The following is a 54509-nucleotide window of genomic DNA, read 5'->3' as shown; positions in this document are numbered from 1 at the left end:
GTCGTCACCGCCAGCGCGTCCTGATCCCCCGGCCTCAGGCCTCCTGACGGGCCGGGGCGCGGGCCTCGGCCTCGTCCGTCGGAACGGCCGCGTTCTGGCCGCCGGGCCCTTGAGCCGCCCGCAGCGACGCCGCCATCGCCTGAAGCCTGGCCTGCGGATCCTCCGGCTGGATCACGCCCGCCGACATCACGAGCTTGGCCGCGTCGTCGACGCTGATCGACAATTCCACGATGTCGGCCCGCGGCAGGTAGAAGAAGAACCCCGTGGTGGGGTTCGGCGCGCAGGGCAGGAACACCCCCACGTAGTCGTGCGGCCGCTCCGGATCGCCCGCGGGCAGGGCGGCCTGCACCTCCGTGCCGGCCGGCGCCGACAGGAACACCACCGACCACGTCCCCTTCACGGGGAACTCGACGAGGCCCACGGTGCGGAACGAGGTGCCGTTGGCCGAGAACAGCGTCTCGAAGATCTGCCTGAGGCCCCGGTAGAGCCCGGAGATCACCGGCGTGCGGGCGAGCAGCACCTCGCCGAACTCGATGACGCTCCGGCCCACGAGGTTCGCGGTGAGGAAGCCGAGCATCGTCACGGCCACGAAGGCGATGACGAGCCCGAGCCCCGGGATCGAGAAGGGCAGGTAGTGGTCCGGCAGGTAGCTCGCCGGCACCAGCGGCTTCACCCAGCCGTCGATCAGGGCGATGAACCACCAGGTGATGTAGATCGTGATGGCGAGCGGGCCCGCCACGATGATGCCGGTGAGGAAGTAGGTCCGCAGCCGGCCCCGGGTGCTCACCCGCGGGCGGGGCTCGGCGACGTTCGGCTCGGGCAGCGGCGGCTTCTCGCGCAACGGTGACGATCTCATCTGTGCCGGGGCGGCGCCGGAGGACCCGCCGCACAGGTACTCCCTCCCCGGCGGCGCCTCAAGGGCGCTTGCGCTCGGCCGCTTGCCTCCCCGCCCCCGTCGTCAGTCCGCCCGTTCGAGGCAGCGCGGCGGTAGACCTGATCGGTGGTCCGAGGGCGCCGCCTACTCCACCGTCACCGACTTCGCGAGGTTGCGCGGCTGGTCGACGTCTTTCCCCATGAACACCGCGGTGTGGTAGGCGATGAGCTGGATCGGCACCGCGTAGACGATGGGGGCGACCGTCGGGTCAAGGTCCGGCATCGTCAGGGTCGCGAGGGTGTCGAGGCCGTGCTCGGCCGCGCCCTTGGCGTCGCCGACGAGGATGATGCGTCCGCCGCGGGCCGCCACCTCCTGCATGTTCGAGACGGTCTTCTCGAAGACCGCGTCGTGGGGGGCGATGACGATCACCGGGACGCTCTCGTCGATGAGCGCGATGGGGCCGTGCTTCAGTTCACCCGCCGCATAACCTTCCGCGTGGATGTAGCTGATTTCCTTGAGCTTCAGCGCGCCTTCGAGGGCCATCGGATAGGCGGTTCCGCGGCCCAGGTAGAGCACGTCCCGGGCCTTGGCGATCTCGCGGGCGAGGCCCTCGATGGCGGCTTCCTGGCTCGCGGCCTCGGCCATCAGGCCCGGCACCGTGATCAGGGCGTCGACGAGCCGGCGCTCCGCGTCGGCGCTCAGGGTGCCCCGCGCGCGGCCCGCGTGGATCGCGAGGCAGAGCAGCACCGTGAGCTGGCATGAGAACGCCTTGGTGGAGGCGACGCCGATCTCGGGGCCGGCGAGCGTCGGCACGACGGCGCTCGCCTCCCGGGCGATCGTCGAGGTCGGCACGTTGACGATCGCGAGCGTGTGCTGCCCCTGTGCCTTGGCGTAGCGGAGCGAGGCGAGGGTGTCGGCGGTCTCGCCCGATTGCGAGATGACGAGCGTCAGGCCGCCCTTGTCGAGGGGCGCCTCGCGGTAGCGCGCCTCGGAGGCGACGTCGATCTCGACGGGCAGCCGCGCCAGTCTCTCGAACCAGTAGCGGGCCACGAGGCCGGCGTAGTAGGCGGTGCCGCAGGCCGTGATGGTGAGCCGGGTGAGGTCCCGGAAGTCGAAGGGCAGCGCCTCCGGCAGCGCCACCCGGCCGGCCGCGAGGTCGACGTAGTGGGCGAGGGTGCGGCCCACCACCTCGGGCTGCTCGTGGATCTCCTTGGCCATGAAGTGGCGGTGGTTGCCCTTGTCGACCAGCATCGCCTGCGTGGCGATGCGCTGGCGCGGGCGGCGCACCACCTGGCCGCCGATGTCGCGGATCTCCGCCCCCTCCCGGCTCAGGATCGCCCAGTCGCCCTCGTCCAGGTAGGTGATCTCGTCCGTGAAGGGCGCGAGCGCCAGCGCGTCGGAGCCCAGGTAGGTCTCCCCCTGCCCGAACCCGATGGCGAGCGGCGCCCCGTGGCGGGCGCCGATCAGCAGGTCCGCCTCGCCCGCGAACAGGAAGGCTAGCGCGAAGGCACCGCGCAGGCGCGGCAGGGTGGCCTCGACGGCGGCGACGGGCCCGAGGCCCTCGCCCATCGCGGCGTTCACGAGCTGGGCCACCACCTCGGTGTCGGTCTCGGTCTCGAAGCGAACGCCCGCGTTCTGCAGCTCCTGCTTCAGCTCCCGGAAGTTCTCGATGATCCCGTTATGCACGACCGCCAGCCGCTCGGTGGCGTGCGGGTGCGCGTTGGTCTCGTTCGGCCGCCCGTGCGTCGCCCAGCGGGTATGCCCGATGCCGATGGCGCCCTTGAGGGGCGCCTGCACGAGCTTGAGCTGCAGGTTCGAGAGCTTGCCCTCGGCCCGCCGCCGCTCCAGGCGGCCGTCCTCGAGCGTCGCGATGCCGGCGGAATCGTAGCCCCGGTACTCGAGCCGGCGGAGCGCCTCGATGACCTGCCCCGCCACCGCGTCCCGTCCGACGATCCCGACGATGCCGCACATGAAACCCTGTCCTCGATCAGTTGCGCCGGGAGCCGGTGCGGGCGATGTCGCAAGCCCCGGGCCGCCACGCTTGTACCGGAACGGTACGGAAGAAGGCCAGCCGGGCCTTGGCCGCAGGTCCGGGGAGTCTCAGGGAAAGCCTGAGCTTTCGGCCGCAAGACACGGCAGACTATTATGTTTCCGCCTTCTCGGCCTTCAGGGCCGCGCGCTTCGCCGCGGCCCAGCCGGGCTTGATCGCCAGCCGTCCGCGGGCGATGGCGAGCGCGCCCTCGGGCACGTCGTCGGTGACGACCGAGCCGGTGGCCACGTAGGCGTTCGCCCCCACCGTCACGGGCGCGACGAGGGCCGAATCGGAGCCGATGAAGGCGCCCGGCCCGATCACCGTGCGGTGCTTCGAGACGCCGTCGTAGTTGCAGGTGATGGTGCCGGCCCCGATGTTGGCGCCCTCGCCCACCTCGGCGTCGCCCAGGTAGGTGAGGTGGGCGGCCTTGGCGCCGGCATGCAGGTGGGCGTTCTTCAGCTCCACGAAGTTGCCGAGGCGCACGCCCGCCTCCAGCACCGCCCCGCCGCGCAGCCGCACGAAGGGGCCGACCTGCACGTCGGCGGCGAGCCGCACGTCCTTCAGGTGCGAGAAGGCGTGGACGAGGCCGCCGTCGCCGACGCTGACGCCGGTGTCGAACACCACGTGCGGCTCCACCACCACGTCGCGGCCGAGGCGCGTGTCGTGGCTGAGGAAGACCGTCTCGGGGGCGATCAGGGTGGCGCCGCCGAGCTGCGCCGCCCGGCGCAGGCGACGCTGGATCTCGGCCTCGGCGACGGCGAGCTGGATCCGGTCGTTGACCCCCTGCGCCTCCGCCTCGTCCACCGGCACCACGGCGACCGGGAGGCCGTCCGCGACGGCGAGCGCCACGGCGTCGGGCAGGTAGTACTCGCCGGCCGCGTTGTCGTTGCCGATCCGCTCCAGGAGCGCGAGGGCGTGCGGGCCCGAGAGGGCCATCAGCCCGGCATTGCACAGGCGCACCTGCCGCTCGGCCTCGGTGGCGTCCTTCTCCTCGCGGATCGCGACGACGCGGGCGCCCTCGGTGAGCACGCGGCCGTAGCCGGCCGGCGTCGCGCTCTCGAAGGCGAGCACCGCCACCCCGGCGCCCGCGGCGAGGGGCGCGCGCAGGCGCGCGAAGGTCTCGGCGGTGATGAGCGGCGTGTCCCCGAAGGCGATCACCACGTCGGCCTCGCCCTCGGCCAGCGCCGCGCGGGCCATCAGCACGGCATGGGCCGTGCCGAGGCGATCCGCCTGCGCGTAGAGGGACGCCCCCGGCGCCTCGGCCGCGACCGCGCGGGCGACGTCGTCGCGTCCCGGCTCCGCCACCACGGCGATGCGGGTCGCGCCCGCCGCCCGCACGGCGGCGAGGACGTGGCCGAGCATGCTCCGCCCGGCAATGCGGTGCAGCACCTTCGGCAGGTCGGAGCGCATCCGCGTGCCCTTGCCGGCCGCGAGCACGACCGCCGTGAAGCTGGGCAGCGGCGCCCCGCGCGGGGGCTCGTGTCCGGAGGTCGTCATCGCGCAGGGTCCGTCGCTGAGGTGTCCGAGCGGCGAGGCTCTTAGCCGATCGTGCGTCCGGCACAAACCGGCCGGGCAGCTTCGGGACTTCGCCTTAACCCCCGGTTCACGCCCGGGCATGGTAAACGCGGACCTTCATGTCGGAACGTTTCCGCCGCGCCGCGCGTAGAGCGCGCCACCAGAAGGGGTCTTTCCGCTGCCGACGCTCGCCGATCCGCCGATTGCCGTTCCGCAGGCCCGGATCCCGGGATCCGATGATCCCGGGATCACGGCCTCCTGTGACTTGCCGTGTGACTTGCAGCGCCGCGCCTTCATCGCCCGCGCCGCGGCGGGCGCGCTCGCGGGTGCCGCCGGCCTCGGGATCGGGCCGGGAGCGCCGTCGGGCAGGGCGCTCGCCGACGAGCGCCCTGCCCTGCCCGCGGCCGGCGCAGCCTTCGACGCCGACACCGTGCCGGCCCTCGCGCGGGCGCTCGCCCGCCTGCCCTACGCGGCCCCGGCCGACGACCTGCCCGGCTCCCTGAAGGGCCTCAGCCGCGAGCAGTACGGCGCCATCCGGATCCCGGCCGAGCGCGCGCTGTGGGCGGACGAGGCGCTCGGCTTCACGGTGGAGCCCCTCCACCGGGGCTCGATCTTCACGACGCCCGTGGCGCTGGCCCTCGTGGAGGCGGGCACGGTGCGCCCGGTCGCCTACGACCGCGCCCAGTTCGAGACGGGCGGCTTCGTGCTGCCGGACCTCGGCGCGGGGCCGGGAGCTTCCCAGGGGTCCTTCCAGGGTCCCCCCGGCCCTTCGGGCTTCTCGGGCTTCCGCCTGCGGGCCCGCTTCGGGACCGGGGACCTGTCGGATTTCGGGATCTTCCAGGGGGCCTCGTTCTTCCGCCTGCTCGCCCGCGGCCAGGGCTTCGGGGTCACGGCCCGCGCCCTCACGCTCCGCCCGGCGGATGCCCGCGGCGAGGAGTTCCCGCTGTTCCGCGCCTTCTGGATCGAGCGCCCCGCCCCCGGCGAGCCCCTCGTGATCCACGCCCTCGTCGATTCCGAATCGGCGGCCGGCGCGCTCCGGATGGTGCTGCGGCCCGGCGACGCCTCCGTCGCCGAGATCGAGACCACGATCGTCTCGCGGCGGGCCATCGACCATCTCGGCCTCGGCGGCATGCAGGCCGCCTACCTGTTCGGGCCCCACGACCGGCGCGGCTCGGACGACGCCCGGGCCGGCGCCTACGCGGCCGGCGGCCTGCAGATCCGCAACGGCGCCGACGAGGCGATCTGGCGGCCCGTCCACAACCCGGAATCCCTGCAGATCTCCTCCTTCGTGGATCGCGGCCCGAAGGGGTTCGGGCTGATGCAGCGGGCGCGCGCCTACGCGGCCTTCGAGGACGACGTGCAGCACTGGGAGTGGCGCCCCTCCCTCTGGCTGGAGCCCCTGGACGACTGGAACGCCGGCGCCGTGACGCTCCTCGAGATCCCGAGCGATTCCGAGTTCAACGAGAACGTCCTCGCCTACTGGCGCCCCGAGACGCCGATCGCGGCGGCCACCGAGACCCGCTTCCGCTACCGCCAGACCTGGTGCTGGGAGCCCCCTGCCCCGCCGCCCGTCGCGGGCGTCGCCGGCACCCGCAGCGGGCGCGGCGGCACGGCCGCCCGGCGCCTGTTCCTCGTCGACTTCGCCGGCGAGGCGCTGTTCGAGGCCGGCGCCGACGCGCTCGAGGCGGCGCTCACGGCGGGCCCCGGCAGCATCGTCCGCCGCCAGCTCTACGCCTATCCGGAGCGCCGGACGGTGCGGGTCGCCTTCGAGCTCGATCCGGGCGGCGAGCGGGTCTGCGAGCTGCGCCTCGCCCTCACCCGCGCGGGCCGGCCGGTGACCGAGACCTGGCTGTACCGCTGGACACCCTGAGGACATCGCCGCCCGCCGGCCGGACGGCAGCCGGACAGCGCGACACGACGTGGGACGACGTGGCACGACAACAGGATGGCGCGCTCGCCCCGGTCCCCGGATCGCGGCGGTGGCGCCGGAGGCAGGCTTGGCGCCGGTGACGATGCTCGAAGACCTTCGCGACCCCCACGCGCCCGCATCCGCGGCGCCCCCCTCGCCGGACGGGCTCGGCCCGGCGATGCCGGCCCCCTCGCCGCTGCCCATGCCGGTGCAGGATCTCGGGCGCTGGGACCCGGCGCTGGGCCATCGGCCGGCGCGCGCCCCGCGGCCGCCCCGGCTCGCGCGGCTGTTCGTGTTCGGGGGCGCCGTCGCGCTCACGAGCTACGGGGGCTTCGAGATGTACGAGACCATCGCGGTCTCGGGCTCGCCCACGGCGCTGCAGATCCTCCTGCTGGCGCTGTTCGTCCTGACCTTCTCGTGGATCGCGCTAGCCTTCACGGGGGCGCTCCTCGGCTTCGCGCTGCTGCTGCGGCGGACGCGTCCGGACCCGGATCCGGACCGCCTCGCAGGCCGCACGGCCGTGGTCATGCCGGTCTACAACGAGGGCACGGCGCGCACCTTCGCGAGCCTCGAGGCGATGCGCGAATCCGTCGAGGCGACCGGCCTCGGGGCGCATTTCGACTGGTTCGTGCTCTCGGACTCGACCCAGCCCGACGCCTGGATCGCCGAGGAGCGCGCCTTCCTGGCGCTGCGCGCCCGCCTCGGCCCGGATGCCCGCCTCCACTACCGGCACCGGCCGAAGAACCACCACCGCAAGGCCGGCAACATCGGCGACTTCGTGAGCCGCTGGGGGGGCGCCTACGATCACATGCTGGTGCTGGACGCCGACAGCCTGATGAGCGGCGCCTGCATCACCCGGCTCGCGGCCGCCATGGAGGCGGATCCCGACGCCGGCATCATCCAGACGCTGCCGCTGATCATCAACCGCAACACCCTGTTCGCCCGGGTCCAGCAATTCGCCGCCCGCATCTACGGGCCGGTCATCGCCACCGGCCTCGCCCACTGGTCGGGCCGCGACGGCAACTACTGGGGCCACAACGCCATCATCCGCACGCGGGCCTTCGCGGCCGCCTGCGGCCTGCCCGACCTCGCGGGCCGCCCGCCCTTCGGCGGCCACGTGCTCAGCCACGACTTCGTGGAGGCGGCGCTGATCCGCCGGGCCGGCTGGGCCGTCTACATGCTCCCGACCCTGCCCGGCTCCTACGAGGAGAGCCCGCCCTCCCTCATCGACGTGGCGGTGCGCGACCGGCGCTGGGCGCAGGGCAACCTGCAGCACGCCCGCGTCATCGGCGCGGCGGGCCTCGCGCCCGCCTCCCGCCAGCACTTCGCCACGGGCATCGCGGGCTACGTCGCCTCCCCGCTCTGGCTGTTCCAGCTCGTGGTCGGCATCGCCCTCGTGCTCCAGACCGCGTACGTGCGGCCGGAATACTTCACGAGCGAGTTCGGCCTCTACGCGGTATTCCCGCGCTTCGACCCGGTGCGCGCGCTCAAGCTCTTCGGCCTGACCATGGGCATCCTGCTCGCCCCGAAGCTCCTCGGCCTGGTGCTCGCCCTCCTCGACCGGGCGGTGCGGCGGGCCTGCGGGGGGCCCGCGCGCCTCGTCCTCTCCTGCCTCATCGAGATCCTGCTCTCGGCGCTGATCGCGCCGATCGCCATGCTGATCCAGTCGGGCTCGGTGCTCGGGATCCTCGCCGGCCGCGACACCGGCTGGAACCCGCAGCGGCGCGACGACGGCTCGATTCCCTGGGGCGACATCGTGCGCCGCCACCGCTGGCACACGGCCCTGGGCCTTGTGGCGGGGATCGCGGCCTTCGCGATCGCCACCTCCCTGTTCCTCTGGATGTCGCCGACGATCCTCGGCCTCGTGCTCGCCATCCCGATCTCCTGGGCGAGCGGCCAGCTGAGCCTCGGCCTGGCGCTGCGCCGCCGCGGCCTCCTCGGCACGCCGGAGGAGGCCGATGCCCCCCCGATCGCCCTGCGCGCGGCGGAGCTCGCCGCCCGCAACGCGGCCCGCGGCCTCGACGAGGCCGACGCTCTCGAGGCGATCCACGCGGACCCCGACCTCGCCGAAGCCCATGCCCGCATGCTGCCCGTCGCGGCCTCCCGCCCGCGCGGGCGCATCGACGTCGACCACACGCTCGCCCAGGCCAAGGCGGTGGAGGCCGAGACCCTGGCGGAGGCGCGGGCCTGGCTGACGCCCCGGGAGCGCATGGCCCTCCTGCACGACCGCGCCCTCCTCGACCGCCTCCAACGCCTCGCGCCGTGAGCGGCGGCCGGGCTCGGGCGGGGCGCAACAATCGACGCAATCGTCGTGAAACCAGGCTTAACCATAAGTCCTCGTCAAGACAGCCATCACGGCTGCTGAAGCGAGGGGAAGTCCGATGTTCAAGCCCGTATCGAAGTCGCTGACCACGATGGATCGCGTCGCCGCCGTCCTGCTGGTGGCAAGTCTCGCCCTCGCGGTGGTCGAGTACCTGCGCGCCCTGGCCCTGCCGGCGCATTTCGTCTGAGCCGTCCCGCCCGACACCTGCCATCGCGTCCGCCGGGATCTCGGCGCCCGGGCGGACGGGACCGTGACGGAGGCGCGCTCCGGCGGAAAGCGTTCCCGCAGGTGCAGCTCGACAGTCAAGCTTGATCCTTTGCGGATTTATGGTCTCCGCGCGCTGCGCAGCGCAGGCCAACCGTGAAGACTGATGATCAAATCACTAATCTGGAACAAAACGTCTCCCGACGATTTGTGACCCAAGCGATTTGATTGTGCATGGCTTCGGGATCATGAGTGCAGAGTGTCGAGGCAGGCCGTACCCCTGGGTTGGAGCGCTCATCTGTGCCTCGATCCTTGCCGTGGGCGGCATCGAGCAAGCAACGGCTCAGAGTTCGGGTGCGACGCAACCGGACTTCAACGCTCGGTTCAAGGGACTTGAGCGCACCGCGCCGGTCTTCACCTATCCGGAGGTGCAATCACACCTCTCGGCGGGCAAGACTGGCGAAGCGCCCGCCGGAGAGCCGCACACGACGGCGGCCGTGCCGTCCGGGGGGCCCGCTGCCCGCACGGTCGCCGACCGTTCGAAGCCGATCGAGCGCGGGCGTGCGACCTGGTACCAGCATCCCGGGCGCACGGCGGCCGGCGAGCGGTACAACCCCGACGGCCTGACGGCCGCCCACCGCAGCCTTCCGTTCGGCAAGCGCGTGCTGGTGGTCAACACCCAGAACGGACGCTCCGTCGTGGTCCGGATCACCGACCGGACCAACGAGCGGACGCGCGCGAAGCGCCCCTACGTGGTCGACCTGTCCCGCGGCAGCGCTCGGGCCCTCGGGATCGAGGGTGTCGCGCAGGTCGCGCTCTACGAGGCGCGCTAGCCCCGGGGAGCCGACGTCCCTCAGGCGAAGGAGCCGGCCCCTGAGCCGAAGGCTGCGGCGGTCACGCCGCCGAGGATCACCGAGCCGCCGCCCGACAGGTTGAGCTGCGCCGTCCCGTCCGCGCGCGCGACGAGGGTGTAGCTCTGCCCCTGCAGGTCGAGCCGGTCCCCGTCCGCCTGGTTGAAGCCGAGGATCAGGTCGGTGCCGGAATTGGCTCCGAACACGTAGCGGTCCGCCCCGCGATCGCCCGAGAGGACATCGTCGCCGAGGTCGCCGGACAGAACGTCGTTGTCCTGCCCGCCGTAGAGGGTGTCCGCGCCCTGTCCACCGTAGAGCGTGTCGGTGCCCAGGTTGCCGAACACGAGGTCGTCGCCGAGGTTGCCGAGGTCGAGGTCGTCCCCCTGCCCGCCGTAGAGGGCGTCCGCGCCCTGGCCGCCGTAGAGCACATCGGCGCCCAGGTTGCCGAACAGGACGTCGCTGCCCTGGTTGCCGAACGCGGTGTCGTTGCCGAGGCCGCCGATGGCGGTGTCGTTGCCCGATCCGCCGGTGAGCAGGTTGGCGGCATCGTTGCCCGTGAGGCTGTCGTCGCCCGAGCCGCCGACCGCGTTCTCGATGAGCGAGGCGGGATTGCCGCCCGCCAGCAGGGCGTTGAAGACGTTGCCGGCCGCCCGGGCGCCGGTTCCGGTGTCGGTGACGGCGAGCTGGTCGGCCGAGAGGGTCGAGGCGGCGCCGGGCCGCAGGTCGATGCGCAGGCCCGTCGCGTAGTTCGACAGGTCGTAGGTGTCGATCCCGCCGCCGTCCCAGATCGTCTCGTAGACCCGGTTGCCGCCCGGGGCGGGCTGGCCGGCCCCGTCGACGAAGGCCTGCCCGGTGGTCGGGCTCCAACTGTAGACCGTGTTGCCGGCCCGGGTGGCGTAGTTCGCGCCGTACATCGCCTGAACGGCGGCGATGTCGTAGATCATCGGCGATTGCGGGTTGCCGACGGCCTCGGCGGTGTTGGTCAGCGGGCCGCCGGGCGTGCGCCGGTAGGACATGATCGAGTAGTCGTTGTCGTCGTGCTCCGGCGTCACCGTGGTGTTGGCCGGGCCCCCCGCCTCGTGGGCGTGCTTCAGCCCGAGGGAATGGCCGAGCTCGTGCATCACGAGCCGCCAAGTGCCGCGGGCGTAGACCTCCGTGTCGCCGACCTGGGCGGTGGAGCTCGCGAACCACGCATCGCCCCCGCGGGCGCCGGCGCTCGGGTTGTAGCCGACGCCGTTGAAGGTGCCGAGGCTGCTGGTGCGCGCCACGCTGATGTCGGCGGCCTCGCCGGGTCCGACCTCGGCGAAGCTGACGTTGGCCACCTCGGCGTACTGCGCGAGGGCGTCGCGGACCATCGCCTGGAAGCTCGCCGAGGCGGCCACGAAGCCCGAGGGCTCGTTGGTGAGGCCGTTGTAGTCGGCCGGGTAGTAGGCCGCGCTCGTGGGGAAGTTGTAGGTGATCGTCGGGCTGCCCCAGCGCACGCCGGAGAGGACGCCGTCGATGTCCGGGTTGCCGGTGGCGGGCTGGGCGGTGGCGGTGTTGGCCATGTCGGTCCTCGGGATCGGGGCGTCTCAGGGGTCCGCGCGGACCGCGCGGGTCATGGGGATCGGGGCGGCGGGCCCGGCCGCCGCCCGTGCCGGGGTCAGGCCAGGGATCAGGCCAGGGGTCAGGCCAGGGATCAGGCGAGGTAGCCGGCCCCCGTGCCGAAGGTGCTGCCGTCGATGCCCGCGAGCCGCACCGTGCCGCCCCCGGAGAGGAGCAGCTCCGCGTCGCCGTTCGCGGCCGTTCCCACCGTGTAGGTCTGGCCCTGAAGGTCGAGGCGGTCGCCGTCGGCCTGGCTGAAGCCGAGGATCAGGTCGCGGCCGGAGTTCCGGCCGAACACGAAGCGGTCCGCCCCGAGATCGCCCGAGAGCACGTCGTCGCCGAGGTCGCCGTAGAGGGTGTCCGCGCCCTGGCCGCCGTAGAGGGTGTCGCTGCCCTGCCCGCCGTAGAGCGTGTCCGCGCCCTTGCCGCCGAACAGGGCGTCGCTGCCCAGGTTGCCGAACACGAGGTCGTCCCCGAGATCGCCGGACAGCCGGTCGTCGCCCTGGCCGCCGTAGAGGGTGTCGTTGCCCTGGCCGCCGAACGCGGTGTCCCGGCCCTGGTTGCCGAAGATCGTGTCGTTGCCGGTGTTGCCGAACACGAGGTCGTCGCCCTGGAGCGCGAGGTAGCGGTCGTCGCCGCCGAGCAGGCTGATCTCGTCGCTGCCGTCCGTGCCCACGAGGTCGTCGTCGAAGGGCGTCGGGCCGGGTGGGGTGGAGCCGCCGCTCGGACCGCCCCCTCCGTCGCCGCCGGTGGTCCCGCCTCCCGTGCTCCCGCCGGTGGTGCCCCCGCCGGTGGTACCCCCGCCCGGGGTGCCGGTGCCGGTTCCGGTGTCGGCGCCGGTGACGTCCGTGATCGTCACATCGTTGCCGTCGCCGCCCTTGTAGCTCAGCCGGTAGCTGCGCCCGCCGTAGCTCGCGATCATGCCCTCCGCGGCGGTCTGCCCGCCAATCTGGAAGCTGCCCTCGACCGAATCGGTCCCGAGGTTGTCGATGAGGGTGATCGACTGGCCGGCCGAGCCGCCCGCACCCGGCAGCAGGTTGAGGACGAGGCCCGCGCCGCCGAGGCTGACCCGCCCCGCCACGGTGACGACGTCGAAGCTCGCCGCGCCCGCAACGTCCTCGCGGAAGTCGCTCAGCCGGTCGAGGGTGAGGTCGCCGCCGACGTAGAGGGAGCCGACCGCGTCCCCGAGCCCGGCGCCGGCGGGGTTTGCCGAGAAGGCGATGTTGTCGGTGGCAACGCTGCCCAGGATGCTGCCGTCGCCGAGGAGGTTCGCGTCGCGGGCGTTCACCCCCGAGGCGATCGCCCCGTCGACGAACAGGGTGCTGTTCCGCAGGGTGGTCGGACCCGTGTAGGTGCTGATTCCGGTCAGGCGCAGCGGGCCGCTGCCGTCGATGACGATGGCGCCGGCGCCGTTCGGCCCGTCGTGGATCACGTTGTCGAGGGCGATCTCGCGGGCTTGGCCGGTAATAAGGCTAGGGAAGCGTCCGTTCACGAGGGTGAGCGTGCCGCTGACGCCGATCCCGCCCTCCAGCGTGCCGTCGACGGTGCCGTTGCTGAGTTCGAGCCGGTTGGTGCCGCCCGTGAAGGTGACCGCGTCGGCCTGCGCTGCGGTGGATACTGCGGCCGACAGCATGGCTTGGTTGCCGGCTTGGCTGCCGGCTTGGCTACCAACCTGGCCGCCGCCCGGCAGCGCACCGGCGAGGCCGCCGCGGATCGTGCCGGAATTGATGACGGTCAGGTCGTGGCCGGTGAGCCCGGATCCGCCGCGGCCGGCGCTGCCGAGCCCGGTGTCGTAGTTGCTGCCGCCGGCCGTGCCGCCCCGGCCGCCGCTGATCACCGCGCCGTTCCGGAGCGTGAACCGCGAGCCCAGCGCGGCGAGACCGATGCCGCCGTCGCCGCCGTCGCCGCCCTTGAGGCCGTCGCCGCCCGCACCGCCGTTGCCGCCGGTGCGGTCGACGGTGTTGGTGAAATCGTCGAGGGAGCCCTTGAGCAGCAGGCCGTAGCCGCCCTCGCCGCCGCCCCCGCCCCCGGCGTTGTCGCGCGGGAAAGCCCCGGGCTCGCCGGTCGGAGCGAAGCCGTCCTGGCCGGCCGTGCCGGTCGTTGCGGCCTCGTTCGTGCGGCTGGTCGAACCGTGGGCGCCGCCGCGCCCGCCCGCTCCGCTCGCGAAGGCGCCGGCCGCCGCGTTGGAGGCCGCGGCACCGGCGCCGCCCGCCCCCTCCCCGGCGCTGCCGCCGCCGCCGCCGCTCGGGTGGTCCGCCGCCGTCCCGTTCCCGCCCGCCTGCGGGCTGCCGGTCGTCGGGACGAGGCTCGCCCCGAGGCCGCCCGCGGCGTCCCCGGTCGCGCCGCCGTTGCCGCCGCGGTTGCCGCTGCCATTGCCCGTGGCGGGGGCGCCGTCGTCGTTGAGGATCGTGCCCGTGGCGGTGCCGGCGACGACGGTGGCCCCCGTCGCGTTGGCGAGCGTCACCGCGAAGGTCTCGTCGGGCTCCGCCACGCTGTCATTGAGGATCGGGAAGGTGAAGGATTTCTGCGTCTCGCCGGGGCCGAAGGTCAGCGACCGCGTCGGGAAGCTGCCCCCCACGAAATCGGCGCCCTGCGCGGGGTTCGCGCCGTTGCCCGCCGAGACCACGACGTCGACGGTCGCGGTGCCGCTCAGGTCGCCGCCGCGGGTCACCGTGTAGGTGAAGGCGGTGCCCCCCTGCGCGCCCTCGCTCCGGCTGTCGGTGGCGGGCGACAGGCTGAGGGTCGCGGGCGCGGCCACCGGGCCGATCGGCGTGAAGTCCGAGGTGTTCGAGGCGCCGCGCGGGTTGATGTCGGCGAGGCGCCGCGTGCCCGCCGGCGTCCCGTCCGTGACCCAGGGCTCGTTGCCGCTGCCGTCGCTGGCCTGGAAGAGGGCTCGCCCGCCGTCGATCGCCGTGATGTGGATCGGATAGGAGGAGCCGGACGCGCTCAGGTCGCCGAGGCGCGTCGTGCCCGCCGCCGTGCCGTCTGTGATGTAGGGCTCGACGTCGTAGCCAGTACCCGCGCCCGCGCCGGCGAAGACCGCGCGGCCGCCGCCGATCGCCGTCATGTATCTCTGATCGGGCGCGTTCGAGTAGAGGGCCACGCCGATCGAGACATCGGAGATGCGCGTCGTCCCGCCTTCGGTGCCGTCCGTCACCCAGAGGCCGCCGGCGTTGACCGCGTCGGTGGCGTTGAACACCAGGTGGCCGTCCCCGAGGGCGGTGAGAAAGCGGGGGTTCGAGCTCTCGGACCCGGGGTTGATATCCCGGACGCGCCTCGTGCCCGCCGCCGTGCCGTCGGTGATCCAGAGCTCGTACCCGGCGGCGTCGCCGTTCGCCGCGAAGATCACGCGGCCGTCGCCCAGGGCGGTGAACGAATCGGCGCTCGATATCCCGCCGGGCAGGAGGTCGATCAGGCGTTGCGTGCCCTCGGCCGTCCCGTCGGTGATCCAGGGATCGCTGCCGCCCGCATCGCTCTGCGCGCCGAAGATCAGCCGCCCGTCGGCGAGCCGAGCGAACCCCCCGCGGTCGGAACCGCCGCCGAGGCCCGGCCGCGAGTCGGAAGGGCCCGGATAGATGTCCTTGACGCGGGTCGTGCCGGCCTCCGTGCCGTCCGTCACCCAGAGTTCCTGGCCGCCCGCCTGGTCGGCCGCCCGGAACACCAGCCGGCCGTCGGGCAGCGCCGTGAACTCCTCCGGCTGCGAGCCGGGCGTGCCCGGATAGATGTCCTTGACGCGCCTGGTCCCGTCAGCGGTGCCGTCGCTGATCCAGAGCTCGCGCCCGCCCCCGGACTCCTCGGCCGAGAACACGACCTTGCCGGTGCCGAGGCGCGTGATCCCCAGGGGAAGGGCACCGTTGGTGCCCAGGTTGATGTCCGCGACGCGGCGGGTGCCGCCCTGCGTCCCGTCCGTGATCCAGAGTTCGGACCCGGTTTGCCCGTCGTTGAAGCTGAAGGCCACGCGGCCGTCGCCCAAGGCCGTCAGGTCGTTGGCGCCGTTGCCGCTGGGCAGGTCGACCGCGGCGCGCGTCCCCTCCGGCGTTCCGTCCGTGAGCCAGAGCTGCGTCTTCGTGCCGTCGAAGGCGGGAAACACGTAGGTCTGCGAAATTCCGATCACCATCGAGGCCCCCATACTCGTACGACATGGGACCGCGGCCGACGGCCGTCCGGATCCCGCGCGGGTGCACGCACGAAGACGCAAGACCTGCCGCCAGTTTCGCCGAGCCTGTACTGGCGAAATAGGCGGCGTTCTTCATCGACCGCGTGCGATCAGCGCAGGATGATCGCCCTTGTAGGCGGGATCATCCTGCCCTTGACTGCGAGCGGATTTGTTACGAATTGTAAAGCTTGTGTCACCACCCGTACGGGTAGTGTCGGGGCGCTTCGATTTCACGGATGATTGCTGAGGTGCGGAGATCGACCACATGAGCGGAGCCGACGACGCGCTGATCCTGGCGATCTATGCCTGCGCGACCAGCGACGCCGCCATTCACGACTGCCTGCGGCTCCTCTCGGACCAGTTCGGGGGCCGTTCCGCCGCCCTGATCTACCAGGATCCCGTCCGCGCGAGCGCCGATTTCGGGTTCGGATACGGCCTCCTCGACGCCGCGGCCCAGGCGCGCTACCGGGCGGAGTTCGCGCGCTACGATCCCGCGCCGGCCGCGATGGCGAAGCTCGCCCTCGGCGCGGTGACCACCACGGGGCGGCTGTTCGACAGCGAGGACCCGCGCCACGCCCACTTCCTGCGCAACTTCTATTATCCGCTCGGTCTCCGCGAGGCCATCGGCGGCCCGGTCGCCCGCGAGGCGGGCCAGTCCGGCATCATCGCCGTGCAGCGCGGGCCGGATCGCGGGCCCTTCGACGCCGGCGACATCGCGGCCTTCGAGCGCCTGATGCCGCACGTGATCCGGGCGATCGGCCTGCGGCGGGCCTTCTTCGAACTGCAGTCGGAGGCGGAGGACCTGCGGGCCGCCGTGGAGCCCGTCGGTCCCGGCATCCTCGTGCTCGAGCCCGACGGGCCGCTGCGCCACGCCAACGTCGCGGCCCGCACCATCCTGAACCGGAGGGACGGCTTCCTGCTCGACGCGAGCGGGTTCGTCCACGTCCTCACCGATCCCGAGGCGCGCCGCTTCGCGCGGCTCGACCAGAGGCGGCCGGGCTTCTCGATGGTGCCGCGGGTGCAGGACGCCCACGACATGCTCGACCTGCTCCCCTACGCCCTGCGCCTGTCGCGCCGGCACGAGCCGGGCGGCGGTGCCGCCCCCTCGCTGATCGTGCGCATCCACGACCCCGACCGGCGCTGGCACGCGGCCGAGTGCACGCTGCTCGAAGCCTTCCCGATGTCGCGCCACGCGGCCCGCCTGACGATCGCCCTGACCACGGGCGACGACCTCGCTGTCTACGCCCACCGGGAGGGCATCTCCCTGAACACCGCGAAATTCCACCTCAAGGCGGCGTTCGCGGCGACCCAGACCAAGCGCCAGCCCGACCTCGTCCGCCGCGCGCTCGGCGTCGTCGGGGATCTGAGCGACACCTAGCACCACCCGATGTGGTCGATCCGGACGGAGCCCCGGTCGCCGCGGCCCCTGGACCGCCTCCAGCGCCCTGCGACGGGCGCCGCCTCACTCCGACGCGGCCGCGCGACACGACGGCGCGCGCGTGGTATCCACCCCGGGACCGCCCGGGTGCGGTGGGCGTCATGGGAGCAAGGCGGGAGCGGGCGGCGATTCCGGAGCCTCGGGCCTCGTGAAACATCGCCGGTCTCCGCAACGGCTTGGAAGGGTGGCCGAGTGGTTTAAGGCAGCGGTCTTGAAAACCGCCGTGGGGGCAACTCCACCGTGGGTTCGAATCCCACCCCTTCCGCCAGTTGCCTGTTCGTGAACGTCCGCCGCAGGCTTCTAAATCACTGATAGAGCAAGCAAAGTTCACCTCACGCGTTCGCGGCGATCCGCTAGCGTTCGTCCAAATTCGCGATCACCATGTGGGTAGCCGTGAGGGCGAAGACGACATGCTAGGGAACCCGACGCGCTGGAAGGGGCATTTGCAAAACCTCCTGCCGAGGCGTTCGAAGGTCCGGAAAGTCGAGCATCATGCCGCCCTGCCCTACCCCGAGACTCCTGCCTTCCTGCTTGACCTACGGAGCCGAGAAGGCATCGCTGCCCGTGCGCTGGAGTTCGCTATCCTGACGGCAGCCAGGACCGGAGAGGTAATCGGGGCGCAGTGGTCCGAGATCGACCTCGAGGCTCGCACCTGGATCGTACCGGCCGATCGGATGAAGGGCGACCGCGAGCATCGCGTGCCTCTGTCAGAACCGGCGCTCGCCAGCCTATGCGGCGTTCCTTGAGTGTTCGAGCAGTCTGGTCGGGTCAGGCCCGCGCCGGTCGGTAGGCGGCCGCAAGCGCCCGGATAGATCCGACCACTTCCAGTCCGCCAAAAGGGCTAATGGCGTATTGCCGCAAAGTCCTCAGACTCACTTCACCGTCCAGCCCCGGTCTGCCCCTTCTGGACGGGGCCGCCAGTCGATCGAGACGAAGCTTCGCTCGTTCGGTTCGCAAGGCCACCCGTGGCGTATGGCAGGTCACCCGGCAGCTGGATCGATCATGGCGATGCCGCCTACGTCCCGGCAGGCCTTGGATTTGCCTAGCTTGACCATTCGAGTGCCGAACGTTCACGGGGCGGAGGGGAACGAGGCTGATGCGGATATCGAGCAGCTTGATTCGTCGACTTGCCGAAAAGCCATCCTTGCCGGTGCGCATCCGACTGCCGCGCCTCTTCCGCACCCTGTCACTGGGCAGTCTCGTGGTCCTCGGCTTTTGTCTATCGCTGAGCTGGGTGCTGTTCGTCGTCTGGGCCGTCTACGCTCTAGCGCAGTTGGTACTGTCGTGATGCTGCACGGCACTCGCAAAATCGCGCCGCACCATGCGCGATGCTCATTATTTCGACTTGCCCAAGGCCACTACCTACGTACTTTTGGGTCTTCGCAGGCTGCCATTCCATGATCTACGCGACGATAGCAGCGCTCGGCATAAGCGCTGGCATGACCGTGAGGTGGCCAATCCTGCTGGCAGTCTGCACTGTCCTGGCGTCGGCCGTTGGACTGACGGGTGCCCTGCATGCCGAACCGCTCGTTGATGTGCTGTGGCAGGGCGCGAGCGTCATGTGCGTGCTCGATATCAGCTACCTGGTCGGAGCTGTAATCGTGTCGGCCGACCTCTGGCAGGGTTTCACTCGCAAGACCTGACGCATCTCATGGGATCCCAACAGACGCGACGCCTGCGCGGCTTTCGACTGATCGGCGACACCTGGCCTAGTGAGCGAGCGCGCCGATGAGCGGCGCCGAGGCAAGGCTCAGCAGAAAAACGACGAAGCCGATGCGCTGGATGTGAAGCTCGGTGACCATGATGCGCCCCTTCTCGGCCCTGTGTGGCTCGTGTTGAGCGGGCTCATAGAGACGGTCCATTTCACCAATGTTTCGTCGATGGATAGGCCGGCCATAAGGCCTGCTATCAGTGCAGCCGCTCGGCAAAGATCGACAGCGCGTTCGGCCCGTAGGGGCCGTGAGCGGCCTCGTCCGACAAGCTCTCTCGCTCGGAGCGCTCACGTTCCACATCCTCAAGGGCGTGGATGACGAGAGCATGCGCATCTCCGCTTTGAGCGACGATGGCGCGGAGAGCCGCAACGAGCTGTTCCTGAGCGTCGAACATGGTGGTCACCTTCGTGAAGGCCGGCGCCTGCGCCGCTGGGGACTGCGAGTCTGGGCGCACAGCCGCTCCGGTGGTCGGCTAGGTCAGAGGAAGTGGCGGAACACCACGTCTGCGGCGGGTGCCTGGACACCATCCCGGGCCTGGTCGACGGCGGCACGGCAGGGAGCGAGTGCGGCGGGCAGGATCAGCGCGAACAGCGCCAGGACCCAGTTCTTTCTGCCATTGAGCGCCATCGGTGCCTCCCTCGTCGGAGTGTCGTCGAAGCTGGGCTCTAGATACGCATCACGAATTGCACTCGTGTTTTCTGAACCGTGACGTCCGACGTGGCGGTGCTAACGCGCACGCGTCGCTGCCCTGGTGCGTCCCGGTGGGAGGCAGAACAGAATTCGATCACACGAAATGAGCCGGCAGCGCGGACATCCGCAGAGAACGCCCTTGGTTTTAATAGATGCGAGAACGGGGCCTGATGGCGATTGAAGCGAGCCGGGATCTAACTGCAAATGTCCCACCAGACAGGCCAAGGACGGCGTGAGGAAGCGCACCACGCCCTTCTGACAGCGCAATGCGAAAGCGTTGAGTGCCAGTGATGATGTCGCTTGGTAAGATAAAAGGGAGAACGTCTATTTCGGCTGTCTCCAAGCTAATTCGTATCAAAGATGCCGTTCGATCCAATTAAAATCACGACGAAAACTTGGAGTGATCGCAATATCTGGATTCCTGTCTCTGCCGGATCTGGATACGTAATCACGTTGCTGCATATGGGATCACCCACCTCAGGACATTATACTTCCGTCCAAATAGGTACTTGAAAACCTGATACAGGTAATTAAAGTCTTGCGATTACGTAACTGAAAGTTCGGCCACTATGCTCACCGATTCAAGCCATGGGGTGCCGAGCTCCCACCAGAGTCAACGGTCGCCCTTCATTGATCTCGATGACTGCCTGAACCCGGAAGTCAGCCAAGATCACGTAATTGAAGCTCTTGCACGAACGTTTGTGACTGCTGAGCCGTTTGAGCACATTGTCATCGATGGCTTATTCGACAAAGGCCTCCTGCGAGAGATTGCGAGCGCGGCCCCACATGTAATGCATGAAATTGGCAAATCGGTTGCAGATGATAATGTCCAAGTTCATCGAACCAAATCATTTGGGAAACTGTCTCCGGCTGCTAAGAGTTATTTTTATTTAGTAAACTCTGCTACTTTTACGAATTTCCTCACTCGGCTGACTTCAGTAGAAGATCTCATCGTTGATGCAAATTTGAAGGGCGGAGGTTTGCACGAGACACGGACAGGCGGGCATTTCAAAGTTCACCGCGATTTCGAATTTCATGAGCGAACTATGCTCAAGAATAAACTTGTGGTGATAACCTATCTCAACGAAGATTGGCAGGAGACATACGGAGGTGCTCTCGAATTGTGGTCAGATAAAATTTGCTGCAAAAAGATTTACCCAGTTTTTGGGCGAACAGTTATATTTATGCATGGCCCTCGCAGTCTGCATGGGCATCCTGAACCGCTGAACGTGCCTCCCGGTATCACGCGCAAGTCGATCGCTTCCTACTACTATGTGAATCCCGAGGCCGCATTCACCCGTCATACCCGAACCTCTTCGCAGTTTCATGGTGCGCATGGTGCCAAATCAATGGGGCGGCTGAAGAGCGCGGTCCGGCAAAGCACTCCGCCAATCTTGTGGAACCTTGTGCGAAACTGGAAGAAGCCATCGTAGGCGAAATTCCTGCCAATCCGCCGGACGATCCCAATACTATTCAGTACGAAAAAGTCCCGCCAGCGCTTAGCTGACGAGGCCAGGGAGGGGTGCCTGGAAGGGGCACTCAGTAGACGAACGAGCGAGCGTCCGGTTCGATCGGATGACTGCCGATCCCGCCAGCTCCGGACCGCGGCCGTCACCACCCCACGATCATTCGGCTGGTGGGGCGAACTTCAGCCGGTCGGGCGGCTCAGGTCCCGTAGGATCATGCTGACGGCGAGCAGCGCGACGGTGGCGTAGCTCATCGTGGCGGCCGCTTCGATCATCGCAGCACCTGAGGCTTGGGAGCGGAGGTGCTCCACTCCCAAGCAGCGAGGCTGCTGGGGAGAGCCGGAGCGAGAACAGCCGAGTAGACCTTTGGTTGCAGCTTTGCTGGATAGCAACCAGAAGTTTTGTCGACGGCGTCAATCCGGACGCGATCCCAAGCACAATTCGTTCGCCGATATCCGCCGCTGTATCCCCGCATCCGAGCACGAAGCGTGGGGTGACACATGTCCGGCGGACTTGAGAGCGCGGTCGAGAATGAGCCGGGCTGCTCGTCTGCCCCGTCCTGGTCCTGCCGCCCGCGCGGCGGACGTGACCTACAGGGCCGCGAAGCTCGACGGAACCGAACGCGTCGGCATGAACGCCTCCGACGACTGCAGCGCAATCGATCGGCCCGCGATCCGCTCGGCCATCCGCGTGTCGTGCGTGACGAAGAGGATGGCGAGGCCGTCCCGCTCGCTTGCCTCGTGCAGCAATCCTGCAACCTCCATCTGGTTGACGGGATCGAGGCGCGACGTCGCCTCGTCCGCGAACAGGAAGACGGGATCGAGCAGGAGCACGCGTGCGAGGGCGAACCTCTGCAGCTCGCCGCCCGAGAGCTCACCAGGGCGCTGCGTCCGGAGGCCGGGCGCGAGCTTGAGGCGCGAGAGCAGCTCCTCGACCCGCTCCGGGTCCAAGCCATGCCTTCGCGCCAGGTGGTCGAGCGCCCGGCCCATGGTCTGGTGCGGCACGAAGGCCGCGGGAGGATCCTGGTAGAGCTTCTGGAATCGGACCGGCGCAGCACCCGCCGCGCGCCGGATCCGGCCCCGATCCGGCCGCTCGGTGCCGACGAGGATATTGCCGAGCGTGGTCTTGCCGCTGCCGCTCGGCCCGACGACGGCGACGATCTCGCCCGCCCGGACCTGGACGCTCAGGTCGGCGAACAGGCGCCGTCGCCCGAATGCCTTCGCGAGGCCCGATGCCTCGATGATCACGGGGCCCGGCTCGCGCGGCGGGCGGGGTGACCACGCGCTCGGATCGGCCTCGATCAGCGCCCGCGTGTAGGCATGGACGGGCGCATCGAGGAGACGCGCCGTCGGGCCCGTCTCGACCGCCTGCCCGTCGAGCATCACGCAGGCCGTGCCGCCGAGGGAACGGGCCAGCGCGATGTCGTGCGTGATGGTGAGGAGCAAGCGACCGGCCGCGATCTCCCGCCGCAGCCGCGCGACGACGTCGGCGCGCAAGACACCGTCGAGGCCCTTGCTGGGCTCGTCGGCGAGCAGCAGCGGGGTGTCTCCCGCGTGGGCCATGGCGAGCGCGAGGCGCTGGCACATGCCGCCCGACATCTGGAACGGGTAGTGCCCGCCCGCGTCGGCGAGGCCGACCTCGCCGAGCCCTGCGGCGGCGAGGCCGTCCGCATCCCGCCGCCGGTGCACGTACCGGTGGACCTCGGCGAGCTGCCCCTTCGCGCGCATGGTCGGATCGAGGGCCGTCCAGGGCTCCTGGGGCAGGAGGCCGATGCGGCGTCCCCACAGGGTCCGTCGTGCCGCGCCGTCGAGGCGCAGGAGATCCGCGCCGTCGAGAAGGATCCGGCCGCTCGCGACGAGGCCCGGCGGCAGGGTCCCCATGATGGCCTGGGCCACGAGCGACTTGCCCGAGCCGGACTCGCCGAGCAGCGTCAGCGGCTCGCCCCGCCCGACCGTGGCCGAGAAGCCGGAGACCAGGACCCGGTCCTGCGTGCGGATCGCGAGATCCTCGATGCGCAGGGACAGCGTCACCGGACCGTTGCCCCGCGGGCCGTGAGCTGGAGGCCGAGCACCAGCAGGAAGATCAGGATCCCGGGCATCAGCACCGCCAGCGGCGCCTCGGCGTAGTAGGGCAGGAGCTCGACGATCATGCTGCCGAGCTCCGGCGTCGGCGGCTGCAGGCCGACGCTGATCGCCGACAGGGTCGAGATCGCCAGGATGGCCGTGCCCATCGCGAAGGAGGCGAGCGTCAGGAGGAGCGGCGCGATCTCGGGCAGCACCTGATGGCGCAGGATGTAGAACGTCCCGAAGCCGAGCAGGCGCGCGGCCTCGATGCGCGGCTCGACGAGCAGCCGGGCCGTGGTGGTGCGGGCGACGCGGAAGAACTCGACCCAGAGCGAGAGCGACAGGCCGAGGTAGAGCGGCAGGAAGTGCCCCGGCGCGAAAGCCAGGAGAAGCAGCACGAGCAGCAGCCCGGGCAGAGCGAGGACGATGTCGGACAGGGCCACGAGGGCCCGTTCCGTCATGCCGCCGCGCCAGGCCGCCAGCACGCCGAGCAGGAGCCCCGGCATCGCGGCGCTCAGCATGGTCAGCAGCGCCATGCCGAAGGAGAGGCGGGCCCCGTGGGCGAGCCGCGCCAGCAGGCTGCGCCCGTAATGGTCGGCCCCGAGCAGGAAGTCGCCGCCCATCGGTGCCAGGCTCGCGGACAGATCCTGACGGGCGGGATCGGCGCTGACAAGGACCGGGCCGAGGAGCGCGAAGGCCGCGAGCAGGGCGAGGAGCCCGAGGCCGATACGGCGCGAGACAGGCCAGGCGTCCGGACGCGGCAGCGCCGTCCCGGAGAGGCCCTGCATCGGAAGCATCATCGGGTGGCCCCCAGGCGCGGGTCGAGGAGCCGGCAGAGCAGGTCGACCCCGAGGTTCAGGACCACGAACATCAGGCCCATGACGAGGGCGGCGCCCTGGACCATCGGCACGTCGCGGGCGATGACGGCGTGCACCAGCGCGTGGCCGATGCCCGGATAGGCGAACAGCGACTCGACCACGACGACGCCCTCGATGAGGTAGACCGCCTGGAGGCCCAGGTAGGTGACGACGGGGATGGCGGCATTGCGCAGCCCGTGCCGAAGCAAGACCACGCGCTCGGGCAGGCCCTTGAGCCGGGCGAAGCGGTAGTAGGTCGTGGCCCCGACCTCGGCGACGGCGTCGCGGGCCACCCGGCTCGACACGGCGGCGAGACCGAGCGCCAGGGTCAGGCTCGGCAGCGCCATCTCGCGCCAGGTGCCGTAGCCGGCGGGCGGCAGCCATTCGAGCCTGATGCTGAAGACCAGCATCAGCACGAGGCCGAGGACGAAGGGCGGCAGCGCCCGCAAAGCCACGGCGCCGATCAGCGCGAGCCGGTCGAGGCCCGATCCGGCCCGCAGGCCGCTCACGAGCCCGAGCGGCAGGCCGATCAGCAGGGACAGAGCGAGGGCGCAGGCGGCGAGCCACAGGCTGGGCCCGAGCTGGCTCGCGAGTTCCTCCGAGACCGGCTCGCCGCTGACCAGGGAGTTGCCGAGGTGCCCCTGGGCGAGCGCGCCGAACCAGCGCAGCAAGAGCTCCGGCCAGGGGCGGTCGAGGCCGAGTTCCTGCCGGACGGCCTCCGCGGCCTGGCCGGTGAGCGCGTCCGGGCCGTACCGGTCGGCGGCGATGCGGAAGGCCGCGTCGCCGGGCAGGACACGGACGAGGGCGAAGCACAGGCCGCCGACGACGAGCGCGACGAGCGCGGCCTGGACCAGCCGCCCGAGGAGGAGGCGCGTCATGGCGTGTCCCAGCGCATCTCGGCGAGCCCGTAGCTCCGTTCCAGGGGGTCGGCGCGCACGCCGGCCACGCGCCGGTTGGCGACCACGGCCAGCTCGGCCCAGGTCACCGGGATGACCGGCAGCTCGGCCTGCAGGATCTCCGCCAGCCTGCGCTGCAGCGGTTCGCGCTCGGCCGGACCGGCGAGGACGGCGAGCCGGTCGAGAAGGGAGGCCGTCTCCGGGCTCGCCCAGTTCATTGCGCCCCAGTCGCCACCGTCCGGCCCGAAATCCTGGAGCATCGTGCCCAGCGGATCCGGGATCATGGCGAAGCTGCGGGAGACCAGGCCGAGATCCAGGCTGCCGTCGCGGTGGCGGGCCGGGATGTCCGAGGTGTTGCCGATCGAGACGGCGAGGTCGATGCCGACCTCGCGGGCCTGGGCCTGGATGGCCGCCGCCAGGGGCGGCAGCTCGGGCCAGGCGGAGTAGGTCCGCAGGGTGGCCGCGAAGCGTCGGCCGTCCCGCTCCAGGACGCCGTCCGGTCCCGGCCGCCAGCCGGCCTGCGCCAGGAGGAGACGCGCCTGCGCGAGGTCGCGGGTCAGCGGCGGCAGCCCCTCGGCATGCCAGCCCGAGACGGCGGGCGGGAAGAGCTGGTCGGCCCCGAGGCCGGGATTGCGCAGCAAGACCCTGGCGAGGCCGGCACGGTCGAGGGCGAGGCTCAGCGCGCGTCGGGTGCGCGGGTCGGAGAAGAGCGGCGAGCCGGCGTTCAGCTTCAGGAGCCGGGTCCGGGGCGGGGTGACCGTCTGCACCGCGAGCTTCGTGGAGCGGCGAAGCCGCGCGAGCGAGATCGGAAGGATCGAGACCACGACATCGGCCTCGCCGCTCTCGGCCATCAGGGCGCGGGTCTCGCCCTGCCCGACGGCGAGGTAGCGCGCCCGCGCGATGGCGGGTCGTCCACCCCACCATCCGTCGAAGCGCTCCAGCTCAATCCGCAGCGGCGGGGCGACCGTGGCGGCACGGTAGGGGCCGGTGCCGACGACCCGGACGACCCGCCCGCCCGGGTCGTAGGAGGCCGGCGCCAGGATGATCGTGGTGTGGTTCGCCAGGAAGGCCGGCAGCAGCGCGAAGGGCCGCTGCAGCACGACGACGACGGCCTCCTCCTCGGCCGAGATCGCCGCAATGGGGACGCGCGAGAGCGGACCGACATTCGCCCGGGCGCGCCGCAGGCTCTCGGCGGCGACCTCCGCGGTCAGGGGCGAGCCGTCGTGGAATCTGACGCCCGAACGCACGGGAAAGCGCCAGGTGAGGCCGTCCGGCGCGACCGCCCATCCGGTGGCGAGGCCGGGCGCCGGGGCGCCCGCCGCATCGACGCCGACCAGGGTCTCGGCGACCTGCAGGCGGGTGAAGGCGTGCCCGTTGCTCGCGGGATCGAGGCCGCCGACCTCCCAGGGGCCGACGACGGTGAGCGCACGCTCGGGCCCGCTCCGATCCTCGGCGGCCGCGGGAGCGGTGGCGAGTGCGAGGAGGCCGGCGAGGCGAAGCAGGCCGCGGAGGACGGCGCGGCGTCGCCGGGGCACGAGCGTCATGCGGATCGGGGCTCCGGGGGCGGGCATCAGAAGCGGGCGGCGACGCCGCCGGTGATCAGGCGCGGCGCGCCGGGCGTCGCGTAGCGGTTGCTGAAGCCGCGGTCGTAGTAGACCTCGTCGAAGAGGTTATCGACGTTCAGGTAGACCCGCACGTCCGGCGTGATCCGGTAGTAGGAGATCAGGTTGACGGTCGCGTATTGCGGCAGGTCGAAGGTCGAGACCGCCGTGCCCGCCGCGCGGCGGCCGACGAAGGTTACGCCGCCGCCGAGGCCGAGGCCCCTCAGTTCACCGCACTGGAACTCGTAGACGCTCTGGAACGCGAGGGCGTTCTCGGGGATGTTCGCGACGCGCGAGCCGATCGGGATGGTGTTGTCGCGGGTCACGGCGGCATCGACGTGGGTGTAGGTCCCGATGACCCGCCAGCCCGGTGCGAGGAAGCCCGCGACGCTCAGGTCGAAGCCGCGGCTGCGGATCTCGCCCGCCGCGACGCTGAAGTTCTGATCCACCGGATCTGCCGTGAGGACGTTCGTGCGGGTGATCTCGAACAGGGCGGCGGTGGCGCTGAGACGACCGTCGAGCAGGTCGACCTTCGCACCGACCTCGTAGCCCTCGCCTTCCTGGAAGGCGAAGGGCCGGAAGTTGCGGTCGGTGCCGCTGTTCGGCCGGAACGAGCGCGAATAGTTCCCGTAGACGGAGACCCAGTCGAGCAGGTCGTAGACGAGCCCGAAGCGCGGCGTCGCGGCCGTGCCCTGGAGGCGCGTCGTGGTGTTGTTGATGTAGGAGGTCGAGATCAGGCCGATATCCTCGACGCGCACCCCGAGCAGGGCGTGCAGGCGCGGCGTGATGTCGATCTGGTCCTGCACGTAGCCCGCGTAGCTCTGCGTGTTCTCCAGGAGGTTGCTGCCCGGCACGGTGAGCGGCGGCAGGGCCTGGCCGTAGCGGGGGTTGAGCAGGTCGAGGAAGAACGGGTTGGTGGTCGAGTTCGAGCGCGTGATCACCTCCCGGTAGCGATAGCTGTCGTATTCGAGCCCCAGCAGCAGGGTGTGCCGGAACGGGCCGGTCTCGAACTTGCCCGCGAGGTTGACCTGCACGTCCACGTCCGACCACGTGAGTTCCCGGTGGTCGAGGGTGCGCCGGAGGGTGCGCCCGTCGCCGAGGACGCCGACCGTCTGCACGGCGTCGCCCGCGATGTTGCCGCCCAGCACCTGCGTGCCGGCGGTCAGCACCCAGTCGGGATCGAACCGGTGCTCGATGCGCAACTGGCCGAGCGCATTGTCGTTGCGGAACGGCGCGAGGCCGGGTTCGCCGATGTAGCGGGAGCGCGGCACGGCCAGGACGTTGCCGCGGAACGGCACGATGCCGCGGTCGAAGATCTGCCCGGCGCTGATCAGCTCGCCTTCGAGCGTGATCGTGGTGTCCACCGTGGGGCGCCAGGCGATGGCGGGGGCGAGGTAGTAGCGGTCGCTGCTCACGAAGTCGCGAAAGCTGCCGTTGTCCTCGACCGCGCCGGTGACGCGGGCCAGCACCGTTCCGTCCGCGCTGACGGCGCCCGTCGCGTCGAAGGTGCTGCGCTTCGTGTTGAAGCTGCCGTACTGCGTGCCGATGGCGAAGGAGCGCTCGGCCAGCGGCTGCTTCGAGACGATGTTAAAGGTGCCGCCCGGGTCGCCCCGGCCGTAGAGGAAGGCGGACGGGCCCTTCAGCACCTCGATGCGCTCGATCGAGGCGATGTCCGGCGAATTCGGGTAGCCGCGGTTGATCGGGAAGCCGTTGCGATAGTACTCGCCCGTGGCGAAGCCGCGGATGGTGAACTCCGAGAGCCCGAGGCCCGCGAAGTTGTTGGCCCGCCCGACGCCGGCGAGATCGAGGGCGGTGTCGATCCGGGTCGCGGCGGCGTCTTCGAGCACCTGGTTCGGGACGACGACGACGGTCTGAGGAACCTCGCGCAAGGGGGTATCCGTGCGGGTCGCGCTGACGCTCTGCTTCGCGAGATAGCCGTCCACGGCGAGGCGCGGCCCGCCGTTCCCCTGGACCGTGAGCTCGTCCAACCGCACCTCCTGGTTCGCGTCGGCGGCCAGTTGCGCGGAGGCGGCGACGGGATCGAGGCCGACGGCGAGGAGCGTTGCCAGGGCGACCGCGCACGACCGCGTCCGTTCTCGGCTGGGGCCGGATGCGGCGGCACGGCCTGTCCTGCCAGCGAATCGGCCACCGAATCGGGATGATCCCGCGTGCGTGAAACCTGACCTGTGCGGCATCGCGCGAGCCCCTGACCGGACAAGGGCAGTTCCAGGCACGCGTGCGCGGGAGCGGGCGGTCGGCGCCTGCCACGGCCATGCGTTCCCTTCGGACACCCCGCCCGAGAAACGAAAACCATCGCCAAGGCAGGTCTCCTGGCTCGCGGGTCGTCACCTCTGCCTGACCTTCCCGGTGCAGGGCACCAGTGGTCGTTCTCGGCAGCGGTTCGCCGCTCACAGTTGCGGGGGCAGCTCCGGTCTCGCCCTCGCGGGCTCACCGGATTCCCTCTTAGCTCACGATCACGGGACCGTGAGAACCTTGACGGTATCCCTCATCGGTCCTGCCGGTACGGGAGTCAACCTGCCGAGCGCGGCTACGCCACCTGACGCGCCCGACTTCGGGTCTGTCCGATCCTGTTCCGGCGACCAGGGAGATCCTTCGTCTGCCGGGCCCTGTTCATGCGTCGGACCATCGCCGCCCGGATGTCGAGCGCAGGTTGTCGTCGTGTGTTGCCCGGCCGCGACGGACTGCGGTCGGAAGCTTGCTAGGATGCCCGTGACGGTTCCCCTCGGGGATCAAAAGGGAACGCGGTGAGGGCGCAAGCCCGATGCCGCGGCTGCCCCCGCAACTGTGAGCGGCGAGCCTTCCGCCACCATGTCACTGGGCAGCCTCGCCCGGGAAGACGGTGAGAGGGCAGCGACCCGCGAGCCAGGAGACCTGCCGTCAGTCGTGGTCACACGCGAAACGCGTCGGGCGGGGTGTCCTGGCGGGTGTCGAAGCACCGCCATTCCTGCGAGGAGGCGGATCGCCGAGGCCTCGTTCGCGGTGACGTGCCACTGCCGTCGCCCGAGGCCCGCCTCCCGTGTCCCATCCCCTTCGTTCCGCTCTCCGGAGCGTGCTGGCGCTGTCCTGCGCCGGCCCGGCCCTGCTCGCCACGCCCCTGGCCCATGCCCAGCAGGTCGCCGCGCCCTTCGCGGACGTGCCGCGCGGCGCGCAGGCCGCCGTCTCGCTGTCCGAGATCTCGGTCTCGGCCACCGGCGTGCCGACGCCGGTCAGCCAGACGGGCTCCAGCGTCACCGTGCTGACCTCCGACCTCATCCAGGCCCAGCAGGTCCGCACGGTGCCGGACGCCCTGCAGCAGGTGCCCGGCCTCAACGTGGTCCGAACCGGCGGCGCGGGCGGCCAGACCTCGGTCTTCATCCGTGGCACCAACTCGAACCACGTGAAGGTCCAGATCGACGGCATCGACGTCAACGATCCCTCGACCCCGAACCGCGCCTTCGACTTCAGCCAGCTCCTGACCGAGGACCTCTCGCGCATCGAGGTGTTGCGCGGGCCCCAGAGCGGCCTCTACGGCGCGGACGCCATCGGCGGCGTGATCTCCTTCGTGACCAAGCGCGGCGAGGGCCCGGCCCGGGCCACCGCCTTCGCCGAGGGCGGCTCCTACGGCACCGCCAACCAGGGCGGCCGCATCTCCGGCTCGGACGGCATCTTCGACTACTCGGTCAGCGTCCAGCACCTGCGCCAGGCCGCGCTGCCGGTGACGCCCTTCGAACTCCTGCCGGCCGGCGTCCCGCTCCGGACCGCCTTCACGGACATCAAGACCGTCTCGACCAAGCTCGGCGCGCAACTCACCGACACGTTCCGCCTGAACTACGTGCTGCGCTTCTCCGACAGCGCCTATCTCGACCAGGCGGATGCCGGCTTCCCCTTCCTGCCGACTCCGTACCGCAATCTCGCGGACCAGCAGCAGCTCCTCATGCGCGGCGAGGCCGAATGGACGCCGGTGCCGGGTTTCCACAACGTGTTCGGGGCGAACTACGCCAGCTTCGACCGCCTGAGCGCCGGCCCCCTCGATCCCTTGTCGCCGCCCACGCCGACGACCTCCTTCGGCGAGCGCACCCGCTTCGACTACCGCGGCGACGTGCAGCTCGCGCCGGGCAACCTGCTGCTGTTCGGGGCGCAACGCGAGGACGAGCGCATCGATACGACCGGGCTGAACCGCCGGAACGGCAACACCGGCGGCTTCGCCGAATTCCAGTCCGCCCTCACCGACCGCGCCTTCCTCGTGGCCAACATCCGGCACGACGCGAACGACCAGTTCGGGGGCGCCACCACCTTCCGGGTCGCGCCGAGCTACATCCTTCCGGGCACCGACACGCGCCTGAAGGGCAGCGTCGGCACCGGCTTCAAGCCGCCGACCCTGAGCCAGCTCTACCAGGACTTCCCGGACTTCCGCTTCTTCGGGAACCCGAACCTGCGCCCCGAGGAGAGCTTCGGCTTCGATGCCGGCCTCGAGCAGCCGCTCGGCGACCGGGTGCTCGTCGGCGCGACCTATTTCGAGACCGACTTCCGCAACCTGATCCAGACGGCCTTCTTCCCGACCTTCTCGACCAGCGTGAATGTCGGCCGGGCGGTCGCCTACGGCGCGGAGAGCTTCGTCTCGCTCAAGCTCACCGACACCCTCAGCGCCCGGGTCGACTACACCAACACGGTGACGAAGGACGAGGTCGCCAACCAGGAGCTGCTCCGGCGTCCCCGCCACAAGGTCAGCCTCACCGGCATCTGGACGCCCCTGCCGAACCTGACGCTCACCGGCACGCTGATCTCCATCGGCTCCTTCGTCGACGGGAATCGCGATTTTTCCGTTCCGCGCCTGAAGAACCCGGGCTTCACGCTGGTCAATCTCTCGGCCAGCTACGCCGTGTCGGAGACGACGACGCTGTTCGCGCGCATCGATAACCTGTTCGACCAGCGCTACCAGAACCCGACCGGGTTCCTGGGACCCGGCCTCGCCGTCTACGGCGGCGTGCGCCTGACCACGTTCTGAGGTGACGATGCCGTTCCGGGCCGCATGCGCGCTCTCGGCCGTCCTCGCAACCATGCCCGCGGCCCGCGCCGCCGGCACGGCTGAGACGCCCGTGCGCGTGGTCTCGATGAACCTGTGCGCGGACGAGCTCGTCCTGCGGCTGGCCGACCGCGACCAGGTTCTGGCGGTGACCTACCTCGCCCGGGACCCGCGCGGATCGACGGTCGCAGCCGAGGCCGCCGGCCTGCCGGTCACCCGCGGCCTCACCGAGGAGGTCGTCGCGCTCCGGCCGGACCTCGTCATCGCGGGCGCCTTCACGACGCGCGCCACCGTCGGCATGCTCAAGCGCGTCGGCTCGCCGGTGCTCGAACTCGGCGTGCCGGCCGATCTCGACGGCGTGCGCGGGCAGATCCGGCAGGTCGCGGAGGCGCTCGGCCATCCCGAGCGGGGCGAGGCGCTGGTCGCGGACCTCGACGCCAGGCTCGCATCCGTCACGCCGGCCATCCGCCCGTTGCGGGCCCTCGTCATGCGCCCGAACGCCTTCACGGTCGCGCCCGGCGGCCTCGGCGACGCCCTCATCCGTGCCGCCGGCCTCGTCAACGTCGCGGCCGAGATCGGACGCGACCGGTTCGGGCAGGTGCCGCTCGAAGCCGCGGCGATGGCGGACGCGGACCTGATCGTGGTCGACGAGGCTGCGCCGGGAGCCCCTTCCCTCGCCGACACGCTCCTGCACCATCCCGTCTTCCGGGCGCTCGCGCGGGAACACCGGACTGTCGCGATCCCGAACCGCTACTGGACATGCCCGGGCCCCCAGGTCGCCGAGGTCGTGGCGCGGCTGGCGGCGGCCGCGAACGCGCGGGCGCCCCGGCCATGAATGCGCCTCTCACGGGCCTCGCCCAGCCTGCCTCGCGGCGGCTCGGCACGCCGAGCGCCCGCCGGGTCGTCGTCAGCGTCCTCGGCCTCGCCGTCTTCGCCCTGACGCTCGCCTCGGTCGCCGTCGGCTACGCACCCTTCGACGTGCCGGCCGCGTTCGCGGACCTCGCCGGGGGCCGGGCCACGCTGCCGGCCCTGGTGCTGTGGGAGCTGCGCATGCCGCGGGCGCTCCTCGGCGGCCTCGTCGGGTTCAGCCTCGGGCTGACCGGCGCGGCGATGCAGGGCTACCTGCGCAACCCGCTCGCCGACCCCGGCATCCTCGGCATCTCCTCGGCCGCGGCGCTCGGCGCCGTGCTCGTCTTCTACGGCGGCCTCGCCGCCTCCTTGAGCCTCGCCCTGCCGCTCGGCGGCATCGCGGGCGCGGGCGTGGCGGCGCTGCTCCTCAACGCGCTCGCCGCCCGCGGCAGCAGCACGCTCGGGCTGATCCTGGCCGGCGTCGGCCTGTCGAGCCTCGCCGGCGCCCTCACCGCCCTGGCGCTCAACCTCTCTCCAAACCCCTACGCGGCGCTGGAGATCGTGTTCTGGCTGATGGGGTCGCTCGCGGACCGCAGCCTGGACCATGTCCTCCTGTGCCTTCCCCTGATGGCCGTCGGCTGGGGCCTGATGCTCTCGACCGGTTCCGCGCTCGACGCCCTCACGCTCGGGGAGGACACCGCCGCGAGCCTCGGGGTCGGCCTCGCCTCGGTGCGGCTGCGCCTCGTCACCGGGGCGGCGCTCGCGGTCGGCAGCGGGGTGGCGGTCTCCGGCGCCATCGGCTTCGTCGGCCTCGTGGTGCCGCACCTCGTGCGGCCGCTCGTCGGGGCTCGCCCCGGCGCCGCCCTGCTGCCGAGCGGGCTCGCCGGGGCGGTCCTGGTGCTCGCGGCGGATATCGGCGTGCGCCTGGTCGCCACCCGGCCGGAGCTCAAGCTCGGCGTGGTGACCGCGCTCGTCGGCGCACCGTTCCTGATCGTGCTGCTCCTGCGGAACCGCGGGAGGCGGGCATGAGCCTCGGCCTTCACGACGCCCGCGTGACGCTCGACGGCAGGACGATCCTCTCGGACATCGACCTCGCCCTGGAGCGCGGCCGCTTCGTCGGGCTGGTCGGTCCGAACGGGGCCGGCAAGACGACGCTCCTGCGCGTCCTGGCGGGGCTGGTCGCCCCGACACCGGGTCGCGTTACCCTCGAAGGTCACGCGCTGTCCGGCCTGAGCCGCGACAGGCGAGCCCGCCGGATCGCGGTTCTGTTCCAGGGCGCCGGCGTCGGTTGGCCCATGACGGTGCACGAGATCGTGGCGCTCGGCCGGCTGCCGCACCGCCGCGCCTTCGCGGGCCTCACGGATGCCGACGAGGCGGCGGTCGCGCGGGCGATGGCGCGCACCGATGTCGGGCACCTCGCCGGCAGGACCGAGCCGACCCTGTCCTCGGGTGAGCGCATGCGCGCGCTGCTCGCCCGGGCGCTCGCGGTCGAGGCCGACTGGCTCCTCGTCGACGAGCCTGTCACCGCACTGGACCCCGCCCACCAGCTCGACGCCATGGCGCTGCTGCACGCCGCGGCGCGCGAGGGCACCGGCGTGGTCGCCGTCCTGCACGACCTCGCCCTCGCGGCCCGGTTCTGCGACCGGATCGTCGTGCTGTCCGCCGGCCGGCTCGTCGCGGACGGCCGGCCGGAGGAGGCACTGACCGACGCCCTGCTCGCTCGCGTGTTCGGCGTGACGGCGGAGCGCGGCGAGGCCGCGGACGGAACGCGATACATCCTGCCCTGGGCACGGTCCCGGTCCGACAAGGAGGAGTGCGATGGCGACATCATCCCAGACTGAGGCGGTCACGACCCTGCTGCGCGAGGCATTGGCCGATCCCGGCGCGGCCTGGAGCCTCGGCAGCTTCGGCGCCATCGCCGAGTTCATGCGCGATCCCGACGAGGCGGTCCTGAGCCTGCCGGACGATCGCATGGGCATGGCGACCGAGCGCGGTGCCATCGCCCTGACGGCCTGCCCCGACCTGCGCCCCGTGGCCTACGAGACCGCGGTCGCGTCCGGCTGGAACCACGCCGTCGCCCTGTGCCTGCCGCAGGACGCCTGCGCGATGAGCCGGCGCGGCGTCGTGACGGAGCTCGGGCCCGACCGGGATGCCGCCCGCGAACGGGACCGCGCGGCCATCCTGTTCGATCTCGGCCTCGACCTGCTCGCGGTCGATGCCTGCGTGCGCACGAGCGACCCCGAGGCCATCGCATGCCTCCGGTCCGGCGTCGGGCGGCCCCTGTTCGACCACCAGAACCCCATCGGCCGGCATCTCGTCGCGATGAGCCCGCACCGGGTCTTCATCGCCCGGATCGGGCGCATCGAGGTCTATGCCCCGATCCCGGGCCCCGGCGGAACGAGTCCCGAGGGCCCGCACACCCACGTCCTGCCCAAGCTGCTCCGGAGCGGGCGCACGCACGCGGCGACGACCCCGATCCCCGCGGGCTGGGTGCCCTGCGCCGGTCTCCACCCGGCCCACCCCTACAAGGACATGATGGGCCGGCGGATCGACTTCGACGCCGGCCGGTACGCGGCCTTCCAGGTCCTCCTCGACCGTTGGGGGGATCCGGACCTGCTCGCGGTCAAACGGGGCGGCGAACACCGGCCGGACGGTCCGGTTTCGAGCCGTCATGCCCAGGGCGTCCGACGCGTGGCGGAGGTCCAGTCCAGGTACCTCCGGGGCGAGGTCGTCGAGGTCGATACCGAGGCCGACGAGGACGAGGCCACCGCCGATCATGCCTGAACCGAGCCGCCAGCGCGTGGTCGGGCTGATCGGCTGCCCCGGGGCGGGCAAGTCGACCTACGCACGGCGGTTCGACCCGCTGGATGGATGGGTCCACCTGACCCTCGACGACCTCCGGCAGGCGCTCTGGCCGCCGGACCGGCAGGTCTATTGGGATGTGCGCCGCAGGGGTTGGGACGGGCCGGCTCACCGGCTCCTTCATGCGGTGAAGGTGGCCGCCCTCGACAGCGCCCTGAGCCAGGGCTTCAGCGTGGTGATGGCTGACACGCACCTCACCCGCGCCGTGTTCGAGGACGAGCTCGGAGTCGTCGCTCGGCATGGCCTTGCCGTCGAGTGGAAGGTGTTCGACGTACCCTGGGAGGTGCTCCACGCTCGAAACGTGGGGCGCAGCACAGTCGAGCCGTCCCATTGCCAACCGGACGATGTGCTCAGGCTCACCTATGACGCCTTCCGGGCACCAGGGGCTTGGTGGCGGACCATTCCCTCCGATCAGGTCGAGATCATCAGCGGCTGATTGACCATCGAGAGCGGGGGTAACGTCCCAGGACTGCGACGATCCGTGGCTGGTGCATCTGAGACCCGGCGTCCGGCCTCAAGGCGACGTCCGCTTCGGAAATGGCGGCAAGGGCGCGCGGCTGTCCGACATGGGCGCAAATCCGAATGTCCGGTACAGCCCCCTCCGCCAGCGTTCCTGGGCTGACGGACTTCCGTGCCGGCCCGGAATTTGGCATCCTGCCCGCGTGAACCTCTGGCTCGCCCTCCGGCGACTGTTGCCGCTCCTGGCGGTCCTCAGCCTCGCCCTGACGCCGGTGACCGCTCCCGCGGCCACCGCGGGCATGCATGCGTCGATGGCGCGGGCCCACCACGCCATGGCCGGGATCGACCATGCCGCCATGAGTCATCACGACGCCATGTCCCATCACGCCGCCGGATCGACCGTGGCGGCCGGCCCGGACATGGACGACATGCCCTGCTGCCCGAAGACCGGCGCGGGCGCACGCGAGAACCCCGAGTCGGACTGCGCGAAGGGCTGCCCGCTGATGGCCCTGTGCCTGGCGAGCCTGACCTCCCTGCCGCCGGCCGCTCTGCGGGTCCCGACGCCCGTCGCGACGCGCGCGGGCCTGACCTGGCCGGAGCCGGCGTTCCGCGCCGGCGTGCACGGGTCGCCGTCACCCGAGCCTCCCCGAGCCTGAACCCGGTGCCGCCGGTGCTTGCGCCGGCACGGTGACGCGCGTCCGCGCGTCGCCGCCCATCGCGTTCAGGAGACCAGACCCATGACCGAGAACCCCTTCGCGCGCGCCGTGCCGGCCGCGCTGCTCGGCGCCGTCCTGTCGGCGTCGGCCCCGACCCTGCCCGCCCGCGCCGACATCCGGGACTACGCCTTCGAGCTCACGCAGCAGGCGATGAAGCAGGGCGAGGCGGTCGTCGCCGTCCGGCTCGTCGACAAGCGCAGCGGCAAGCCGGTGCCCGACGCCGTGATCTTCGCCCGGCGCCTCGACATGGCGCCCGACGACATGGAGACCATGACGACCCGGATCGAGCCGGTGCCGTCGACGGAGCCGGGCGTCTACCGCTTCAAGACCAAGCTGACGATGGCCGGCAACTGGCGGCTGTCGCTCGGCGCCAAGGTCCAGGGCGAGACCGGCACCGTCGAGGGCCGGCTCGTCTTCCGGGCCGACCCATGAGCCGCTCCGCCTGGCTCGCCGGGACCCTCGCCGCGCTCGCGGCGGGGGCCGCCGGCTACGCCGCCGGGACCGGGGGGAACCCCGTGCCGGCCCTCACGGACCGGGCCCGGTCCGCGTTCGCCCCCGCCCCCGAGCCCGCGACGGCGGCCGGGCCGGTAATCTACTATCGCGACCCCGACGGGCGGCCGGTCTACGCGGCCTCGCCGATGCGGACCGGGGACGGGCGCGCGTTCCGGGCGGTGCGGGCCGGCGAGGACGTGAGCTTCGCCGTCGCCGACGAGGGCGATGCCATGCCCGCGGACACGGCCCCGGGCGGGGCGGCCGGATCCGGCGGCACCCGGCGCGTCCTCTACTACCGCAACCCGATGGGGCTGCCCGACACCTCGCCGGTGCCGAAGAAGGACCCGATGGGCATGGACTACGTCCCCGTCCACGCGGGCGAGGACGAGGGCGGCGTCGTGCGGGTCTCGCCCGCCAGGGTCCAGCGCAGCGGCGTGCGCACCGCGGCGGCCGAGCGCCGGGTCGTCACCCGGCCGGTGCGCGTGCCCGGCACGGTCGCCCTCGACGAGCGGCGCGTCACGGTCGTCGCGACCCGGTCGGACGCCTATGTCGACCACGTCGAGAACGTCACCACCGGCGACCGGATCCGCAAGGGCCAGGCGCTGGTCCACGTCTACGCGCCGGAGATCAACGCGGCCGCGGCCCAGCTCATCGCCAACCCCGGCTTCGACGGGGCCCGGCGGCGCCTGCAGAACCTGAACGTCTCCGAGGCCGTCATCGACGAGATGGAGCGCACCCGGAAGGTGCCGATGGCCGTCACGTGGTCCTCGGCGCGGGACGGCATCGTGCTGGCCCGGAACGCCGTCGAGGGCATGAAGGCGGCGGCCGGCGACACCCTGTTCCGGATCGGCGACATCTCCCTGGTGTGGGTGCTGGCCGACGTGCCGGAGCGCGACCTCGCCGGGGTCCGCGTCGGCCAGCCGGTCGCGGTGCGCCCGCGCTCGGCCCCGGGCCGGACCTTCTCCGGCACGGTCGGCGTGATCTACCCGCAGGTGAACCCGGAGACCCGCGCGACGCGGGTGCGCATCGAGCTCCCGAACCCGGACGGCACGCTCCTGCCCGACATGTACGCCGACGTCGAGATCGCCACCGGCGACCCGAAGCCGGTGGTGGCGGTGCCAGACGACGCCGTCATCGACACCGGCGAGCGCCAGGTCGTGCTGCTCGACCGCGGCGAGGGCCGCTTCGAGCCGCGGCAGGTGCAGGTCGGCCTGCGCGGCGGCGGCCACGTCGAGATCCGCGACGGCGTCTCGGCCGGCGACCGCGTGGTCACGGCCGCGAACTTCCTGATCGACGCCGAGAGCAACCTCAGGGCCGCGCTCCAGGGCATGACGGCCCCCGCGGACGACCGCCAAGCCGCGAATGCGGGGATGGCGCCGTGATCGCACGCCTCATCGGCTGGTCGGCCCGCAACCTCGTCCTGGTGCTGGTCGGGACCGTGTTCGCCGTGGCGGCCGGGGGGCTGGCGCTGCGCACCCTGCCGCTCGACGCCATCCCCGACCTCTCGGACGTGCAGGCCATCGTCTACACCGAGTATCCGGGGCAGGCCCCGCAGGTGGTCGAGGACCAGGTCACCTACCCGCTGACCACCGCCATGCTGACGGTGCCGCGGGCGAAGGTGGTGCGCGGCTTCTCGTTCTTCGGCGTGTCGTTCGTCTACGTGATCTTCGAGGACGGCACCGACCCGTACTGGGGACGCTCCCGGGTGCTGGAATACCTCAACGGGGCGGCGAGCCGGCTGCCCTCGGGCGTGACGCCGACGCTGGGGCCCGACGCGACGGGGGTGGGCTGGGTCTACCAGTACGTGGTGGTGGCGCGGGAGCGGACGCTCGCCGAGCTGCGCTCGCTGCAGGACTGGGTGATCCGCTTCGGCGCCTCGCGGGCCGAGGGGGTGGCCGAGGTCGCCGGCATCGGCGGCTTCGTGAAGCAGTACAACGTCGTCGTCGACCCGAACCGGCTGCGGGCGCAGGGCATCTCCCTCAACCGGCTCCGGGACGCCATCCGGGCGAGCAACGCCGACGTCGGCGGCCGCACGGTCGAGCTGTCCGAGTTCGAGTTCATGGTGCGCGGGCGCGGCTACCTGCGAAGCGTCGCCGACATCGAGGACATCGTGCTGAAGACCTCGGGCGGGACGCCCCTGCGGGTCCGGGACGTGGCCCGGGTCGAGCTCGGGCCGGACGAGCGCCGCGGCATCGCCGAGATGAACGGCGAGGGGGAGGCCGCCGGCGGCATCGTGCTCCAGCGCTTCGGCGCCGACGCGCTCACCGTGATCGCGGGGGTGAAGGCGCGGCTCGCCGAGGTGGCCAGGAGCCTGCCGGCCGGGACCGAGATCCTGCCGGTCTACGATCGCTCGCAGCTCATCGGGGCGGCCATCGAGACGCTGAAGGGGACGCTGGTCGAGGAGAGCCTCGTGGTCTCCCTGGTCTGCGTCGTCTTCCTGCTGCACCTGCGCAGCGCGCTCGTGGCTGTCCTGATGCTGCCGGTCGGCATCCTGATGGCGCTCGCCGCCATGCGCTGGCTCGGGATCGGCGCCAACATCATGTCGCTCGGCGGCATCGCCATCGCGGTCGGCGCCATGGTCGACGCCGCCATCGTGATGATCGAGAACGCCCACAAGCACCTGGAGCGGGCGCCGCCGGGCAGGCCGCGGGTCGAGATCCTGGTCGCGGCGGCCTCCGAGGTCGGCCCGTCGCTGTTCTTCTCGCTCCTCGTCATCACGGTGAGCTTCCTGCCGATCTTCACCCTGGAGAGCCAGGAGGGCCGGCTGTTCGGGCCGCTGGCCTACACCAAGACCTTCGCGATGGCGGCGGCGGCGCTGCTGTCGGTGACGCTGGTTCCGGCCCTGATGGTGCTGTTCGTGCGCGGGCGGTTCGTCCCCGAGCACCGCAACCCGCTGAACCGGATCCTCGTCCGGCTGTACCGGCCGCTGATCGCCGGCGTGCTGCGGGCTCCTGTCCTCACCGTCCTGCTCGCCCTTGGGGTGCTGGCGGCGACGGCGTGGCCGGCCCGTCAGCTCGGCTCCGAGTTCATGCCCGACCTGGACGAGGGAACGCTCCTCTACATGCCGACCACGCTGCCGGGCATCTCCGTGACCAGGGCCGGCGAGCTGCTGGCGACCCAGGACCGGATCATCCGAACCTTTCCGGAGGTCGCCTCGGTCTACGGCAAGGCGGGACGGGCCGGCACCGCGACCGACCCGGCGCCGATGGAGATGTTCGAGACGGTCATCACCCTCAGGCCGAAGCCGGAGTGGCGCCCGGGCGTGACGCTCGCGAGCCTCAGGGCCGAGATGGACCGGGCCCTCCAGTTCCCCGGCGTCTCGAACGCCTGGACCCAGCCGATCCGCGCCCGCATCGACATGCTCGCGACCGGCATCCGCACGCCGGTCGGCGTGAAGGTGCTCGGCACCGACCTGACGGCGATGGACGGGGTCGCCCGCCAGGTCGAGGCGGCGTTGCGCGACGTGCCGGGCACGTCGAGCGCCTACGCCGAGCGGGTGCTCGGCGGCTACTTCCTCGACATCGCGCCGGACCGGGAGGCGCTCGGGCGCTACGGCTTGACGGTGGGAGACGTGCAGGACGTCGTCGCGACGGCGCTCGGCGGCCAGTCGGTGACCAACACCGTGGAGGGCCGCGAGCGCTACAGCGTGAACGTGCGCTACCCGCGCGCCTACCGGTCGAATCCCGGGGCGATCGCCACCGACGTGCAGGTGCCGCTGCCGGCCGGCGGCACGGTGCCGCTCGGTGAGGTGGCGACGGTCGCGCTCACCCGGGGGCCGACCTCGATCCGCACCGAGAGCGGGCAGCTCGCGGTCTACGTCTTCGTCGACATCGCGGGCCGCGACCTCGGCGGCTACGTGGCCGAGGCGCGGGAGGCCGTGGCCGACGCGGTCAAGCTGCCCCGGGGCACGAGCCTGCAGTGGAGCGGGCAGTACGAGTCCCTGGAGCGGGCCGAGGCGCGCCTGAGGGTGGTCGTCCCCCTGACGCTGCTCGTCGTCTTCCTGCTCCTCTACCTGAACTTCCGGCGTCTGACCGAGACGCTCATCGTCATGCTGTCGCTGCCCTTTGCCCTCGTCGGCGGGGTGTGGCTGCTCTGGTGGATGGACTTCAACCTGTCGGTCGCGGTGGCGGTCGGCTTCATCGCGCTCGCCGGCGTCGCCGCCGAGACCGGGGTGATCATGCTGGTCTACCTCGACCACGCCCTCGACGAGATCCGGGCCGGGTGCGCCCGTGAGGGCCGGCCGCTCACGCGGGAGGACCTGCGGCGGTCCATCATGATCGGCGCGGTCGAGCGGGTGCGCCCGAAGATGATGACGGTCACCGCCATCATGGCCGGCCTCGTGCCCATCCTCTGGAGCACGGGCGCGGGTTCGGAGGTGATGCAGCGCATCGCCGTGCCGATGGTCGGCGGCATGGTCTCCTCGACCGTGCTGACCCTCGTCGTGATCCCCGCCGTCTACGGCCTGGCCAGGGGCTGGGGGCTGCCCGCGCGCCGGGAAGGCCCGCCCGCCATCGCCGAGCCGACGCAATACCGGTCCGCCGCCGAATAGCGGCCGCCCCATCTCAGTCCAGGAAGGAGCCGTCCATGTCGTCCGTCGCCCGTGAGGCCGTCCTCTACCGGATGGTCATGCCGCAGCACACCTGCCCCTACGGCCTGAAGGCCAAGGATCTCCTCGAACGCCGGGGCTTCCGGGTCGAGGATCATCCGCTGACCACGCGGGAGGAGACCGACCGCTTCAAGGCCGAGCACGGGGTCAAGTCGACGCCGCAGACCTTCATCGACGGCGAGCGCGTCGGCGGCTTCGACGATCTGCAGCGCCACTTCGGCCAGGCGGCGAACGACCCGAACGCGACGAGCTACACCCCCGTCGCCGCGGTCTTCGCCATGACCGCGCTGATGGCGCTCGCGGGGAGCCACGCCGCGTACGGTACGGCCCTCACGGTCAGGGCGGCGGAATGGTTCGTCGCCTTCAGCATGTGCGTGCTGGCGCTGCTGAAGCTGCAGGACGTCGAGAGCTTCTCCTCGATGTTCCTGGGCTACGACCTGCTCGGGCAGCGCTGGGTGCGCTACGCCTACGCCTACCCGTTCCTCGAAGGCATCGCGGGCGTCCTGATGGCGGCGGGCGCCCTCGACTGGCTGTCGATTCCGGTGGCCCTGTTCATCGGCACGGTCGGGGCGGCCTCGGTGTTCAAGGCGGTCTACGTCGACCGGCGCGAGATCAAGTGCGCCTGCGTCGGCGGATCGAGCCGGGTGCCCCTCGGCTTCGTCTCGCTGACCGAGAACCTTATGATGGTCGCCATGGCCGTCTGGATGCTTGCGGGCCGCCACTGAGTCGAACCGCGCCGCGCACGGGCCCCGCACCGGAGGATCCGGCATCCGCCGGGCCGATCCGCCGTCGACCGAGAGGACATCGCCATGGGCGTCGACATCGCGCGCGTGAAGGCGCTCATCGCGACGCTGGAGGCGGTGACCGCCGGACCGCACGTCCACCGGACGGCCTTCCGGACGCCGCGCAAGACCTTCGCGACGCTGGACGAGGCCGGCCAGGACCTCAACCTGATGTTCGATCCGGACCATCGCGACTTCTACTGCGAGCAGGTCCCCGAGGCGTTCAGCCCCGTGCCCGGGGGCTGGGGGCGGATGGGCGCGACGCGGTGCGACCTCACGGTCGTCGACGAGGCGACCCTGCTGTCGGCCCTGACGGCGGCCCACCGGCTCGCCGCTCCGAAGCCGCGCACGCGCCGCGGCCGGGGCGGCGGCGCGTGACAGGGTGCGGACGCCTCCGGCCCGCTGCCCGGTGAGGGCCGTGGCTCCGCCGCCGTGGCCGCAGCGACGCGGGACGTCGGGCCCTTGCGCGTTCCCGGCGGTCCCCGGAAGCCCTGCGGTCAGGCCGGCATCCGCCCGTCGGGCGTGTAGCGGTCGACCGCCTGGGGCAGCTCGCGCGACAGCCGGGAGAGGAGCTCCTCGCGGGACAGTCCCGTGCGCTGCGTCAGGGTCGCGAGGACGTCGGGCCCGATGGCCTGCTCCAGGTGCTGGGGCGGAAGCTCCTGGTTCGGTCCCTGGTTGACCCAGGACTGGGCGGCCGCCCCGTGGCCGGCCTGCTGGAAGCGCTGCAGCATCTCGCCGAGCCCGCTGTTCAGGAACCCGCTGGGGGCCTCGCCGCGCCGGTCGCCCAGCAATCCGCCGAGAAGCCCGCCGAGCCCGCCGCCGGACTCCCCGGGGCGCGCGGCCTGGCCCGCGGGCGCGGGGGCGCTCTGGCCGGCGCCGCCCAGCAGCTCCGCGAGCTTGTCCCGGTTCTGGTAGCCGGCCAGGGCGAGGAGGCCCAGGAGCGCTGTCATCGAGGGGTAGCCGTCACTCATGGTTCTTCTCCGTCTGGAGGCGGCGGCAAGGGGGCCGTCCGCCCAGGGTTCGACGCCAACAAACGCGCACAGCCCCCCGGGAGATGCAGGCGGCGCGGCCGATGCCGCTCCGGGGGATCGCTCGTCTCCTCCGGAGGTCGCGGTGCGCAGGGCGCCGAGGAGGGTGCCGCATCATGGGGCGCAGGCGTAGCGCCGGGCCGCCCGTTGCCTCGGCCTCGGGGCTCGGCGCATCATGCGACCCGGCCTTGGTGGAGGGGGAGCCGCGGCGGTGCATCGGGTGGGCGGCCTGCTGACGACACTGGGCCGCCACGGGCCGGCCCTGCTCGTCGCCTCGCTCGTCCTGGGCAGCCTCGTTCCCCTTCTCTCGAGCCAGGCCGTGGCGCTGCTCCCGGCGGCGGCCTTCCTGCTCGCCCTCGGCTCGTTCCTGACGGCCGGTTCCGCCCCCGTCGAGCAGGGGACGGGAGGCGCCGTGGTCGTCCTCGCGCTGGCCTGGAACGGCATCGGCGTGCCGGTGGCCACGGCCGCCCTGCTGCACCTGACGGGTATCGACGAGGATCTGCGCAGGGGCATCCTCGTGTCCGTCCTGGCGCCGCCGGTCAGCGGTGCGGCCGCCATCGCGGCGATGCTCGGCCTGCGACCGCGGCTCGCCCTTCTCAATTCGATCGGGCTGACGCTGCTCACCCCGCTCCTGGTTCCGCTGCTGGCGCTCGCGCTCGGCGCCGGTGTCCGGATGGACCCCCTCGCGCTCGCCTGGCACCTCGCCCTGATCGTCGGCCCGGCTGGTGCCGTCGCCCTGATCGTGCGGCGCGCCGGGCGCCGCCTGACGGGCCTGATCCCGGACATGCAGGCCGCGTCCGGCATCGCCGTCCTCGGCCTCGTCCTCGTCGGCTTCACGATGGCCGACAGCCTGAGAGGGGCCTGGAACACGCAGCGCGCGCCCGTCCTCATCGGCCTCGCGAGCGCGGTGTGCCTCAATGTCGGGATCGGGCTCGTCAGCGGCGTGCTCTTCGCGCCGCTCGGGCGGTCGCGCGCGCTCACCATCGCCCTTGTCGCCGGCAACCGGAACGTCAGCCTGACCTGGGCTGCCGCCGGCACCGCCCTCTCGCCCGCCACCGAGCTCTACCTGGCCACGACGGTGATCCCCGTCCTCGCCCTGCCCTTCGTCGTGCGCGCGGGCTCGGCCGCGCGGGAATGGATCCTGCGCGCGGGATCCATTGCTTTCGGGCGGCGTCGCACGGCAGATGCGGGGCTCGGCAGCGCCGGTGATAAGTCTTCGCCGGCGGACGCTGGCCAATCCTCGGCAAGTGCGGCACAGTCCGGCCGCGAAACGTGAGCGTTCGATCGGGTGAGCGGATCGGGGATGGGCAGGCGCCGAGGCGGGACCGGATCGTTGCAGCCGCGGCCCGCCTACTGGGGCCGCCGCCTCGCCAACATGCCGGACGACTTCATCTTCGGGTACGGCTCGCTGATCAACGCCCACCTGCGCGATCAGACCTCGGCGGCGCCGATCGCGGGCATGCCGGCGCGGCTCTCGGCGGAGTTCGGCTACCTGAGGGCCTGGGGGTTCCGCTGCGCCAGCGGCTTCACCGCGCTCGGCCTGCGGCGCCCCCGCCGGAACGAGACCGCCATGACGGTCAACGGCGTGATGTACCCGGTGGAGCGGGGGGACCTCGCCGCCTTCGACCTGCGGGAGGCGGGCTACCGGCGCGTTCCCGTGCCGGTCGAGCAGATCGAGGCCGTGTCCTGGCAGCCGCTGCCGGCCTGCGGGACCATCTGGACCTACGTGCCCGACGAAGGGGGCGCCGCCCACCTCGCCGGCGCGACCGACGATTTCCCGCTGCTCCAGTCCTACATCGACGCCACGGTCGAGGGCGCGCTGGATTACGGGACCGACTACGCCCGCGAGCTGATCGAGACGACGGCGGACTGGAGCCGCTACTGGCTCAACGACCGCGCTATGGCGCGACGGCCCTGGATCTACGATCGCCAATACGCGGAGACGGACGCCCTCCTCTCGACGGTCGAGCCGGCGGCCTCCTGCTTCCACGAGCGGATGTTCCCCGGCCCGTTCTCGGTACGGTGGCACTACAGGGCGTCCGCGGCGCGTCCGGCGCATCTCGGGCAGGAGCGTCTTGGGAAGGAGCGTCTCGGGAAGGAGCGTCTCGGGAAGGCGCGGCGGACACGACGCGGGACCCCCGTGCCGCCGCTGATGAGCGGTGCGGCGGACGGTGCGATGCCGGCCTGACCGGCTCAGGGCGGGCTTCGGGAGGGCGTCGGACCTGCGCGGCCCGGCTCAGGGCCGCGCGATGGCCCGCTCCACGAAGGCGACGACGCCGGCGATGTAGGTCTGGATCGGCGTCCCGCGCTTCCGGTACTTCGCCCGCTTCACGTACCAGTCCTGCAGGAGCGGCTTGATCAGGGCGGCCGTCAGGTCGATGTCGGGGACCGCGAAGAGGCCCTGCGCGGCGCCGCGGGCGAGCACGTCCGCGAAGATCCGCTCCGTGGCGAGCTCGCTCTCGGTGGCGAGGACCCGGGCGGGGGCCGGGAAGCTCTTCGCCTCCAGGTAGGCGAAGACGAACCACGGCTGCATCGCCTCGGTCAGCCGGATATGCGTCTCGATGAGCCAGCGCAGGTGGGCGGCGGGGTCCTCCGCCACCGCCGCGGGCGCGGCCCGGAGGACGCTCTCCACCGTCTCGGCGACCTCCGTGAGGATCATGACGAGGAGCGTGTTCTTGTTGTCGAAGTACGAGTAGAGGCCGCCCATGCTGAGGCCGGAGGCCGTCGCGAGGTCCCGCAGGCTCATGGCGTGGAAGCCCTGCCGGCTCGACAGGGTCAGCACCGCCTCGATGATGCGGGCGAGGTTGGCGGTGGCGAGCCCCGGCTTGCGCACGCTCACCCGGTCACGGTGGCGCTCCAGGATGCGCCCGCAGATCGCCTCGGTGGAATAGGCGCCTGAGGCCTTCGGGGCTTCGGGTCTCATCGAACCCTCGTCGGGCACGCCGCTCGGCCGGCGCCGGCCGAGGCATAATCCGTTGCCAAGCCCGAATCCAGGCGATAAAAAACGAGCGCTCGCTCGTTTTTTATCCGTCGCCCGAGGGCGGGAGGGCCGCGCCATGGACTTCACGATCAGTCCCCGCGTCGAGGCGATCCGCGCGCGGATCGCCGCCTTCGTGGACGAGGCGGTGCTGCCCCTGGAGCGGGACCCCGCGGCCTACGACGCGCACGGCAACATCGCGCTCGACCGTCTGGAGGCGCTTCGGGCGGCCGCGCGGGCGGAGGGCCTGTGGTGCCTGCAGCTGAAGGCGGAGACCGGCGGCGGCGGGCTCGACAAGGTCGGCATGGCGGTCTGCTACGAGGCGATGAACCGCTCGATCTTCGGGCCCGTGGTGTTCAACTCCGCCGCGCCCGACGACGGCAACATGATGGTGCTGGAGGCGACCGCCACGCCGGCCCAGCGGGCGCGCTGGCTCGATCCGATCGTGCGCGGCGAGGTCCGCTCGGCCTTCGCGATGACCGAGCCGCCGCCCGGCGGCGGCTCCGACCCCGGGATGATCCGCACGACCGCCGAGCGGCGCGGCGACCGCTACGTCGTCTCCGGCCGCAAGTGGTTCATCACGGGCGCGGAGGATGCGGCGCACTTCATCCTGATGGCGCGCACCTCCGAGGATGCCCGGAAGGGCCTCACGGCCTTCCTGTTCCACCGCGACCAGCCCGGCTGGCACATCGTGCGCCGCATCGGGATCATGGGTCCCGAGGAGCACGGAGGGCATTGCGAGCTCGCCTTCGAGGGGCTCGAGATTCCCGCCGAGAACGTCCTCCTCGGGGAGGGCGACGGTCTCAAGCTGACGCAGATCCGCCTCGGCCCGGCGCGGCTGACCCACTGCATGCGCTGGCTCGGCCTGTCGCGGCGCTGCGTCGAGATCGCCCGGGCCTACGCGGCCGAGCGGCAGGGCTTCGGCGTGCGCCTCGCCGACCGCGAGAGCATCCAGCTCATGCTCGGCGACCTCGCCATGCGCATCGAGGTCGGCCGGCTGCTCGTCATGAAGGCCGCCTGGGCGCTCGACCGGGGGAGCTTCGCCCGCAAGGAGGTCTCGATGGCGAAGGTGCACGTCGCCAACCTCCTGCACGCGGCGGCCGACACGGCGATCCAGATCAACGGCGCGCGGGGCTACTCCACCGACACGGTGCTGGAGTGGATCTACCGCTACGCCCGCCAGGCCCGCCTCGTCGACGGGGCGGACGAGGTGCACAAGATGGTGCTGAACCGCAGCCTCGAGGCCGAGGGCGACGCCTTCTGGCGCTGGGAGCCGGCCGGGCCGCAGCCCTGAGCCGGCGCCCTCCCCGGCTCCGCCCTCCAGCAAGGATCCGAAACGATGTCTGATGCGGTCGTGATCGTCGGCGGTGTGCGCACCGCGATCGGCACCTTCGGGGGCTCGCTCGCGGCCGTCCCGCCCGCGCGGCTCGCCGCGCTCTGCGTGGCGGAGGCCCTGACCCGGGCGGAGGTCGCGGGCGAGGCGGTCGGCCACGTCGTGTTCGGCAACGTCATCCCGACCGAGCCCCGCGACGCCTACCTGCCCCGCGTCGCGGCGATGGAGGCGGGCATTCCCCAGGAGGTGCCCGCCATGGCCGTGAACCGGCTGTGCGGCAGCGGCCTCCAGGCGATCGTCTCGGCGGCGCAGGCGGTCAGCCTCGGCGACGCGGAGGTCGCGGTCGCGGGCGGCGCCGAGAGCATGAGCCGCGCGCCCCACCACCTCGCCGCCGCGCGCTTCGGCCAGAAGATGGGCGACGTCGCGGCCGTCGACTACATGATCGGCGTCTTGAACGACCCGTTCGGCGCCGGCCACATGGGCATCACCGCCGAGAACGTCGCCGACCGCTACGGCATCTCCCGCGCGGCGCAGGACGCCTTCGCGGCCGAGAGCCAGGCGCGGGCGCGGGCCGCCATCGCGGCGGGCCGCTTCCGCGAGCAGATCCTCCCCGTCGCGGTGCCGGCCGGGCGCGGCACGGCGGTCTTCGACACCGACGAGCACCCGAAGCCGACGGGCGCCGACGACCTCGCCCGCCTGCGCCCGGCCTTCCGCAAGGACGGGTCGGTGACGGCCGGCAACGCCTCGGGCCTCAACGACGGCGCCGCCGCCCTCGTCCTGATGAGCGCGGCGCGGGCGGAGCGCGAGGGGCGGCGCCCGATGGCCCGGATCGTCGGCTACGCCCACGCGGGCGTCGACCCCTCCGAGATGGGGATGGGGCCGGTGCCGGCGGTGCGGCGCCTCCTGGAGCGCACGGGCCTGCGGGCGGCGGACTTCGACGTGATCGAATCGAACGAGGCCTTCGCGGCCCAGGCCTGCGCGGTGTCGGAGGCCCTCGACCTCGACCCTGCCCGGGTGAACCCGAACGGCGGCGCGATCGCGCTCGGCCACCCGATCGGCGCCACGGGGGCGATCATCACCGTCAAGGCGCTCTACGAACTCGCCCGCACGGGCGGCCGCTACGGCCTCGTGACGATGTGCATCGGCGGCGGCCAAGGCATCGCGCTCGCGATCGAGCGCGCCGCGTGAGGCGCGCCCGATGACGCGGCCCCGGTGATGTGATCTCGGTGAGGCGGCGGGAATCAGGGGACGAGAATCGAGGAACGCATGGGCGGGTTGTTCGATCTCACGGGCCGGCACGCCTTCGTGACCGGCGCCTCGAGCGGGCTCGGTCGGCACTTCGCCGGCACGCTCGCCCGGGCCGGGGCCGTCGTCACCCTCGGGGCGCGCCGCCCGGACGCGCTGGCCGAGACCGTCGCGCGGGTCGAGGCGGACGGGGGCCGGGCGCAGGCCGTGGTGATGGACGTGACCGAGGCCTCCGGCATCGAGGGGGCCCTCGACGCCGCGGAGGCGCGCTTCGGCCCGGTCTCGGTGCTGATCAACAACGCGGGCGTCACCGCGACGAAGCCGGCCCTCGACATCGAGGAGGCCGACTGGGACGCGGTCCTCGACACGAACCTCAAGGGGGTCTGGCTCGTGGCGCGGGCGGGGGCGCGGCGCATGGTCCGCCACGGGGCGGGCGGCAGCATCGTGAACGTCGCCTCGATCCTGGGCCTGCGGGTCGCGGGGGCGGTGGCGCCCTACGCGGCCTCGAAGGCCGCCGTGGTGCAGCTCACCCGTGCGCTCGCCCTCGAATGGGCCCGCCACCGGATCCGCGTCAACGCCCTCGCGCCCGGCTACATCGAGACCGAGCTGAACGCGGATTTCTTCGAGACCGAGGCCGGCCGGGCCCTGGTGAAGCGCGTGCCGCAGCGCCGCCTCGGCCAGGCCGGGGAGCTCGACGGCGCGCTCCTGCTGCTCGCCTCGGAGGCGGGCAGCTACATGACCGGCAGCGTGATCGCCGTCGACGGCGGCCACCTGGTGTCGAGCCTGTGACGGCCCTGGCGAGCGAGGCGGGCCTCGCGGCCCTGCGCGCCTGGATCGGCGGGGTGCTCGGCGCGCGGGCCGTCGCGATCGAGGAGGCCCGGCCCCTCGGCGGCGGCTCGATCCAGGAGAACTGGCTGCTGCGCTGCCGGATCGACGGGGCGGAGCGCAGCTTCGTGCTGCGCAAGGACGCGCCGGCCACCATCGCCTCGAGCCGCCCGCGGGCGGAGGAGTTCCGGATCCTGCAGGCGGCCCACGCGGCCGGCGTGCGGGTGCCGGAGCCCGTGGGCTTCTGCGCCGACCCCGGCGTGGTCGGGGCGCCCTTCGCGCTGATGGGGCTCGTGCCCGGCATCGGCCTCGGGCCCCGCGTCGTGAAGGATGCGGGCCTCGGCGGCGACCGCGCGCGGCTCGCCGAGCGGCTCGGGGCGGAGCTCGCCCGGATCCACGCCATCCTCCGGCCCGGGGCGCCCCCGGAGGCGCTGGCGTTCCTCGGCGCGCCCGACCCGGACCCGGCGCGCGCCGAGGTCCGGGCGCTGCGGGCCCAGCTCGACGGGATCGGCGCCGCGCGCCCGGCGCTCGAATGGGGCCTGCGCTGGGCCGAGCGCCACGCCCCGCCCTGCCCCGCCCCGGCCCTGGTCCACCGGGACTTCCGCACCGGCAACTACATGGTGGACGCGGCCGGGCTCACCGCCATCCTCGACTGGGAGTTCGCCGGCTGGGGCGACCCGATGCAGGATGTCGGCTGGTTCTGCGCCGCCTGCTGGCGCTTCGGCCGCCCGGACCTGGAGGCGGGGGGCATCGCGCCGCGCGCGGCCTTCTACCGGGGCTACGCGGCCGAGGGCGGCCGCAGCATCGACGGGGCGGCCGTGCACTACTGGGAGATCATGGCGCACCTGCGCTGGGCGGTGATCGCCCTGGAGCAGGGGCACCGCCACGTCTCGGGCCTCGAGCCGTCGCTGGAGCTGGCGCTCACCGGCCGGATGGCCCCCGAGCTGGAGCGCACCGTGCTGCGCGAGACCGCCCCCGAACGCTGGAGCGCCTGATGGACCCGACGCTGCCCGACCCGCCCGCCGGCGCGGCCCTCCTCGACGTCGCGCGCCGCGCCCTCCTCGACGAGGTCGCCCCGGCGCTCACCGGGCGCCAGCGCTACGTCGCGCTGATGGCCGCCAACGCCCTCGGCATCGCCATGCGCGAGATCGAGCAGGCGCAAGCCGCCGCCGCCGCCTGGGCGGGCGCGCTCGCGCTGTCCCCCGAGGCGACGCCCGCGGGGCTGGCCGCGGCGATCCGGGCGGGCCGGCACGACGGCGATCCCGCCCTCCACGCGGCTTTGTGCGGGACCGCGGAGGTGGCCGCCGGGATCTGGAAGCCCGCCCGGGACGGGGCGCCGGCCCCCTGAGGCGCCCTGCCACGAGGCTTGGGCCCTTGCGGGCCCGGCCGCACGATCCACACATGCCACTCCCGGCGTCGAGGTCCGGGCACCGGTCCGGTGCCGCCTCCCGCGCTCAACCCTGCGGACCGAACAGAGCCCCATGACCCGCCCGAACCGCGTCGGCCCCGGCCTCCCGATCACCCTCCTGACGGCCTTCCTGGCGGTCCTCCCGGCAGCAGCGCCGGCCGGCGCCCAGCCCCTGTATGGCCAGTCCCCGCCTGGCGGCCGCGGCGTCGTGATCCAGCGGCAGTCGAACACCACCGGCAACAGCAACGACCTGATCATCGCCCCGGGTGCCACCGGGGCGGACACCATCATGACGAACTCCGCCGCGGGCGGGAATGCGAGCTTCCCGGAGCGGGCGGTGCCCAACGGCAGCGCCAACGGCGGCGGCGGCGGCGGCACGCGCTAGGCGCCGATCGGCCCTGCCCGTCCGGGGCGACTGTCCGGGCGTGTCCGGCCGATGTCCGGCGCCCGTCCGCGGCGGCCGTCCTCAGTGCGCGGCCGCGTCGTCGAACCAGGCCCCGATCGTCTCCCCGCTGCGCCAGGCGATCCGGCAGATCTGGATCTCCCGGAGGCAGGGCGCCCAGAGCACGAAGGCCTCGGGCACCCGGCCCGCCTCAGCGAGCGTCAGGCGGACGCCCTGCTCGGAATGGTCGTGGACCCGGCACGGCAGCGCGGTGTGCGCGTCGATCAGGATCACGGCCTCCTCCGTCACGGTGCGGCGGGCTGCGGCGCGTCGGTCTGTCATCGTGGGGCCCGATGGCTGGGATGCTGGCCGGCAGCATCCACGACGCGGCCGAACCGACCGTCGCGAAAGTCCGTCAAATTGTTCGCATGTCCCATGGGCCGGCAGCCGCCGGTGCGCGGAAACGTCTTCGCGGCGCGGCCGTAGCGCGAGATCTGGCAGATCGCACAGTATTCGTATTGACGACTGATTTCGTTTCGTCATAACAAATACTAACGGCTGGATACCATGTTTCCGGCCGTCGAAAAACAACATCCAGGGAGACACGCTCATGCCGAGCCATACGGTGGCTTGCGCCGCGCTCTGTGCTGCGCTCGCCCTCGCGACCCCCGCCGGCGCCATGCCGATGGGCGGCGCCTTCTCGGGCCACGTCGACACCCAGGTGCCGCAGGTGCTCGGGCCCGGCGCCGTGCGGGTCCAGCAGGTGGCCAGGGGCCGGAACGCCGGCCCCGGAACCCCGTTCGACGGCGCCGACGTGCAGTGGAGCGAGGTCGTCCAGCTCAAGAACGGCCAGGGCACGCACGAGGGCACCCTCACCTTCGTGATGCCCACGGGGACGACGGTCGGCACCTATTCGGGGCTCGTCTCGACGGATGCGCAGGGGCGCGTCACCGCCAGGGGCAAGTTCAAGCACACCAGCGCGACGGGGCAGTTCATCGGCCTGAAGGGCGGCGGCACCTACACGGCCGCCTACAGCTCGCCGACCGACTTCACGGGCGACTGGAAGGGCAACTTCAAGCTGCCGCCGCAGCGGTCCTCGAACCGCTGAGCGCCCGAAGCCCCGCCCGGGCCATCAGGCGCCCGCGCGGGGGAAGTCAGGGCGTGCGAGCAACCGGTCGATCTCCGGCCCGCGATAGGACCGGCCGCCGCAATCGATGCGCGTCGTCACCCGCTGCGCGCCGTCGAGCCCGGCGACGAACGCGATCGCGCCGGCGAGATCCGGAAAGGCGCGCGTGCGGCCGCCGGAGCCCGTCAGGCCGTGGTACACCGCCGGCGCGCCGGCCCAGTGGGCCACCGCGTAGCGGCTCCAGTCCGGCATCGGCCCGGCGCCGTCCGTCGTGGCCTCGCCCGTCATGGTCGTCCTCCCCGCTCGGCCCTGCCCCCGCGGCGTCCGGGCCATCCGGCCGGAACCATCGCACGGGCGCGGGCCGGCGGCGGACCACCCCGGACCGGCTTTTGGGTGAGGGGGCCGTGATCTTTCGGCGGAGCGCGGCAGCCTAATCGTCGTCGGGGTCGTCGGACGGCCATTGCCGGAACCGGATCGCGTTGTTGGCCTCGCACCAGACCTCCGCGGGCCCGACCAGCTCCGGCAGCTCCGCGGCCGGGTTCGCGCTCTCGATCAGCGGCACCAGGCGGAGCCCGGCCCGGGTGCAGGCGTCCCGGATCCAGAGGCGCCTCTGCGTCGAGACCGGCACGCCGCCCCCTTGGGCGGGCCGGAAGGCCTGCGGGTCCAGCGTGAATTCCACCATTGCGGGTGCCGAACCTGGCATCGTCTCCCCCTCCCCTGACCGCGCCGTAAACCCGCCGACTCTAGCACGGACGGTCGCGCGGACGAGTCGAGGGAGGTCAGCCCCCGACGCGGGTCAGAACGGCCAGGCGGCCGCGTCCGCCTCCGGCGGGGGGCGCTCGCCCGGCGCGACCAGCGCGACGATCTCGTCGAGGGGCTGCGGCACGCGGATGGTCCGTCCGGCGGCCGTGATGAAGGTCTCGTTCCGGAGCGGGTCCGTGTCGCTGAGCGCCTGCACGCTCGTGACGCGCAGGAGGTGGCGGCAGCCGTCGCCGTCCTGCACCTGGAGGTAGCTGCCCACCCGCCGCACGGCGTCCATGATCCGCCTCCCCGCCGCCGTCAGGCCGCCTGCCGCTCGGGCCGGACCGCGGCGAAATCGAGCGTGAGGACGCGACGCCCCGCGGCATCGTGCACGTCGACGATCCAGCCCGCCCAGTCGAGCCGGCCGCCGCAGCTCGCCATCACCCCGCGGGCGGCGCGCTCGGCCTCGGCGTAGACCTGGGCGTCGCCGCGCAACCGCCGGCCGGTCCGGTCGAGGATGGCGTGCACGCCGTCGGTGCAGTGGAAGCGGTAGGGGCCCGGCATCGCTCGACCTGTCTGGCATCCGCCGCTGCGCACGGCCGCGGAGCCGGCGGTCATCCGATATGTTCCTTATTTGTTCTAGCATGGATGATCGCCGGAGCGAAGGGTGCCGCGTGCGATCGTGCCCATCCCCGGTCGCCGGGGCCTGCCCGTACCCGCCAGGCGATCGGTAGCTCGCCCCGGACGACGCCGTCGCGGTCCCGGATCACCATCGTCCAGGGATCGCCGCCGGGCGGCAGGTCGCCGGCCGCGCGCATCTCCCCCAGGACCGCGCGCGCCTGCGCCAGCGCATCCGCGGCGTCGGCCGCCTCGACGCCCGTCTCGTCCCGGATCGCGTCGTGCCCGTTAACGAGATCGAAGTAGAACCGTGTCGCCACGCCGCACCTCGCGCCCCCGCGGTCAGGGGGCAGATAGGACGTGGTGCGGCGTTGGCCATGGCGGGGCGCCCGGGCCTTCATCGGAGCGCGGGACGCGCCGCGCGGTTGGGGGCGCAACCATGCGACCGTTCGGGCGGTCTCGTCGTTACGGTGCACGGCCGCCCGGCGCGGGCGGATCGGATTTCTCGGGGTGGCCAGGGATGATCGTCGACGACGGGCGCGGGGACGCGGAGGGTCCGGTGGACCGGGAGCATAGGCTTCAGGCGCTCAGGGCCCATATCCGCCGCCTGCTCGCCGGGCTGGCGGCCCTGCGCCGGCCGAAGCGGGACCGTCGCGACGCGTGAGCCGGGCCCGCGAGGCGATCCAAGAGTAGCCGATCCGGGACGGGTAGCCACCGGTTCTCCGCCGGGGCCGGCGACGTCATAAGGGCCTTGGGGTCCGCCCGCTGGCGGCAGACCCCCAGGGAGACAGGCATGAACGCGAACGACCCCAACGCCCTCGACGACACCTCGCGGCTGCACGCCAAGATGATGGCGATGGAGCTCG

Annotated in this window: 53 protein-coding genes, 1 tRNA gene, 1 pseudogene and 2 riboswitches (2 of these 57 only partly in view); of the genes and pseudogenes, 34 read left to right on the top strand and 21 right to left on the bottom strand. The window is 72.1% G+C overall.

The window, feature by feature from the left end:
• Nucleotides 1-24 carry the 3' portion of a hypothetical protein gene (locus tag ACLBXP_RS07040; protein ID WP_447666879.1) on the top strand. Its footprint begins 306 nt before the window's first position, so the window shows 24 of its 330 coding nt (coding positions 307-330); the start codon falls outside the window, past its left edge; its stop codon occupies nt 22-24.
• A 10-nt stretch (nt 25-34) separates the two neighbouring features.
• Here ACLBXP_RS07040 and ACLBXP_RS07035 read toward each other — a convergent pair whose 3' ends face one another.
• From ACLBXP_RS07035 to glmU, 3 genes are all read right to left on the bottom strand, one after another.
• The gene (locus tag ACLBXP_RS07035) at nt 35-856 is read right to left on the bottom strand and encodes a DUF502 domain-containing protein (protein ID WP_447666878.1); all 822 of its coding nucleotides are present in this window, start codon (nt 854-856) and stop codon (nt 35-37) included.
• A 162-nt stretch (nt 857-1018) separates the two neighbouring features.
• Nucleotides 1019-2845, bottom strand: coding sequence for a glutamine--fructose-6-phosphate transaminase (isomerizing) (gene glmS / locus ACLBXP_RS07030; RefSeq protein WP_447666877.1), 1827 nt, complete (start codon nt 2843-2845; stop codon nt 1019-1021).
• A gap of 172 nt (nt 2846-3017) precedes the next feature.
• On the bottom strand, nt 3018-4403 hold the full coding sequence (gene glmU / locus ACLBXP_RS07025; RefSeq protein ID WP_447666876.1) for a bifunctional UDP-N-acetylglucosamine diphosphorylase/glucosamine-1-phosphate N-acetyltransferase GlmU: 1386 nt from the start codon (nt 4401-4403) through the stop codon (nt 3018-3020).
• 295 nt (nt 4404-4698) lie between these two features.
• On the opposite strand from glmU, the gene ACLBXP_RS07020 reads away from it, so the two are divergent.
• From ACLBXP_RS07020 to ACLBXP_RS07005, 4 genes are all read left to right on the top strand, one after another.
• Nucleotides 4699-6291, top strand: a complete 1593-nt coding sequence (locus tag ACLBXP_RS07020; RefSeq protein WP_447666875.1) for a glucan biosynthesis protein — start codon at nt 4699-4701, stop codon at nt 6289-6291.
• Nucleotides 6292-6508: 217 nt separating this feature from the next.
• Nucleotides 6509-8596: a glucans biosynthesis glucosyltransferase MdoH gene (gene mdoH, locus ACLBXP_RS07015; protein ID WP_447667109.1), complete on the top strand. Its 2088-nt coding sequence runs from the start codon at nt 6509-6511 to the stop codon at nt 8594-8596.
• Nucleotides 8597-8711: 115 nt separating this feature from the next.
• On the top strand, nt 8712-8840 hold the full coding sequence (locus tag ACLBXP_RS07010; protein WP_447666874.1) for a hypothetical protein: 129 nt from the start codon (nt 8712-8714) through the stop codon (nt 8838-8840).
• Nucleotides 8841-9174: 334 nt separating this feature from the next.
• The gene (locus ACLBXP_RS07005; protein WP_447666873.1) at nt 9175-9690 is read left to right on the top strand and encodes a septal ring lytic transglycosylase RlpA family protein; all 516 of its coding nucleotides are present in this window, start codon (nt 9175-9177) and stop codon (nt 9688-9690) included.
• Nucleotides 9691-9710: 20 nt separating this feature from the next.
• On the opposite strand, the gene ACLBXP_RS07000 is transcribed toward ACLBXP_RS07005, so the two are convergent.
• Both ACLBXP_RS07000 and ACLBXP_RS06995 read right to left on the bottom strand, forming a co-directional pair.
• Nucleotides 9711-11255: a M10 family metallopeptidase gene (locus ACLBXP_RS07000; RefSeq protein WP_447666872.1), complete on the bottom strand. Its 1545-nt coding sequence runs from the start codon at nt 11253-11255 to the stop codon at nt 9711-9713.
• Nucleotides 11256-11386: 131 nt separating this feature from the next.
• Nucleotides 11387-15409, bottom strand: a complete 4023-nt coding sequence (locus tag ACLBXP_RS06995; protein WP_447666871.1) for an ELWxxDGT repeat protein — start codon at nt 15407-15409, stop codon at nt 11387-11389.
• A gap of 304 nt (nt 15410-15713) precedes the next feature.
• Between ACLBXP_RS06995 and ACLBXP_RS06990 the strand changes: the two genes are divergently transcribed.
• From ACLBXP_RS06990 to ACLBXP_RS06970, 5 genes and pseudogenes are all read left to right on the top strand, one after another.
• Complete coding sequence (locus tag ACLBXP_RS06990; RefSeq protein ID WP_447666870.1) at nt 15714-16826, top strand: helix-turn-helix transcriptional regulator; 1113 nt, start codon at nt 15714-15716, stop codon at nt 16824-16826.
• A gap of 238 nt (nt 16827-17064) precedes the next feature.
• Nucleotides 17065-17154: transfer RNA gene (locus ACLBXP_RS06985), tRNA-Ser, on the top strand.
• 118 nt (nt 17155-17272) lie between these two features.
• Nucleotides 17273-17617, top strand: a pseudogene (locus ACLBXP_RS06980) (tyrosine-type recombinase/integrase); the annotation flags it as partial.
• Between the two features lie 365 nt (nt 17618-17982).
• Nucleotides 17983-18174: a hypothetical protein gene (locus tag ACLBXP_RS06975; RefSeq protein ID WP_447666869.1), complete on the top strand. Its 192-nt coding sequence runs from the start codon at nt 17983-17985 to the stop codon at nt 18172-18174.
• 109 nt (nt 18175-18283) lie between these two features.
• Nucleotides 18284-18529, top strand: coding sequence for a hypothetical protein (locus tag ACLBXP_RS06970; RefSeq protein ID WP_447666868.1), 246 nt, complete (start codon nt 18284-18286; stop codon nt 18527-18529).
• 66 nt (nt 18530-18595) lie between these two features.
• On the opposite strand, the gene ACLBXP_RS06965 is transcribed toward ACLBXP_RS06970, so the two are convergent.
• The 3 genes from ACLBXP_RS06965 to ACLBXP_RS06955 form a co-directional block, all read right to left on the bottom strand.
• The gene (locus ACLBXP_RS06965; protein ID WP_447666867.1) at nt 18596-18748 is read right to left on the bottom strand and encodes a hypothetical protein; all 153 of its coding nucleotides are present in this window, start codon (nt 18746-18748) and stop codon (nt 18596-18598) included.
• A gap of 46 nt (nt 18749-18794) precedes the next feature.
• The gene (locus ACLBXP_RS06960; protein WP_447666866.1) at nt 18795-18992 is read right to left on the bottom strand and encodes a hypothetical protein; all 198 of its coding nucleotides are present in this window, start codon (nt 18990-18992) and stop codon (nt 18795-18797) included.
• Between the two features lie 83 nt (nt 18993-19075).
• Nucleotides 19076-19225: a hypothetical protein gene (locus ACLBXP_RS06955; protein WP_447666865.1), complete on the bottom strand. Its 150-nt coding sequence runs from the start codon at nt 19223-19225 to the stop codon at nt 19076-19078.
• Between the two features lie 632 nt (nt 19226-19857).
• On the opposite strand from ACLBXP_RS06955, the gene ACLBXP_RS06950 reads away from it, so the two are divergent.
• Nucleotides 19858-20721 (top strand): 2OG-Fe(II) oxygenase, encoded by an 864-nt coding sequence (locus ACLBXP_RS06950; protein ID WP_447666864.1) that lies wholly within the window; start codon nt 19858-19860, stop codon nt 20719-20721.
• Nucleotides 20722-21344: 623 nt separating this feature from the next.
• On the opposite strand, the gene ACLBXP_RS06945 is transcribed toward ACLBXP_RS06950, so the two are convergent.
• Genes ACLBXP_RS06945 through ACLBXP_RS06925 form a run of 5 tightly spaced genes read right to left on the bottom strand, consistent with a single transcriptional unit; the run spans nt 21345 to nt 28366 of the window.
• Nucleotides 21345-22784: an ABC transporter ATP-binding protein gene (locus tag ACLBXP_RS06945; RefSeq protein ID WP_447666863.1), complete on the bottom strand. Its 1440-nt coding sequence runs from the start codon at nt 22782-22784 to the stop codon at nt 21345-21347.
• On the bottom strand, nt 22781-23614 hold the full coding sequence (locus ACLBXP_RS06940; RefSeq protein WP_447667107.1) for an ABC transporter permease: 834 nt from the start codon (nt 23612-23614) through the stop codon (nt 22781-22783). Before ACLBXP_RS06940 ends, ACLBXP_RS06945 begins: the two co-directional genes overlap by 4 nt.
• Nucleotides 23614-24552 (bottom strand): ABC transporter permease, encoded by a 939-nt coding sequence (locus tag ACLBXP_RS06935; RefSeq protein WP_447666862.1) that lies wholly within the window; start codon nt 24550-24552, stop codon nt 23614-23616. The genes ACLBXP_RS06940 and ACLBXP_RS06935 overlap by 1 nt, the downstream gene beginning before the upstream one ends.
• Nucleotides 24549-26114, bottom strand: a complete 1566-nt coding sequence (locus tag ACLBXP_RS06930) for an ABC transporter substrate-binding protein (protein ID WP_447666861.1) — start codon at nt 26112-26114, stop codon at nt 24549-24551. The genes ACLBXP_RS06935 and ACLBXP_RS06930 overlap by 4 nt, the downstream gene beginning before the upstream one ends.
• Before the next feature lie 26 nt (nt 26115-26140).
• Nucleotides 26141-28366, bottom strand: a complete 2226-nt coding sequence (locus tag ACLBXP_RS06925; protein WP_447666860.1) for a TonB-dependent siderophore receptor — start codon at nt 28364-28366, stop codon at nt 26141-26143.
• A 108-nt stretch (nt 28367-28474) separates the two neighbouring features.
• Nucleotides 28475-28682: riboswitch (cobalamin riboswitch) on the bottom strand.
• Between the two features lie 206 nt (nt 28683-28888).
• Nucleotides 28889-29085, top strand: a riboswitch (cobalamin riboswitch).
• A gap of 123 nt (nt 29086-29208) precedes the next feature.
• Here ACLBXP_RS06925 and ACLBXP_RS06920 point away from each other — a divergent pair.
• From ACLBXP_RS06920 to ACLBXP_RS06865, 12 genes are all read left to right on the top strand, one after another.
• Nucleotides 29209-31176: a TonB-dependent receptor plug domain-containing protein gene (locus ACLBXP_RS06920; RefSeq protein ID WP_447666859.1), complete on the top strand. Its 1968-nt coding sequence runs from the start codon at nt 29209-29211 to the stop codon at nt 31174-31176.
• A 7-nt stretch (nt 31177-31183) separates the two neighbouring features.
• Nucleotides 31184-32029 (top strand): ABC transporter substrate-binding protein, encoded by an 846-nt coding sequence (locus ACLBXP_RS06915; protein WP_447666858.1) that lies wholly within the window; start codon nt 31184-31186, stop codon nt 32027-32029.
• On the top strand, nt 32026-33072 hold the full coding sequence (locus tag ACLBXP_RS06910; RefSeq protein ID WP_447666857.1) for a FecCD family ABC transporter permease: 1047 nt from the start codon (nt 32026-32028) through the stop codon (nt 33070-33072). Before ACLBXP_RS06915 ends, ACLBXP_RS06910 begins: the two co-directional genes overlap by 4 nt.
• Nucleotides 33069-33884, top strand: coding sequence for an ABC transporter ATP-binding protein (locus ACLBXP_RS06905; RefSeq protein WP_447666856.1), 816 nt, complete (start codon nt 33069-33071; stop codon nt 33882-33884). Before ACLBXP_RS06910 ends, ACLBXP_RS06905 begins: the two co-directional genes overlap by 4 nt.
• Nucleotides 33862-34827, top strand: coding sequence for a DUF6925 family protein (locus tag ACLBXP_RS06900; protein WP_447666855.1), 966 nt, complete (start codon nt 33862-33864; stop codon nt 34825-34827). The genes ACLBXP_RS06905 and ACLBXP_RS06900 overlap by 23 nt, the downstream gene beginning before the upstream one ends.
• Nucleotides 34820-35341, top strand: coding sequence for an AAA family ATPase (locus ACLBXP_RS06895; protein ID WP_447666854.1), 522 nt, complete (start codon nt 34820-34822; stop codon nt 35339-35341). Before ACLBXP_RS06900 ends, ACLBXP_RS06895 begins: the two co-directional genes overlap by 8 nt.
• A gap of 226 nt (nt 35342-35567) precedes the next feature.
• Nucleotides 35568-36020 carry a hypothetical protein gene (locus ACLBXP_RS06890; RefSeq protein WP_447666853.1) on the top strand — a complete coding sequence of 151 codons (453 nt, stop codon included), beginning with the start codon at nt 35568-35570 and terminating at the stop codon, nt 36018-36020.
• An 81-nt stretch (nt 36021-36101) separates the two neighbouring features.
• The gene (locus tag ACLBXP_RS06885) at nt 36102-36512 is read left to right on the top strand and encodes a FixH family protein (RefSeq protein ID WP_447666852.1); all 411 of its coding nucleotides are present in this window, start codon (nt 36102-36104) and stop codon (nt 36510-36512) included.
• Nucleotides 36509-37954, top strand: a complete 1446-nt coding sequence (locus ACLBXP_RS06880) for an efflux RND transporter periplasmic adaptor subunit (RefSeq protein ID WP_447666851.1) — start codon at nt 36509-36511, stop codon at nt 37952-37954. Before ACLBXP_RS06885 ends, ACLBXP_RS06880 begins: the two co-directional genes overlap by 4 nt.
• Nucleotides 37951-41121, top strand: a complete 3171-nt coding sequence (locus tag ACLBXP_RS06875) for an efflux RND transporter permease subunit (RefSeq protein ID WP_447666850.1) — start codon at nt 37951-37953, stop codon at nt 41119-41121. Before ACLBXP_RS06880 ends, ACLBXP_RS06875 begins: the two co-directional genes overlap by 4 nt.
• A 35-nt stretch (nt 41122-41156) precedes the next feature.
• Nucleotides 41157-41903 (top strand): MauE/DoxX family redox-associated membrane protein, encoded by a 747-nt coding sequence (locus ACLBXP_RS06870; RefSeq protein ID WP_447666849.1) that lies wholly within the window; start codon nt 41157-41159, stop codon nt 41901-41903.
• Between the two features lie 84 nt (nt 41904-41987).
• Nucleotides 41988-42338: an MmcQ/YjbR family DNA-binding protein gene (locus ACLBXP_RS06865; protein WP_447666848.1), complete on the top strand. Its 351-nt coding sequence runs from the start codon at nt 41988-41990 to the stop codon at nt 42336-42338.
• A 119-nt stretch (nt 42339-42457) separates the two neighbouring features.
• Here ACLBXP_RS06865 and ACLBXP_RS06860 read toward each other — a convergent pair whose 3' ends face one another.
• Nucleotides 42458-42931: a YidB family protein gene (locus ACLBXP_RS06860; RefSeq protein ID WP_447666847.1), complete on the bottom strand. Its 474-nt coding sequence runs from the start codon at nt 42929-42931 to the stop codon at nt 42458-42460.
• Between the two features lie 268 nt (nt 42932-43199).
• Between ACLBXP_RS06860 and ACLBXP_RS06855 the strand changes: the two genes are divergently transcribed.
• Both ACLBXP_RS06855 and ACLBXP_RS06850 read left to right on the top strand, forming a co-directional pair.
• A complete protein-coding gene (locus ACLBXP_RS06855; RefSeq protein ID WP_447666846.1) occupies nt 43200-44264 on the top strand; it encodes a hypothetical protein in 1065 nt (354 codons plus the stop codon).
• A 57-nt stretch (nt 44265-44321) separates the two neighbouring features.
• Complete coding sequence (locus ACLBXP_RS06850) at nt 44322-45176, top strand: gamma-glutamylcyclotransferase family protein (protein ID WP_447666845.1); 855 nt, start codon at nt 44322-44324, stop codon at nt 45174-45176.
• Between the two features lie 48 nt (nt 45177-45224).
• Here the strand turns inward: ACLBXP_RS06850 and ACLBXP_RS06845 are convergent, their stop codons facing one another.
• Complete coding sequence (locus ACLBXP_RS06845) at nt 45225-45911, bottom strand: TetR/AcrR family transcriptional regulator (protein WP_447666844.1); 687 nt, start codon at nt 45909-45911, stop codon at nt 45225-45227.
• 133 nt (nt 45912-46044) lie between these two features.
• On the opposite strand from ACLBXP_RS06845, the gene ACLBXP_RS06840 reads away from it, so the two are divergent.
• From ACLBXP_RS06840 to ACLBXP_RS06815, 6 genes are all read left to right on the top strand, one after another.
• Entirely contained in the window at nt 46045-47259 is a 1215-nt protein-coding gene (locus ACLBXP_RS06840) for an acyl-CoA dehydrogenase family protein (RefSeq protein ID WP_447666843.1), read from the top strand.
• A 45-nt stretch (nt 47260-47304) separates the two neighbouring features.
• Nucleotides 47305-48486, top strand: a complete 1182-nt coding sequence (bktB, locus tag ACLBXP_RS06835) for a beta-ketothiolase BktB (RefSeq protein ID WP_447666842.1) — start codon at nt 47305-47307, stop codon at nt 48484-48486.
• Nucleotides 48487-48564: 78 nt separating this feature from the next.
• Nucleotides 48565-49332, top strand: a complete 768-nt coding sequence (locus ACLBXP_RS06830; protein WP_447666841.1) for an SDR family NAD(P)-dependent oxidoreductase — start codon at nt 48565-48567, stop codon at nt 49330-49332.
• A complete protein-coding gene (locus ACLBXP_RS06825; RefSeq protein WP_447666840.1) occupies nt 49329-50363 on the top strand; it encodes a phosphotransferase family protein in 1035 nt (344 codons plus the stop codon). The genes ACLBXP_RS06830 and ACLBXP_RS06825 overlap by 4 nt, the downstream gene beginning before the upstream one ends.
• Entirely contained in the window at nt 50363-50716 is a 354-nt protein-coding gene (locus ACLBXP_RS06820) for a DUF6285 domain-containing protein (protein WP_447666839.1), read from the top strand. Before ACLBXP_RS06825 ends, ACLBXP_RS06820 begins: the two co-directional genes overlap by 1 nt.
• A 133-nt stretch (nt 50717-50849) precedes the next feature.
• Nucleotides 50850-51161, top strand: a complete 312-nt coding sequence (locus ACLBXP_RS06815) for a hypothetical protein (RefSeq protein WP_447666838.1) — start codon at nt 50850-50852, stop codon at nt 51159-51161.
• Between the two features lie 81 nt (nt 51162-51242).
• Here the strand turns inward: ACLBXP_RS06815 and ACLBXP_RS06810 are convergent, their stop codons facing one another.
• Complete coding sequence (locus ACLBXP_RS06810) at nt 51243-51500, bottom strand: PilZ domain-containing protein (protein WP_447666837.1); 258 nt, start codon at nt 51498-51500, stop codon at nt 51243-51245.
• Nucleotides 51501-51768: 268 nt separating this feature from the next.
• On the opposite strand from ACLBXP_RS06810, the gene ACLBXP_RS06805 reads away from it, so the two are divergent.
• Entirely contained in the window at nt 51769-52266 is a 498-nt protein-coding gene (locus tag ACLBXP_RS06805; protein WP_447666836.1) for a hypothetical protein, read from the top strand.
• A gap of 24 nt (nt 52267-52290) precedes the next feature.
• Here ACLBXP_RS06805 and ACLBXP_RS06800 read toward each other — a convergent pair whose 3' ends face one another.
• From ACLBXP_RS06800 to ACLBXP_RS06780, 5 genes are all read right to left on the bottom strand, one after another.
• Nucleotides 52291-52572 carry a hypothetical protein gene (locus ACLBXP_RS06800; protein ID WP_447666835.1) on the bottom strand — a complete coding sequence of 94 codons (282 nt, stop codon included), beginning with the start codon at nt 52570-52572 and terminating at the stop codon, nt 52291-52293.
• Nucleotides 52573-52714: 142 nt separating this feature from the next.
• Nucleotides 52715-52987 (bottom strand): hypothetical protein, encoded by a 273-nt coding sequence (locus tag ACLBXP_RS06795; RefSeq protein WP_447666834.1) that lies wholly within the window; start codon nt 52985-52987, stop codon nt 52715-52717.
• 93 nt (nt 52988-53080) lie between these two features.
• Nucleotides 53081-53323, bottom strand: a complete 243-nt coding sequence (locus ACLBXP_RS06790) for a hypothetical protein (protein WP_447666833.1) — start codon at nt 53321-53323, stop codon at nt 53081-53083.
• A gap of 20 nt (nt 53324-53343) precedes the next feature.
• On the bottom strand, nt 53344-53589 hold the full coding sequence (locus tag ACLBXP_RS06785; protein WP_447666832.1) for a DUF6894 family protein: 246 nt from the start codon (nt 53587-53589) through the stop codon (nt 53344-53346).
• 50 nt (nt 53590-53639) lie between these two features.
• On the bottom strand, nt 53640-53963 hold the full coding sequence (locus tag ACLBXP_RS06780) for a DUF6894 family protein (RefSeq protein ID WP_447666831.1): 324 nt from the start codon (nt 53961-53963) through the stop codon (nt 53640-53642).
• Between the two features lie 200 nt (nt 53964-54163).
• Between ACLBXP_RS06780 and ACLBXP_RS06775 the strand changes: the two genes are divergently transcribed.
• Nucleotides 54164-54307, top strand: coding sequence for a hypothetical protein (locus tag ACLBXP_RS06775; protein WP_447666830.1), 144 nt, complete (start codon nt 54164-54166; stop codon nt 54305-54307).
• 129 nt (nt 54308-54436) lie between these two features.
• A protein-coding gene (locus ACLBXP_RS06770; protein ID WP_447666829.1) for a hypothetical protein crosses the window boundary here: on the top strand, nt 54437-54509 show its beginning. 176 nt of this gene lie beyond the right edge of the window; the window shows 73 of its 249 coding nt (coding positions 1-73); it begins with the start codon at nt 54437-54439; its stop codon lies beyond the right edge, outside the window.

This window comes from Methylobacterium sp. A54F (assembly GCF_053346035.1).
The sequence above is the reverse complement of the archived record's forward strand: the minus strand, read 5'-3'. Positions and strand labels throughout refer to the sequence as shown.

What these genes read in the sequence shown, in the direction of transcription:
- ACLBXP_RS06955 (WP_447666865.1), bottom strand. Translation starts at nt 19,225, where the DNA reads ATGGCGCTCAATGGCAGAAAGAACTGGGTCCTGGCGCTGTTCGCGCTG.
- ACLBXP_RS06775 (WP_447666830.1), top strand. Translation starts at nt 54,164, where the DNA reads ATGATCGTCGACGACGGGCGCGGGGACGCGGAGGGTCCGGTGGACCGG.
- ACLBXP_RS06900 (WP_447666855.1), top strand. Translation starts at nt 33,862, where the DNA reads ATGGCGACATCATCCCAGACTGAGGCGGTCACGACCCTGCTGCGCGAG.
- ACLBXP_RS06820 (WP_447666839.1), top strand. Translation starts at nt 50,363, where the DNA reads ATGGACCCGACGCTGCCCGACCCGCCCGCCGGCGCGGCCCTCCTCGAC.
- ACLBXP_RS06940 (WP_447667107.1), bottom strand. Translation starts at nt 23,614, where the DNA reads ATGCTTCCGATGCAGGGCCTCTCCGGGACGGCGCTGCCGCGTCCGGAC.
- ACLBXP_RS06885 (WP_447666852.1), top strand. Translation starts at nt 36,102, where the DNA reads ATGACCGAGAACCCCTTCGCGCGCGCCGTGCCGGCCGCGCTGCTCGGC.
- glmS (WP_447666877.1), bottom strand. Translation starts at nt 2,845, where the DNA reads ATGTGCGGCATCGTCGGGATCGTCGGACGGGACGCGGTGGCGGGGCAG.
- ACLBXP_RS06830 (WP_447666841.1), top strand. Translation starts at nt 48,565, where the DNA reads ATGGGCGGGTTGTTCGATCTCACGGGCCGGCACGCCTTCGTGACCGGC.
- ACLBXP_RS06840 (WP_447666843.1), top strand. Translation starts at nt 46,045, where the DNA reads ATGGACTTCACGATCAGTCCCCGCGTCGAGGCGATCCGCGCGCGGATC.
- ACLBXP_RS06905 (WP_447666856.1), top strand. Translation starts at nt 33,069, where the DNA reads ATGAGCCTCGGCCTTCACGACGCCCGCGTGACGCTCGACGGCAGGACG.
- ACLBXP_RS07035 (WP_447666878.1), bottom strand. Translation starts at nt 856, where the DNA reads ATGAGATCGTCACCGTTGCGCGAGAAGCCGCCGCTGCCCGAGCCGAAC.
- ACLBXP_RS06925 (WP_447666860.1), bottom strand. Translation starts at nt 28,366, where the DNA reads ATGCCGCACAGGTCAGGTTTCACGCACGCGGGATCATCCCGATTCGGT.
- ACLBXP_RS06915 (WP_447666858.1), top strand. Translation starts at nt 31,184, where the DNA reads ATGCCGTTCCGGGCCGCATGCGCGCTCTCGGCCGTCCTCGCAACCATG.
- ACLBXP_RS06795 (WP_447666834.1), bottom strand. Translation starts at nt 52,987, where the DNA reads ATGCCAGGTTCGGCACCCGCAATGGTGGAATTCACGCTGGACCCGCAG.
- ACLBXP_RS06975 (WP_447666869.1), top strand. Translation starts at nt 17,983, where the DNA reads ATGCGGATATCGAGCAGCTTGATTCGTCGACTTGCCGAAAAGCCATCC.
- ACLBXP_RS06930 (WP_447666861.1), bottom strand. Translation starts at nt 26,114, where the DNA reads ATGACGCTCGTGCCCCGGCGACGCCGCGCCGTCCTCCGCGGCCTGCTT.
- ACLBXP_RS06880 (WP_447666851.1), top strand. Translation starts at nt 36,509, where the DNA reads ATGAGCCGCTCCGCCTGGCTCGCCGGGACCCTCGCCGCGCTCGCGGCG.
- ACLBXP_RS06815 (WP_447666838.1), top strand. Translation starts at nt 50,850, where the DNA reads ATGACCCGCCCGAACCGCGTCGGCCCCGGCCTCCCGATCACCCTCCTG.
- ACLBXP_RS06995 (WP_447666871.1), bottom strand. Translation starts at nt 15,409, where the DNA reads ATGGTGATCGGAATTTCGCAGACCTACGTGTTTCCCGCCTTCGACGGC.
- ACLBXP_RS06790 (WP_447666833.1), bottom strand. Translation starts at nt 53,323, where the DNA reads ATGGACGCCGTGCGGCGGGTGGGCAGCTACCTCCAGGTGCAGGACGGC.
- ACLBXP_RS06860 (WP_447666847.1), bottom strand. Translation starts at nt 42,931, where the DNA reads ATGAGTGACGGCTACCCCTCGATGACAGCGCTCCTGGGCCTCCTCGCC.
- ACLBXP_RS06990 (WP_447666870.1), top strand. Translation starts at nt 15,714, where the DNA reads ATGAGCGGAGCCGACGACGCGCTGATCCTGGCGATCTATGCCTGCGCG.
- ACLBXP_RS06805 (WP_447666836.1), top strand. Translation starts at nt 51,769, where the DNA reads ATGCCGAGCCATACGGTGGCTTGCGCCGCGCTCTGTGCTGCGCTCGCC.
- bktB (WP_447666842.1), top strand. Translation starts at nt 47,305, where the DNA reads ATGTCTGATGCGGTCGTGATCGTCGGCGGTGTGCGCACCGCGATCGGC.
- ACLBXP_RS06970 (WP_447666868.1), top strand. Translation starts at nt 18,284, where the DNA reads ATGATCTACGCGACGATAGCAGCGCTCGGCATAAGCGCTGGCATGACC.
- ACLBXP_RS06845 (WP_447666844.1), bottom strand. Translation starts at nt 45,911, where the DNA reads ATGAGACCCGAAGCCCCGAAGGCCTCAGGCGCCTATTCCACCGAGGCG.
- ACLBXP_RS06935 (WP_447666862.1), bottom strand. Translation starts at nt 24,552, where the DNA reads ATGACGCGCCTCCTCCTCGGGCGGCTGGTCCAGGCCGCGCTCGTCGCG.
- ACLBXP_RS06870 (WP_447666849.1), top strand. Translation starts at nt 41,157, where the DNA reads ATGTCGTCCGTCGCCCGTGAGGCCGTCCTCTACCGGATGGTCATGCCG.
- mdoH (WP_447667109.1), top strand. Translation starts at nt 6,509, where the DNA reads ATGCCGGCCCCCTCGCCGCTGCCCATGCCGGTGCAGGATCTCGGGCGC.
- ACLBXP_RS06800 (WP_447666835.1), bottom strand. Translation starts at nt 52,572, where the DNA reads ATGACGGGCGAGGCCACGACGGACGGCGCCGGGCCGATGCCGGACTGG.
- glmU (WP_447666876.1), bottom strand. Translation starts at nt 4,403, where the DNA reads ATGACGACCTCCGGACACGAGCCCCCGCGCGGGGCGCCGCTGCCCAGC.
- ACLBXP_RS06965 (WP_447666867.1), bottom strand. Translation starts at nt 18,748, where the DNA reads ATGGACCGTCTCTATGAGCCCGCTCAACACGAGCCACACAGGGCCGAG.
- ACLBXP_RS07000 (WP_447666872.1), bottom strand. Translation starts at nt 11,255, where the DNA reads ATGGCCAACACCGCCACCGCCCAGCCCGCCACCGGCAACCCGGACATC.
- ACLBXP_RS06810 (WP_447666837.1), bottom strand. Translation starts at nt 51,500, where the DNA reads ATGACAGACCGACGCGCCGCAGCCCGCCGCACCGTGACGGAGGAGGCC.
- ACLBXP_RS06865 (WP_447666848.1), top strand. Translation starts at nt 41,988, where the DNA reads ATGGGCGTCGACATCGCGCGCGTGAAGGCGCTCATCGCGACGCTGGAG.
- ACLBXP_RS06910 (WP_447666857.1), top strand. Translation starts at nt 32,026, where the DNA reads ATGAATGCGCCTCTCACGGGCCTCGCCCAGCCTGCCTCGCGGCGGCTC.
- ACLBXP_RS06895 (WP_447666854.1), top strand. Translation starts at nt 34,820, where the DNA reads ATGCCTGAACCGAGCCGCCAGCGCGTGGTCGGGCTGATCGGCTGCCCC.
- ACLBXP_RS07010 (WP_447666874.1), top strand. Translation starts at nt 8,712, where the DNA reads ATGTTCAAGCCCGTATCGAAGTCGCTGACCACGATGGATCGCGTCGCC.
- ACLBXP_RS06785 (WP_447666832.1), bottom strand. Translation starts at nt 53,589, where the DNA reads ATGCCGGGCCCCTACCGCTTCCACTGCACCGACGGCGTGCACGCCATC.
- ACLBXP_RS06960 (WP_447666866.1), bottom strand. Translation starts at nt 18,992, where the DNA reads ATGTTCGACGCTCAGGAACAGCTCGTTGCGGCTCTCCGCGCCATCGTC.
- ACLBXP_RS06950 (WP_447666864.1), top strand. Translation starts at nt 19,858, where the DNA reads ATGCTCACCGATTCAAGCCATGGGGTGCCGAGCTCCCACCAGAGTCAA.